General features: G+C 63.6%; 48 protein-coding genes (1 of these 48 cut by a window edge). 28 read left to right on the top strand and 20 right to left on the bottom strand.

Translation table 11 applies throughout. The features are described from left to right. The 7 genes from PPN31114_RS09395 to PPN31114_RS09365 all read left to right on the top strand — a co-directional run. Window positions 1-946, top strand: the final stretch of a protein-coding gene (locus tag PPN31114_RS09395; RefSeq protein ID WP_150679278.1) for a hydantoinase B/oxoprolinase family protein. It extends 2,699 nt beyond the left edge of the window; only the last 946 of its 3,645 coding nucleotides appear in the window; its start codon lies off the left edge, out of view; the stop codon is at window positions 944-946. A gap of 229 nt (window positions 947-1,175) precedes the next feature. Then, a complete protein-coding gene (locus PPN31114_RS09390) occupies window positions 1,176-1,523 on the top strand; it encodes a hypothetical protein (protein WP_150679277.1) in 348 nt (115 codons plus the stop codon). 57 nt (window positions 1,524-1,580) lie between these two features. Further along, complete coding sequence (locus tag PPN31114_RS09385; RefSeq protein WP_150679276.1) at window positions 1,581-2,573, top strand: hypothetical protein; 993 nt, start codon at window positions 1,581-1,583, stop codon at window positions 2,571-2,573. Then, window positions 2,573-3,037, top strand: coding sequence for a CesD/SycD/LcrH family type III secretion system chaperone (locus PPN31114_RS09380; protein WP_150679275.1), 465 nt, complete (start codon window positions 2,573-2,575; stop codon window positions 3,035-3,037). Before PPN31114_RS09385 ends, PPN31114_RS09380 begins: the two co-directional genes overlap by 1 nt. Window positions 3,038-3,040: 3 nt before the next feature. Next, window positions 3,041-4,675 (top strand): type III secretion system translocon subunit SseC family protein, encoded by a 1,635-nt coding sequence (gene sctE / locus PPN31114_RS09375; protein WP_150679274.1) that lies wholly within the window; start codon window positions 3,041-3,043, stop codon window positions 4,673-4,675. A 20-nt stretch (window positions 4,676-4,695) separates the two neighbouring features. Further along, complete coding sequence (locus PPN31114_RS09370) at window positions 4,696-5,373, top strand: hypothetical protein (protein WP_150679273.1); 678 nt, start codon at window positions 4,696-4,698, stop codon at window positions 5,371-5,373. Between the two features lie 63 nt (window positions 5,374-5,436). Further along, window positions 5,437-5,832, top strand: coding sequence for a hypothetical protein (locus tag PPN31114_RS09365; RefSeq protein WP_150679272.1), 396 nt, complete (start codon window positions 5,437-5,439; stop codon window positions 5,830-5,832). On the opposite strand, the gene PPN31114_RS09360 is transcribed toward PPN31114_RS09365, so the two are convergent. Both PPN31114_RS09360 and PPN31114_RS09355 read right to left on the bottom strand, forming a co-directional pair. Beyond that, window positions 5,812-6,918, bottom strand: a complete 1,107-nt coding sequence (locus PPN31114_RS09360; protein WP_150679271.1) for a methyl-accepting chemotaxis protein — start codon at window positions 6,916-6,918, stop codon at window positions 5,812-5,814. The genes PPN31114_RS09365 and PPN31114_RS09360 overlap by 21 nt on opposite strands. A gap of 118 nt (window positions 6,919-7,036) precedes the next feature. Further along, a complete protein-coding gene (locus PPN31114_RS09355; RefSeq protein ID WP_246182485.1) occupies window positions 7,037-8,578 on the bottom strand; it encodes an SLC13 family permease in 1,542 nt (513 codons plus the stop codon). A 144-nt stretch (window positions 8,579-8,722) separates the two neighbouring features. Between PPN31114_RS09355 and PPN31114_RS09350 the strand changes: the two genes are divergently transcribed. Then, the gene (locus tag PPN31114_RS09350) at window positions 8,723-9,535 is read left to right on the top strand and encodes a helix-turn-helix domain-containing protein (protein WP_150679270.1); all 813 of its coding nucleotides are present in this window, start codon (window positions 8,723-8,725) and stop codon (window positions 9,533-9,535) included. Beyond that, window positions 9,532-9,984, top strand: a complete 453-nt coding sequence (locus tag PPN31114_RS26390) for a GIY-YIG nuclease family protein (RefSeq protein ID WP_246182484.1) — start codon at window positions 9,532-9,534, stop codon at window positions 9,982-9,984. The genes PPN31114_RS09350 and PPN31114_RS26390 overlap by 4 nt, the downstream gene beginning before the upstream one ends. Here the strand turns inward: PPN31114_RS26390 and PPN31114_RS09340 are convergent. After that, window positions 9,956-11,239, bottom strand: coding sequence for a serine hydrolase domain-containing protein (locus PPN31114_RS09340; protein WP_174987889.1), 1,284 nt, complete (start codon window positions 11,237-11,239; stop codon window positions 9,956-9,958). The genes PPN31114_RS26390 and PPN31114_RS09340 overlap by 29 nt on opposite strands. A 600-nt stretch (window positions 11,240-11,839) precedes the next feature. Here PPN31114_RS09340 and mprF point away from each other — a divergent pair. The 3 genes from mprF (at window position 11,840) to PPN31114_RS09325 (ending at window position 17,752) form a co-directional block, all read left to right on the top strand. Then, entirely contained in the window at window positions 11,840-14,524 is a 2,685-nt protein-coding gene (mprF, locus tag PPN31114_RS09335) for a bifunctional lysylphosphatidylglycerol flippase/synthetase MprF (protein ID WP_150680332.1), read from the top strand. After that, the gene (locus PPN31114_RS09330) at window positions 14,521-16,275 is read left to right on the top strand and encodes a virulence factor family protein (protein WP_217426942.1); all 1,755 of its coding nucleotides are present in this window, start codon (window positions 14,521-14,523) and stop codon (window positions 16,273-16,275) included. Before mprF ends, PPN31114_RS09330 begins: the two co-directional genes overlap by 4 nt. Before the next feature lie 169 nt (window positions 16,276-16,444). Continuing rightward, complete coding sequence (locus PPN31114_RS09325; RefSeq protein ID WP_150679268.1) at window positions 16,445-17,752, top strand: solute carrier family 23 protein; 1,308 nt, start codon at window positions 16,445-16,447, stop codon at window positions 17,750-17,752. A 73-nt stretch (window positions 17,753-17,825) separates the two neighbouring features. Here PPN31114_RS09325 and PPN31114_RS09320 read toward each other — a convergent pair whose 3' ends face one another. Beyond that, window positions 17,826-18,770 carry a LysR family transcriptional regulator gene (locus tag PPN31114_RS09320; RefSeq protein WP_150679267.1) on the bottom strand — a complete coding sequence of 315 codons (945 nt, stop codon included), beginning with the start codon at window positions 18,768-18,770 and terminating at the stop codon, window positions 17,826-17,828. Window positions 18,771-19,106: 336 nt separating this feature from the next. Here PPN31114_RS09320 and PPN31114_RS09315 point away from each other — a divergent pair, with 336 nt between their 5' ends. The 4 genes from PPN31114_RS09315 (at window position 19,107) to PPN31114_RS09300 (ending at window position 23,782) form a co-directional block, all read left to right on the top strand. After that, window positions 19,107-20,855 (top strand): DEAD/DEAH box helicase, encoded by a 1,749-nt coding sequence (locus PPN31114_RS09315; protein WP_150679266.1) that lies wholly within the window; start codon window positions 19,107-19,109, stop codon window positions 20,853-20,855. A gap of 306 nt (window positions 20,856-21,161) precedes the next feature. Next, window positions 21,162-22,115, top strand: a complete 954-nt coding sequence (gene panS / locus PPN31114_RS09310) for a ketopantoate/pantoate/pantothenate transporter PanS (RefSeq protein WP_150679265.1) — start codon at window positions 21,162-21,164, stop codon at window positions 22,113-22,115. A 283-nt stretch (window positions 22,116-22,398) separates the two neighbouring features. Continuing rightward, window positions 22,399-22,959 (top strand): gamma carbonic anhydrase family protein, encoded by a 561-nt coding sequence (locus PPN31114_RS09305; protein WP_150679264.1) that lies wholly within the window; start codon window positions 22,399-22,401, stop codon window positions 22,957-22,959. Between the two features lie 61 nt (window positions 22,960-23,020). Further along, window positions 23,021-23,782, top strand: coding sequence for a peptidylprolyl isomerase (locus PPN31114_RS09300; RefSeq protein WP_150679263.1), 762 nt, complete (start codon window positions 23,021-23,023; stop codon window positions 23,780-23,782). Between the two features lie 97 nt (window positions 23,783-23,879). Here the strand turns inward: PPN31114_RS09300 and PPN31114_RS09295 are convergent, their stop codons facing one another. Further along, window positions 23,880-24,680 carry a class I SAM-dependent methyltransferase gene (locus PPN31114_RS09295; protein WP_150679262.1) on the bottom strand — a complete coding sequence of 267 codons (801 nt, stop codon included), beginning with the start codon at window positions 24,678-24,680 and terminating at the stop codon, window positions 23,880-23,882. Between the two features lie 187 nt (window positions 24,681-24,867). Here PPN31114_RS09295 and PPN31114_RS09290 point away from each other — a divergent pair, with 187 nt between their 5' ends. Next, a complete protein-coding gene (locus tag PPN31114_RS09290; RefSeq protein WP_150679261.1) occupies window positions 24,868-25,695 on the top strand; it encodes a helix-turn-helix transcriptional regulator in 828 nt (275 codons plus the stop codon). A 59-nt stretch (window positions 25,696-25,754) separates the two neighbouring features. Here the strand turns inward: PPN31114_RS09290 and crcB are convergent, their stop codons facing one another. Continuing rightward, window positions 25,755-26,153 (bottom strand): fluoride efflux transporter CrcB, encoded by a 399-nt coding sequence (gene crcB, locus PPN31114_RS09285; protein WP_150679260.1) that lies wholly within the window; start codon window positions 26,151-26,153, stop codon window positions 25,755-25,757. A gap of 98 nt (window positions 26,154-26,251) precedes the next feature. Continuing rightward, window positions 26,252-26,941: an orotate phosphoribosyltransferase gene (locus tag PPN31114_RS09280; protein WP_150679259.1), complete on the bottom strand. Its 690-nt coding sequence runs from the start codon at window positions 26,939-26,941 to the stop codon at window positions 26,252-26,254. Window positions 26,942-27,321: 380 nt separating this feature from the next. Between PPN31114_RS09280 and PPN31114_RS09275 the strand changes: the two genes are divergently transcribed. Both PPN31114_RS09275 and PPN31114_RS09270 read left to right on the top strand, forming a co-directional pair. Further along, a complete protein-coding gene (locus tag PPN31114_RS09275) occupies window positions 27,322-28,569 on the top strand; it encodes an MFS transporter (RefSeq protein ID WP_150679258.1) in 1,248 nt (415 codons plus the stop codon). Window positions 28,570-28,917: 348 nt separating this feature from the next. After that, on the top strand, window positions 28,918-31,203 hold the full coding sequence (locus PPN31114_RS09270) for an NADP-dependent malic enzyme (protein WP_150679257.1): 2,286 nt from the start codon (window positions 28,918-28,920) through the stop codon (window positions 31,201-31,203). A gap of 118 nt (window positions 31,204-31,321) precedes the next feature. Here PPN31114_RS09270 and PPN31114_RS09265 read toward each other — a convergent pair whose 3' ends face one another. Further along, complete coding sequence (locus PPN31114_RS09265; RefSeq protein ID WP_150679256.1) at window positions 31,322-34,888, bottom strand: indolepyruvate ferredoxin oxidoreductase family protein; 3,567 nt, start codon at window positions 34,886-34,888, stop codon at window positions 31,322-31,324. Window positions 34,889-35,497: 609 nt separating this feature from the next. Between PPN31114_RS09265 and PPN31114_RS09260 the strand changes: the two genes are divergently transcribed. Both PPN31114_RS09260 and PPN31114_RS09255 read left to right on the top strand, forming a co-directional pair. After that, window positions 35,498-35,716, top strand: a complete 219-nt coding sequence (locus PPN31114_RS09260; RefSeq protein ID WP_150679255.1) for a hypothetical protein — start codon at window positions 35,498-35,500, stop codon at window positions 35,714-35,716. Between the two features lie 255 nt (window positions 35,717-35,971). Further along, on the top strand, window positions 35,972-36,460 hold the full coding sequence (locus tag PPN31114_RS09255) for an Lrp/AsnC family transcriptional regulator (RefSeq protein WP_150679254.1): 489 nt from the start codon (window positions 35,972-35,974) through the stop codon (window positions 36,458-36,460). A gap of 87 nt (window positions 36,461-36,547) precedes the next feature. Here the strand turns inward: PPN31114_RS09255 and PPN31114_RS09250 are convergent, their stop codons facing one another. The 9 genes from PPN31114_RS09250 to PPN31114_RS09210 all read right to left on the bottom strand — a co-directional run bounded on the left by PPN31114_RS09250 (window position 36,548) and on the right by PPN31114_RS09210 (window position 44,206). Next, complete coding sequence (locus tag PPN31114_RS09250; RefSeq protein ID WP_150679253.1) at window positions 36,548-37,198, bottom strand: GNAT family N-acetyltransferase; 651 nt, start codon at window positions 37,196-37,198, stop codon at window positions 36,548-36,550. A gap of 249 nt (window positions 37,199-37,447) precedes the next feature. Then, on the bottom strand, window positions 37,448-38,095 hold the full coding sequence (locus PPN31114_RS09245) for a TetR/AcrR family transcriptional regulator (RefSeq protein WP_150679252.1): 648 nt from the start codon (window positions 38,093-38,095) through the stop codon (window positions 37,448-37,450). A 9-nt stretch (window positions 38,096-38,104) separates the two neighbouring features. Beyond that, window positions 38,105-38,893, bottom strand: coding sequence for a DUF1835 domain-containing protein (locus PPN31114_RS09240; RefSeq protein ID WP_150679251.1), 789 nt, complete (start codon window positions 38,891-38,893; stop codon window positions 38,105-38,107). Between the two features lie 210 nt (window positions 38,894-39,103). Beyond that, window positions 39,104-40,192, bottom strand: a complete 1,089-nt coding sequence (gene paaE / locus PPN31114_RS09235; RefSeq protein WP_150679250.1) for a 1,2-phenylacetyl-CoA epoxidase subunit PaaE — start codon at window positions 40,190-40,192, stop codon at window positions 39,104-39,106. 50 nt (window positions 40,193-40,242) lie between these two features. Continuing rightward, a complete protein-coding gene (gene paaD, locus PPN31114_RS09230; protein ID WP_150679249.1) occupies window positions 40,243-40,842 on the bottom strand; it encodes a 1,2-phenylacetyl-CoA epoxidase subunit PaaD in 600 nt (199 codons plus the stop codon). A 19-nt stretch (window positions 40,843-40,861) separates the two neighbouring features. Beyond that, window positions 40,862-41,665 (bottom strand): 1,2-phenylacetyl-CoA epoxidase subunit PaaC, encoded by an 804-nt coding sequence (paaC, locus tag PPN31114_RS09225; protein WP_150679248.1) that lies wholly within the window; start codon window positions 41,663-41,665, stop codon window positions 40,862-40,864. Window positions 41,666-41,714: 49 nt separating this feature from the next. Next, window positions 41,715-42,011: a 1,2-phenylacetyl-CoA epoxidase subunit PaaB gene (paaB, locus tag PPN31114_RS09220; protein ID WP_150679247.1), complete on the bottom strand. Its 297-nt coding sequence runs from the start codon at window positions 42,009-42,011 to the stop codon at window positions 41,715-41,717. A gap of 68 nt (window positions 42,012-42,079) precedes the next feature. Beyond that, window positions 42,080-43,087, bottom strand: a complete 1,008-nt coding sequence (gene paaA, locus PPN31114_RS09215; RefSeq protein ID WP_150679246.1) for a 1,2-phenylacetyl-CoA epoxidase subunit PaaA — start codon at window positions 43,085-43,087, stop codon at window positions 42,080-42,082. A 129-nt stretch (window positions 43,088-43,216) separates the two neighbouring features. Beyond that, entirely contained in the window at window positions 43,217-44,206 is a 990-nt protein-coding gene (locus PPN31114_RS09210; protein WP_150679245.1) for a zinc-dependent alcohol dehydrogenase family protein, read from the bottom strand. Window positions 44,207-44,310: 104 nt separating this feature from the next. Here PPN31114_RS09210 and PPN31114_RS09205 point away from each other — a divergent pair, with 104 nt between their 5' ends. Beyond that, complete coding sequence (locus PPN31114_RS09205; protein ID WP_150679244.1) at window positions 44,311-45,210, top strand: LysR family transcriptional regulator; 900 nt, start codon at window positions 44,311-44,313, stop codon at window positions 45,208-45,210. Here the strand turns inward: PPN31114_RS09205 and PPN31114_RS09200 are convergent. Continuing rightward, window positions 45,200-46,099, bottom strand: coding sequence for a LysR family transcriptional regulator (locus PPN31114_RS09200; protein WP_150679243.1), 900 nt, complete (start codon window positions 46,097-46,099; stop codon window positions 45,200-45,202). The two genes, PPN31114_RS09205 and PPN31114_RS09200, sit on opposite strands and share 11 nt — an antisense overlap. 109 nt (window positions 46,100-46,208) lie before the next feature. Between PPN31114_RS09200 and PPN31114_RS09195 the strand changes: the two genes are divergently transcribed. The 3 genes from PPN31114_RS09195 to PPN31114_RS09185 all read left to right on the top strand — a co-directional run bounded on the left by PPN31114_RS09195 (window position 46,209) and on the right by PPN31114_RS09185 (window position 49,821). After that, window positions 46,209-47,093 carry an HpcH/HpaI aldolase/citrate lyase family protein gene (locus tag PPN31114_RS09195; protein ID WP_150679242.1) on the top strand — a complete coding sequence of 295 codons (885 nt, stop codon included), beginning with the start codon at window positions 46,209-46,211 and terminating at the stop codon, window positions 47,091-47,093. 5 nt (window positions 47,094-47,098) lie between these two features. Next, entirely contained in the window at window positions 47,099-48,352 is a 1,254-nt protein-coding gene (locus PPN31114_RS09190; protein ID WP_150679241.1) for a CaiB/BaiF CoA transferase family protein, read from the top strand. A 77-nt stretch (window positions 48,353-48,429) separates the two neighbouring features. Continuing rightward, window positions 48,430-49,821, top strand: coding sequence for a 2-hydroxycarboxylate transporter family protein (locus PPN31114_RS09185; RefSeq protein ID WP_150679240.1), 1,392 nt, complete (start codon window positions 48,430-48,432; stop codon window positions 49,819-49,821). Window positions 49,822-49,830: 9 nt separating this feature from the next. Here PPN31114_RS09185 and PPN31114_RS09180 read toward each other — a convergent pair whose 3' ends face one another. Beyond that, window positions 49,831-50,799, bottom strand: a complete 969-nt coding sequence (locus PPN31114_RS09180) for a GlxA family transcriptional regulator (RefSeq protein WP_150679239.1) — start codon at window positions 50,797-50,799, stop codon at window positions 49,831-49,833. Between the two features lie 215 nt (window positions 50,800-51,014). Between PPN31114_RS09180 and PPN31114_RS09175 the strand changes: the two genes are divergently transcribed. The 3 genes from PPN31114_RS09175 (at window position 51,015) to PPN31114_RS09165 (ending at window position 55,144) form a co-directional block, all read left to right on the top strand. Next, a complete protein-coding gene (locus PPN31114_RS09175) occupies window positions 51,015-51,527 on the top strand; it encodes a sigma-70 family RNA polymerase sigma factor (protein ID WP_150679238.1) in 513 nt (170 codons plus the stop codon). Further along, entirely contained in the window at window positions 51,524-52,510 is a 987-nt protein-coding gene (locus PPN31114_RS09170) for a FecR domain-containing protein (RefSeq protein WP_150679237.1), read from the top strand. The genes PPN31114_RS09175 and PPN31114_RS09170 overlap by 4 nt, the downstream gene beginning before the upstream one ends. A 111-nt stretch (window positions 52,511-52,621) precedes the next feature. Further along, window positions 52,622-55,144 carry a TonB-dependent siderophore receptor gene (locus PPN31114_RS09165; protein ID WP_150679236.1) on the top strand — a complete coding sequence of 841 codons (2,523 nt, stop codon included), beginning with the start codon at window positions 52,622-52,624 and terminating at the stop codon, window positions 55,142-55,144. Window positions 55,145-55,273: 129 nt separating this feature from the next. On the opposite strand, the gene PPN31114_RS09160 is transcribed toward PPN31114_RS09165, so the two are convergent. Next, window positions 55,274-56,872 carry a phospholipase D family protein gene (locus tag PPN31114_RS09160; protein WP_150679235.1) on the bottom strand — a complete coding sequence of 533 codons (1,599 nt, stop codon included), beginning with the start codon at window positions 56,870-56,872 and terminating at the stop codon, window positions 55,274-55,276. Between the last annotated feature and the right edge of the window lie 399 nt (window positions 56,873-57,271).

Here is a 57,271-nt window from a genome sequence, read left to right as displayed (position 1 = left end):
CGTGGATGAACTGCGCCGCATGGTCAACGAGTTCGGACGCGACGTGGTGCTCGCCTACATGGGGCACGTGCAAGACAACGCCGAAGCGGCGGTGCGTCGTGTGATCGGTGCGCTCGCCGATGGGCACTATCGGTATCCGCTCGATAACGGGGCGGTCATCGATGTGACGATTCGCGTCGATGCGTCGACACACAGCGCGACGATCGATTTCACGGGCACATCGGACCAGTTGCCGAACAATTTCAACGCACCGCGCGCGGTGTGCATGGCCGCCGTGTTGTATGTCTTCCGCACGCTGGTGGATGACGATATTCCCCTCAATGCGGGATGCCTGAAGCCGCTCACGGTGATCGTGCCCCGCGGGTCGATGTTGAACCCCGCGTATCCGGCCGCTGTGGTGTCGGGCAATGTGGAAACGTCGTCGGCGATCACCAACGCGTTGTACGGCGCGCTGGGCCGTGTGGCGTCGAGTCAGGGCACGATGAACAACTTCACCTTCGGCAACGAGACGTATCAGTACTACGAGACCATCGCCGGTGGCAGCGGTGCGGGCGATGGCTTCAACGGCTCGGACGCCGTGCAGACGCATATGACGAATTCGCGTCTGACCGATCCTGAAGTGCTCGAATGGCGCTATCCGGTGCGACTGGAGAGCCATCGCATTCGCGCAGGGTCCGGCGGGGCAGGGCGTTGGCACGGCGGTAATGGGGCCGTGCGGCGCATTCGATTCCTCACGCCGATGACGGCATCGATTCTGTCGAACAATCGCGTGCATGCGCCATTTGGTGCGCAGGGCGGGGCCGTGGGCGCGCTGGGCGCAAATTACGTGGAGCGGTCTGACGGTACGCGTGAAGCGCTGGGTCACATCGGCAGAACGCAAATGTTGCCGGGTGACATTTTTGTGGTGGAAACGCCGGGGGGAGGCGGATTCGGCGCTAACGAATAAGACAGGCGCATGTAGTCATCAGCGCGATACCAGTGGCATGCGAGGCCGTGTCCGGGGAAATCCGGGCACGGCCTTTTTTGCGTCTTGGCGATCGCTTATGGAGCGGATCTTCCTAACCGAGCGCCGTTCTCGCCGGAAAGCAGAAACGTTTCGACTTATTGCAAAGGCGTCGTGAGGCGGCGTTGTGACAATGCGCTTCGCCTTTCGAAACGTGCCCCGGAGTACCACGATGACACCGCAAGACGATTTGTTGCCGCCCTGCAATGACGCAAAGACCGACCCCTTGTCGGACCTGATCCGGGAAATCGAAGCGGGTTGCGACGAACTTGCCAACGCGATGAGGGCGGTTCAGCAACTGGGCGAGATTGCGGGCGCTGCCGATTCGCCCGCTGGGCAATCGGGTGCGTCTGAGCAGGCTCGACGACTCGAAAGAATCATGGATTCCGCCATGACGGCGCGTATCGCAGCCGCCGAAGCAGCGACGACGCAACTTGCCGCGCTGGCTGAAAGGTTCGCAGAACAAACACCCGGGCATCGAAAGCCCGGGCTGAAAAAAAAGCACCGGCGCATGGCGTAACCGGGATGCACACCGCCGCTCTCCTTAAGTCTTTCAACTCATTGGGAAAACCTCAGCATGACAATCGTCTACTCGCGCCGCATGTCGTATACCCCTCCGGCAAATGATGTTCCAGATGTTTCTACGCAGCCGAATGTTAGCGATTTCGGCATTGATGAGCGGGTGCAACTTTTCTATCACGGGGTCTTGGTCCCAGACTCGATCGAATCGCTTACCGTGGTGCTCCAGCAGTGGCATCACGCCTGTGGCAACACCGTATCTCAGATGTGGCGGAAGTCGGAGAATAGCGCTAAAGAGCAGTGGCCGAAGCACATGATGCAGGCAAGAAAGCTCGAGGCGGATAGCTCGGGCTACGTCAGAATTCGCGGCGGATGGATCGCAATCGAACCTCCCGCCAAGTTCAGAGCTGAGGGATGGACACGTGCGCAATACCACGCGTATATCGAAAAATTAGGCGTCAAGCTGCCGCTGCTGCCCACGCGCGAATCGACGAATCGTGGAGGTACGCATTCGTATGGCTTGTGGCCGTCGGTACAACCCGTCACTTACGCCATTCCGAAATTTAAATCGCAAACGACCGGTGGCGATAATTTGTTGGTCGGCGGATCGACAGAGGGATTCTTGGGCGGGGTCAATTCCTTGCTGGGTGCGCATAAGTCGAAGATGGGCGTTTTCCAAGATTTCTACAACTTGATGCAGTCAGAAGGTGAGGTGGCAACCAAGGCATCTCGTTATGCAACGGAGATCCAAAGGCTCATCAGTGAAGTCAGAAACGACAGCGATAAAAAAAATGTGCCTCCAGAGATGAACGAATTTATCCGGAAATACATCGGTGACGATTACGTCGGCGAGCGGAATAAGGGGGAGCTCGAAGCACTGCGTGACCATCTGAACAATCTCGCGTCGGCGCGAAAATCCACGAACGAGAAGCTGCTGCTCAATCAAAACGAAATATCCGGCCTTCTCAAGATGCTGATCGAGATGGCGACAAATCTGCTGAGAATGTTTGGCGAAATTCGTTCGAGCATCACCGCCAACTTCGCTCGCTGATGACGGCCGCTCAGCGCTTTGAGGCATTCATCGGCGCGGGCGGTTCGCTTGCCATGCTGGCGGAGATCGATCCTCAGGATATTGGCGCGCTCTACGCCGAAGGCAATCGTTGTTTTGCCGCCGGTGACATGGCCAGAGCGCAGTCGTTGTACTACCTCGTCGTCAGCCTCGATGCGTGGGATTACGGTGGCTGGCTCGCGCTGGGTATCTGCCATCAACGCGCCGCTCGGCACTCGGAAGCGCTGTTCTGTTTTGCGAAGGCGGCATTGCTTCGCTGGCGTGACCCGCAGCCGCCGTTTCTGGCCAGTTACAGCTATCTCATGAAGGGAAATCGCCGTTTCGCATGCAAGGCGCTGCGTGCGGCGATTCGATGGTCGAAGCGAGACTCGCGCAGTGCCGAATTGCATCGCACCGCTGTGGCCGCTCTGGCACGCATCGAAGACCCATCTCAATCCAAAGACTGATCCATGTCCCCATCGATAACCCCCACCCTCGGCGTGCGGCCGATCGAAAAGCCGCCGGATGACGCATTCCGTGTTCTCGACGCCGACCCGATGCGCGATGCGCCGTCCATCAAGTCGGAACCCCCGCTGGCGTGGCCGCCGAACCTGCTCCCGCCCGGACTCGATGCCGTTTCAGCAAAGCAACGGCGCCATGATCAAACGTTTCCCCAAGATGTCCGCTTCGTTGAGACGCTCACGCGCATTTCGACACAACTGCGCGGGTGTGCAGCGCATCAGCCGGAACAACAAGACGATACGGAAGTTACCGCCCCGCCCGGCACATGGACACAGCTCGCCTCACGCGTCGATGGCTATCGCGACAGCATGGACATGACGACGTACTTGCTAGCAAACGTGATGCGCGAGCAAAACGTCAACGGCGCAATGGCCTCGGCGCACAACGAAGCGATGACGATTGCAGGAAAGCGCATGGAAGCGCTCTCAAAAGAACGCCGCGAGCAAATGACAAAGGAGCGCGAACTTCGCGCCGAAGAAGCGAACGCGGCGCGCAAGGCCGGTGTCGCGGGTGCGGTACTCGACTGGATCATGCCTGCCGTCGACATCGTGTTCGGCGCTGGCAAGGTGTTCGCGGGGCTTGTGACGGCCAATCCGATGCTGGTCGGTGGCGGGGTGCTCAATCTCGCGGCCGGTATGGTCGGCATTGGCGCAGCGGCGCTCAAGACGCTGGCCACCGCAGGTTGCGTTGATAAAAATGTGGCAGAACACGTCGCGTCCAAGTTGTCTTATGCCCAGATGGGATTGAGCATGGCAGCCGCCGCCGTCGATATCACAAGTACGGCAAAGAATGCCGTCGTGGGCTTGGCGGTGCGCAAAGCCGCAGCACGGGCCGCCGCGAAAGCGAAGACGATGAGCGAAGCATCGAAGTCGGCGGCGCAGGTCGCAAAGGCCAATGCCGCCGCAGCGCAAGAAACGGCGCCGGAGCTGATCGGCGAGATCACCCGAAAGGTGATGCAACGCGGTGGCGACGGTGCCATCCAAGCGGCACTCGACGGCGGCGCCGGGATGGCGCGTCAGGCCGCGGTGGAACTGAGCGGGCGCGTCGGACACGGCGTCAATCAGGCTGTTTCACAGATGCTGAAACGACATGCGTCGCCACGGTTGGCGGCATTGCTTCGCGCAGGGACCACGCACTCGGGTTCCGTCGAGAAAGCCGTTGAGCGATCGGTCGTCAGAGCGATAAAGCAGATCGCCGAGAAAGGCGGGCGCACCGCGCTGAATGCCGAAACGCTATCCGCGAGTGTCTCGACATCCGTGCAGAAAGTGTTTGTGCGTTCGGCGCGATGGACGACTCGCATGTATGCGGTGACGTTGGCGCGGCAGACGGTTGCAGCGGCTACGACGATCACCAACGGCGCCTTTGGCGTTCAGACCGCGAAGCTGCGGTATGAGGCCGACCTGTTATCGCTCAAATCGCAAAGCGTCGCTGCCCGGCACCGGGATCTTTCGACGGACGTCGACACGTTAATCAAACGCCAGCGGACGTTGTCCGAGTCGCATCAGTTAATGATTGAGGCGGCGCATGACGCTATCGGAGACCGTAACCGCGTTCGATCGGCCTTGGCCAACGCCTTGGCGTAACCCTTGAGGAAATCAAAGAGATGAACATTCAATTACTCGCGCCCGGCGTTGTAGTGGCCGCAACCCCGGCACCGCAGATGTCGGACGAGACAACCGGCGGCAGGGTCGGCCCTGAGGTAGACGGCAAGCACGACGCACGGCAGGTGAGGGCGGCGATCGACAGTCTGATTTCAATGATGTCGAAGTTGTCGCAACTCTTCGCCGATCTGCTGAAACGACTACGCGATATCAAGGCGCAATCGTCGGCAGAGATGCGAGCGCAGCGCTGGGAGCAATTCGTCGCTCAACTGGCGTCGGGGCTACAGGAGGCGGATAAGCGAAAGTCCGCTGCTTTGCTTCACGCCGGTGGACAAATAGGAGGCGGCGCACTTTCGCTAGGCGTCGGGTTATCGGGTGGCGCCGCACTATGGCGCGTGGGGCAGGGGGCAGAGTCCATCGTGAATGTCGCGAGTACGTCGTCGCGGGCCGCGAGTGACGTGACGCAAGGCAGTACCGCAGCAGCCGGGGCTCATGAAGAGCGCGAAGGTGCGAACTTTGCGGCGCATACGCAATTTCGCCGTGATGCGTCGGAAGGGTTGTCGGATGACGCACGCCGCGTTGGCGATGACGCGCAGCAGACGCTGGGGCAATCGGTCGACACCATCCGGCAATTGACCGAGTTCGCGAAACAGTTCTACGCGTCGATGGTGCCGCGGTAAGCGCCCCAGGTGCCCGAGACTTCCCCCGAAGATACCGAGGTCCATGCCTCGGTATCTCGCTTTATGCGAACCCGTCGGCTCACGCCTCGCGCCGTGCTCATCGACGGTACGGACATTCTGCTTGGCTGGCGGGTCACCTGCGAGACCATGACGTTCACCTATCGCGTGGCAGGTAGCCACCTCATCGTTTGCGCGTTCGCAGCCTGTGGCGTGAGCCCGTCTTTGCAAGGTGCCGTTCGTGAACTGACGACGCTGTTGCAGCAGTTGCTCACAGCGCTTCCCGATGTGGCGGCAGTGCGCGGGATGGTGCTGCCGGGGCTGCGCCAATCGGAGACGGCCGTCAGCCGCGCGCGCCTGGCGGCTCACTTCGAATCGCTGGGCGCACGGTGGTGCAGCGTCGACGGCGACCGTTGGTTGACGTTTTTTCGCCAGCCACCGTCATGCCGCGAGATACGTTGACTGCACTGTTGTGGTGCGAGTCGCGCCCGCTGCCGCATCGCTGTCCCATTGCTGCACCACGCCGTACCATCCCAATCCCTCATAAGTCTCGTAGCCGGGTGTGAGCGCATAGCCGACGAGGCTGTCGTCGCCCGCATCGTAAAAGCCCGTCGATGCGGTCGCATGCTCACGCGGGCGATGCAAGCCGAAGCGCTCCATCAGAATCCCTTCCCCATCGCTCGAGGCGAGCACACGATGCTCCGCGTCGAGCAACAAGCAGCGCGTACGCGCGCGTTCGGCGGGTAGCAGCGGAACCCCTTCCACGACGGCCTTCGCCTGCGGGGCCCAATCGAAGAAGATGCCCAACGCGCCGATGGGCGCACCGTGGGTTTCGCCTTCCTCGCGAATCGCCGTCGCATACGTCGCCACTTCCGCGTTGTGCAGCAGCTTGGCACGCCGCACATCGAACGCAGCGTAATCGGCCCCACTGGGTGTATTCATCGCTTTGAGAAACCAAGGGTGCCGCGAGACGTCGGCACCGATCACGCCGGGATAGCGATCCGGACGGCCGTTGGCGACGACGCGTCCATCGGCGTCTGCCACCCACAGATCGAGATAGACCGTGTAGCTGTCGAGAATCACGCCGAGGCGTCGGCAGGCATGGCGCGCGGCTTCAGGTGACGGCGCGCTCAGGACATCGACGAGCGCGGCATCGGTGGCCCACCAACGCACGTCGCATGAGCGCTCATATAGGTTGCGATCGATGATCTCGATCATGTGATGCGCGAGATCGGAGAGCCGTTGGCCGCGATGCTGTTCCAACTGTCCGATCATGCTGTCGCCCAGCGAAGACAACTCGCTGAGCGAGCCCGCCAATTCCGTCGTCAAGTCGCCCGCGATGTTGGTGATGCGCTCGGACACGTGCTTCACTTCGTTGGCAACGACGGCAAACCCCCGTCCCGCGTCGCCAGCACGTGCCGCTTCGATGAGCGCATTGAGCGCAAGGTATTTCGTCTCCCGGGTGATGTGGGCGATGGTTGCGATCTTGTCGTCGGCAATGTTTTTGACGCTATGCGCCAACTCGACGATTCTCTCCGGTGCTGTCATGAACGATCTCCCAAACGTACGCTGCGTTGTGGTGCCTCACGGGCTGCGCGACATGTCATGCAAGCGCCGTGCCAACGCAGCCCTTCGCGCGTCAGGGATATTCAGGAGTCACGACTATTTACGGAAGCATGCCGAGCACACGCCACCAGAGGTAATCGAGCGGAAACAGTAAGGCCAGCGTGATGACGGTCATCAGCACGGTCAGCCGGGTGCCGTCGCGCATACCCACGCCGCCCAGATGCATGGCGATCATCATCGGTGGGCTTTGATAAGGCAGCAGCACGGTCGAGAACACCGGCACTTGCAACATCAGCACGGTGTAGAGCGGCAAACCGCTGGCGACGGAGAGTTGTCCGGCGAGCGGTGTGAGGACGGCCGGTAATCCGGGCAACGTCGCCACGAGACCAATCGCGGCCCCGATGACGATCAGCCATGCGGCGTTGATGACGGGGGTGCCGGGCATCATGCCCACCGCGTCGAGACACAGGCGAGCGAGCTTCTCGCCCAAGCCGGTATCGGCGACCACGGCACCCACGCCGAGGAACCCCGCGACGTAGACGAGTGGCGTGATGTGCATCCTTTCGGTGAACGTCTTCGGCGTGACGATGTGAATGGCAGGCAGCAGGCAAATGATGGCGGCGGCCACTGAGATCCATGCCGGGGAGATGCCGTGCCATGCGTCGGTCGCGAACCCGGCCAGTGCCAACGCCAGCAGCACCGAAAGGCGTCGAGCGTCGCCTGACAGCGGCGGCGCGACGGTGTCTTTCGCGTTCTCCAATGGGCCGTTATCCGGAAACAGTCGGCAAATGGCCCATACCAGAATGGCGGCCTTCAACGCACCAAGCACGGGGAAGTGCAGCAGCAGATACGGCGCGTAATGCAGCTTCACACCGTAGAACGAGTCGGCCGCCCCCATCAGCACGCTGTTGGGGATGTTGGCGGGCAGGATGGTCGTGGGCGGCATGTAACTCGCGGCGGCCACGGTCATGACCAGGCCGGTGCGCCCGCGCCGTCCCTCTGTCAGCCCGATGCGGTCGGCCAGCGCCAGCACGATAGGGATGAGCAGCAGAATGCGCCCGGTCGTCGAGGGCATCACGAAGGCAAGCCCGACGCACGCGACCATCACCGATGCGACATAGCGCGGGTAAGTGGGGCGCTTGAGCGCGAACAGCGTCGCGGCGAGTTTCGTCCCGAGGCCGGTGGTGCGTACCGCAATGCCGGTGACGGCGCCCCCGAACACGAGCCACCAGGCGGCGGAATGGAAGCCCGCGAAGATGACTTCGGGTTTCGCCACGTGCAGGAGGACTGCCAGCAGGAAGAACGTGAGCGTCGTGATCGGCTCCGGGAAGAGGCCGAAGGCCCATGCGCCGATGGTGAACAAGACGAGGACGGCGGCCTGCGCGGCGGTCGGTGTCAGGCCCAGCGTGGTGCTGCCGTGACTGGCCGCCCACAGCGCCAAGGCGAGCACGGCGTAGACGGCATAGCCGGAAAGGGCGCGGATCTGTGCGCGCAGGCGTTCCTGACGAAGGTCGCCTGCGGGGCGGATTCCGGCGGGGGCGGTGCTCGCGGGGGCGGGCATACCGGGGACGGGAGATCCGGGGGTGGTTGTACTGGGCGGCGTGGTGCTGCCGGGCGGGTGTTGCGACGAAGAATCGGTCATGGCGCTTGTCGTTGTGATGATGGGCCAGAAAGTCGGTATGACCGACGGCGGGGGCAGGGTGGCTTGCATCGTGCCGGTCATGCCGTATGCTAGCGACTCATCGGGGGCGAGGACACCCCGATACGGACAAATACCAACGCGAACATGCCACGCCCCCCGCGCGCGCCAGCGGCGCGTCCGAATTTCTTCCCCATGCCACGCACGGCGCCCAGCGCCGAGGTGCCCGTCATCGCACATCTGCGCGCGCCACCAGCCGACGCGCTCATCGAATCGCACCGCCATGCGTGGGGACAGTTGATACTCCCGCTGCGCGGTGGGCTGCGCATCACGGCGGGAAACACCAGTCTGATCGCACCGATCTTCCGCGCCGCGTGGGTGCCCGCCGAAATGCTGCATGAAGTGGCGGCGCTAGGCGTGGCTGAGTTCTACGCGCTGTATTTGTGGCCCGACGCCTCGCCACTGCCCGCCGACCGCTGTGTGGTGATCGAGGCGTCGCCGCTGCTGCGCGACCTTGCCGCAGCGCTTGCGAGCGAAGCGCCGGTCACGGCGCGACGTCATGAACTCATCACTGCGCTGCTCATCGAGGAACTGCGCGACGCGCCAGCCGTTTCGCTCGATTTGCAGATGCCCACTGACCGCCGTCTGCGATTGCTGTGCGACGCGCTGATGGAGCAACCCGACGACGACCGGTCGCTTTCGCAGTGGGCGGACGAAGTGGGCGCGTCGGAGCGCACGCTCGCGCGGCTATTCAGCACGGAGTTGGGAACGAGTTTCGGCACGTGGCGGCAGCAGGTGCGCCTGGCACGTGCGGTCGACTGGATTGCGCGCGGTGTGCCAGTGGCGAGCGTGGCCGCGCGCCTCGGTTATGCGAACCCGGCCGCGTTCTCGGCCATGTTCCGCCGCGCCTTAGGGGTGTCGCCGCGCGAGTTCACGCGTGAAGGACGGACGAAGGGATGACAGACGCGCCACCACGCAAACCGTGGTTTCTCTATCTGCTCGAATGCGCTGGATCGCGCATTTACACCGGTATCACGGTGGATGTGGAGGCGCGCTACGCCGCGCACGTCGCGGGAAAGGGGGCGCGCTTTACGCGCGCTTATCCGCCGTCGCGCATCTTGTTGTCGTTGGATTTCGCGGATCGCTCGGCGGCGTCGCGCGCCGAATATCGCGTAAAGCAATTGAGTGCGACGCAAAAGCGCGCGCTGATTGCGGGCAAGCTCGTCGTGGATTTCGGGGGGAGCGACATCGCTGCGGAATCTGGGCCTAAGCCGAAGCCCACAACGAAGCCAACAACACAGCGAACAACGAAGCGCACGCCGAAGCCCACACCGAAATCCGCATCGCCATCCGCTTCGCCATCACCACGCCGCCGCAAAGTTACGGCACCAGACGCGCCTGTCGAATGATCTTGCGCACGTCGCGCTGAATCGCACCGAATTGTCCACGCGGCGGAATTGGCGAGACGACGAGCGCCCAACTATCGCCCGGCACCGTCTTTTCGACCACGGTGTAATACGTCGACTGCGTGCGGAAAAAGTCGGCAATGCCGTCGTGGCTGATGCGATAGCTTCGGTCGCTCGCCCCCGGCACGAGAAACACCCCTAGCGTGTAGAAGATGTCGCGGTCCGGGTTGATCGGGCCCGCCTGCTTGTCGAGCAGCATCGCGCGCAACGTCTTCTCCGTAAGCAGGCTCGGACGGCGAATATCGAACACGCGCCAGACCTTGAGCAGCGCCGAGGTCGACATCTGCCAGCCCGCGAACGGCGCCAGCAAGCGCCAACTGTCGGGCAGCGTCGCGTCGGCGATGCCGAGCGGGCCGAAGATGTTCTTCTCGCAGAAGTCTTTGTAGTCCTCGCCCGAGACGGCTTCGATCACCATCCCCAACAGCAGATACGAGACGTTCGAATACACGAAGTCGGACTTGCCCGTGGAGTGACCGGCGTCGCCCGCATCGAGATAGTTGAAGAAATCGGCGCTGCCGCCAACGCGGCGAATCGCCAGCCCGCTGTACAGCCCGTTGATGGGATCGTTATAGCCGTTGGTGGCGAGCCCCGCACGGTGCGCCAGCAGACGGCGCACGCTCAGATCGCGCAGGCTAGGGTCGAGCGGCTTGCCGTGTTCCTTGGAATAGGCGTTGAGCAAGTCGCCGAGCTTCGCATCGAGCGAGAGCTTGCCTTGTTGCACGAGCAGGGCGATGCCGATGGCCGTGACCGATTTGGACAGGCTGGCGACCGGGAGCATCCGAGAGGCATCGTCGCCCGCCGTTGCCGCTTCGAGCGATGCGCCGCCGTCGGTTTCCGAGCGCAGCCAGACGTGCGAGAGGTTGTAGCGCTCTTTGAGCTGCGCCACGCCCTGCGTCATGGTCGACTGCCCGATCGGTACGGCCGGGTTGATAGCTACCGGGCCGCCCGTGGATGGCAGCGCGACGACGGCGGCGTTGCCAGCGGCGCTGATGCCACCGTTGGCACTGCTGGCGGTTGTTGCCGCCGATAAATTGTTCTGCGCAAGCGCATTGACTGCCGTCAGCAGGCTCGCCGCCCCAAAGAGGACGGCCGCGGCCAGACCCCGGAAGGACTGTCGCGGTTTCACATCGGACGCCTCGGCTACACCGCCGAAGCGTGCGCCGACGCGCGATATCACTCCCGACGCAGTGCGTGACATGCAACGCAACGCGTCGAGCGTGGTCAAACGTGCCCCTGCCGATCGGCTGTGCCGAACGACGACCATTTTTTACACCCCCCGCGCACCTTCCGATGGACATCGAATCGACTCTCTTCGGAGTCGGAATGATTCGGGGTGCGCACTTGCCGCATTGCGGCGATCTTTAAGATTGATCGAAGTTTAGGAAAAACTTCGCGTAACTACCTAACAAAAACCCTGCATTTTACATTAAGTTGCAGATATCAGCGAAATCCACCCATAGTCATACGCAATCGCCGCCACCCCGGGCAGACAGCATGGGCGTGAGCGCCGACGCGTGGTCGCTATTACCCTTCGAGAACTCTCTCGTGTTCCGAGACATCCTCTGTAAATCCGCGCCGCATCAGGCTTTCCAGCCGTCTGGCAGCGCCTGTCGGCGGCACGCCGACAAGACCTGTCACGTTTCGCGGTGTAATCTATCGGCTACAGGCTCCGACTCGCCCACAGGCCTTTGGGGCGGCGTCCCGATGTTGGCGTCGTACCGGCCGAAGGATCGACCGATACATGACTGAACCCACCCGCGCGCGCCCGAGCCGGCCCGCCGATGCCACGCCCGATGCCATGTCTGGTATCGGACTGACTCCTAGCAGCGCTACCGCCACGGCCGGTGGCGGGGGCGCTAGCAACCCACCGTCAGACACTTCACCCGAAGCGGATGCCGCCGCGTTGCTCGCGTTACCTGCCCGGTGGCGCTGGATACGCCGCCTACCTTGGAGCGCTGCCCGCCCCTGGCTGATCGCTGGCGGGGTCATCCTGCTCGGGCTCTTCGTCTTCGATGCGCTGCATCACATGTTGCGGCACGTGCATTACGACGATGTGATCGCCGCCATTCACGCGACCCCCGTCACGCGCCTCGTGCTTGCCATGCTGGCAACGCTGGCGAGCTATGCCGCGCTCACGGGTTACGACATCTCCGGCTTGCGATTCGCTGGCGCAACGGTCAAACGCTCGACCGTCGTGCTCACGTCGTTTATTGCCTACGCACTAGGGAACTCCGTTGGGCTGGGCGTGCTGACCGGCGGCACGGTGCGCATGCGCATGTATGCGGCGGCGGGCGTCGATGCCCCGAAGGTGGCGCAGGCGGTGGCGTTCAACGCGGGCGCGTTCGGGCTGGGGATGACCGTCTTCGGCTCGCTGGGCATGCTGTGGGGCGCATCGCGCGTCTCGGCGCTGGTGCCGGTGCCCGCGTGGGTGTTGCAGGCGGCGGCGCTGTTGCTGCTCGCCGGGTCGGGCTGGTTCCTCGCGGTGTGTGCCCGCAAGCGCACGGTGACGCTCTTTGGGCGCTGGGATCTCCCCTTGCCGCCGCTGCGTCTCGCTTTGCGGCAATTGCTGATCTCTGCCGCCGATCTCGGCATGGCCGCCGCCGCGTTGTGGTGTTTGCTGCCAGCCGGGGTGGTGGATCTGCCGACGTTCGTCGTGTTCTACGCCATCGCTATGGCGCTGGGCGTGCTGAGTCACGTACCGGGCGGGGTGGGCGTGTTCGAAGCCGTGATTCTGCTGGCCACCAACGGCCATGCGCCGGTGAGTCAGGTGGCGGGTGCGCTGGTGCTCTATCGCGGCATCTACTATTTGCTGCCGCTGATGCTCGCGGCGTGTCTGCTCGCATGGTTTGAATTCCGGCAGAGTCCGGCGGCACCGATTGGCCGTGCGGCGGTGCGGCTGTTCCCCGGGGTGCTGGCGGCGCTCACGCTCGTGGCCGGTGTCATGTTGCTGATCTCCGGGGTGACCCCCGCCACGCGCGACGCCGAAGACTTTCTGCGCCAGCACGTACCGCTCTTTCTCGTCGAGGTCTCGCACTTGCTGGGCAGTGTGGCGGGGCTGGCGATGCTCTTTCTCGCGCGCGGGCTGCTGCATCGGCTGGACGCCGCGTGGTGGGGCTCGCTCGGGCTGACGATCGTGGCCGCCGTGCTTGCCATTCCGAAGGGCATCGCGTTGTCGGAATGTTTCGTGCTGGCGGTGCTCGCCACGTTACTGCTCGTCTCGCGCAAACAGTTCGACCGGCGCTCGTCGCTCTTCACGCAGACCTTCGAGCCGGGCTGGATCATCGCCGTGCTCTCGGTGCTGGGGGCCTGTACGTGGCTGATGTTCATGTCGTACCGGCGCGTGGGCTACGCGAATCAACTTTGGTGGCAATTCACGTTCGACGGCGATGCGCCGCGCTCGATGCGTGCGCTGATGGTGGTGGCCGTGATCGGGCTCGGCTTGTCGCTCTGGCAGTTGTTGCGCCAGTCGGCCGGGGCGATGGTGCCTGCCAGCGAAGAAGAACTGGCGCGCGCCCGTGCCGTGATTCAGAAGCAACCGGCTGCCGACGCGTGTCTCGCGCTCATGGGCGACAAGAGCTTCCTGTTCTCGCCGTCGGGCAACGCTTTCATCATGTACGCGAAGCATCGGCGCTCGTGGGTGTCCCTGGCCGACCCGGTCGGCGATCAGAAGGAGTGGCCGGAGCTGATCTGGCGCTTCATCGAACTGGCCGACTCGCATGGCGGACGGGCGGCGTTTTATAAGACGCGCCCGCAAGCGCTGCCGCTCTATATCGACGCTGGGCTGCGGGCGTACAAGTTAGGCGAAGAGGCGTTTGTCTCGCTGCCGGAGTTCGGCTTGCAGGGCTCGCGGCGGGCGAATTTGCGGCACGGCGTGGCACGCGGCGAGCGCGAAGGGCTGACGCTGGAAATCGTCGCGCCGCACGACGTACCGCCCCATCTGCCGGAAATGCGCGCGGTCTCGGATGCGTGGCTGGCCCGGCAGCACACGCGCGAGAAAGGCTTCTCGCTCGGCGCATTCACCGACGCGTACGTCGCACGTCAGCCGGTGGCGCTGGTGCGCCGCGAAGGGCGGCTCGTTGCCTTCGCGACGCTCATGTGTCCGGACGTGCAGCGTATCGAGGCCAGCATCGATTTGATGCGGCAGGTGCCCGATGCGCCTGCTGGCACGATGGACTTCCTGTTCGCGAATCTCATGCTGCATTTCAAGGGGCAGGGGTATCAACGCTTCGGGCTTGGGATGGCGCCGATGTCGGGCATGGTGACGCACCAACTGGCCCCGCGTTGGCATCGCTTCGGGCGGATGATGTTCGCGCACGGCGCACGCTTCTACAACTTCCGTGGGCTGCGCAGCTTCAAAGACAAATTCGATCCGCAATGGGAGGCGCGCTATTTGATGACGCCGGGCGGACTCGCACCGATGCTCACACTCGCCGATGTGGCGGCGCTCGTGGGCGGTGGCTGGAAGGGGATGATTACGAAATGACGGCTTGGATGGATGGGACAAACCGCATCGCGCCATCGGTGCGCACACCTCGCGTGATGACGCATCGGCGAGCGCCACTGGCCGCTGCGCTGTTGTTCGTCTCGCTGACCCTGAGTGGCATGACGACGGTGTCCGCACAGAGCGTGACGCATGCCGACCTTGCGTCTGCCGCGTCGGCCAAGTCGACAGAGCAGGCCGCCAAGGCACGCAATGTGCTCAAGCCCGCGCCGAAGGCTGGACCTGTGGCGGTGCCGCCGTCGGTCGCATCGAGTGTGCCCGCGCCGGTGATGATGCCTGCGGCGGCGGCCGCCGCCGGGGCCGCTGCGTCGCGTGGTGCGGCAACCGACATCATCTCGCATGGCCGATTCGAAAACGTGCCGGTCTTTCGCCCGGCGGGCGAGCCGAATGCTACGGTGCTGTTTCTGTCCGACGACGATGGTTGGACACCCCGTGCCGAGCGCATGGCGCGCGCCCTTGTAGACACCGGGGCGCTCGTGGCGGGTATCGACACGGCGCGTCTGATGGCGAACTTCACCAAAGACGACGGGGCGTGTGTGTTCCCGTCCGGCGATCTGGATAACTTCGGCCGCTTTCTCGAAGCCTACGAAAAGCTGCCCGGGTACACGCCACCCATTCTCGTGGGTGACGGCGTGGGCGGCACGTTTGCTTACGCGATGCTCGCGCAAGCCAAAAGCGAGACGTTCTCCGGCGCGCTGTCGGTCGACTTCTGTCCGGCGCTGCCGATGGCCAAGCCGCTGTGTCAGGGCGAGGGCGTGCATTTCGGGCGCGGTATCACGCATACCGCAGGCGGCGCACCGATGCGCTTGCTGCCCGCCCCCGCACTGGGCGCGCCGTGGCTCGCGATGAGCGGCCCGGCGGGCAACCCGACGGCGCGCGCGCCGCGCTGCTCGGACCGCTTTGCGCAGGGTTTCGTCGCGCGGGCGTCGAATGCGAGCTGGGTGGTCGGCGGGCTGGCGGGTAGTCTCGGCAGCCTGAGCGATGGCACCGATGCGCCGTCGACGAACTCGCCGGTGTTGGCCGATTGGGTGACGCAATATAAGAACGCGTTCAAGCGGCTCAATGCGCATCACGTGGCGGGCACGGCGCGTCCGCCCGCGGCGGTGGCCGATCTGCCGGTGATCGAAGTGCCCGCCACGGGGCAACCAGCCGCGAACATGGCGGATGCCTTCGCCATTCTGCTGTCGGGCGACGGCGGCTGGGCCGGACTGGATCGCGATGTCGCCGGGGCGCTGGCCGCGCACGGCTTGCCGGTGGTCGGCATCGACTCGCTGCGCTACTTCTGGTCGGCACGCACACCGGCGTCAGGGGCGCTCGATATCGACCGGCTGGTGCGCTTCTATCAAACGCGCTGGAACAAAAAGCGCGTGATTCTCATCGGCTATTCGCAAGGGGCGGACGTGCTGCCGTTCATGGTCAATCGCATGCCGCCTGCGAGCAAAGAGCGGGTCGCACTGCTCGTGCTGATGGGGCTGGGGCAGAAGGCCGACTTTGAATTCCGCATGACGAATTGGGTGATGTCGAGCCAGAACGGCCTGCCCATTCGCCCAGAGGTCGAGCGCCTGCCCGATGGAATGGCGATGTGCGTGTACGGGGCCGATGAGGACGACAGCAATTGCCCGGGGCTCGACCCCAAACGCGTGCAGATCGTCAAAATGCCCGGCGGCCATCACTTCGACGGGAATTACACCAAGCTGGCCGATCTGATTCTGGAAGGGGTGGGTAAGCACTAGACCCGCAAACCCCCGTGCGGCGGTGCTTTGGTGCCCGCCGCACGCATCGCCGTTGTATCCCCGCCCGCTGCGCTTTTTCTCGCCTTGCCTTCCCGTCGTGCGCTCCGTACACTGCCGCCAGTTTTCCCGATTGGCCCACTTTGCGCACGACACACAGGAGAAGATCGATATGGCAGAGGGTTATTTCCCCAAATGGCAGCAGCGGGACACCGCGTCCGGACGTGTCATTGCGCCCGACGAGCGCCTGCCGTGGCCGCAGACCATCGCGATGGGCGTGCAGCACGTGGTCGCCATGTTCGGCTCGACCGTGCTGGCCCCGCTGCTCATGGGCTTCGATCCGAACCTCGCCATCTTCATGTCGGGCATCGGCACGTTGCTCTTCTTCGTGCTCGTCGGCGGGCGCGTGCCCAGCTATCTGGGGTCGAGCTTTGCCTTCATCGGCCTCGTCATCTCGGTGACCGGCTACGCAGGTAGCGGCCCGAATCTGAATATCCCCGTCGCACTGGGCGGCATCATTGCCTGCGGGGTGGCGTACGCCATCATCGGCCTCATCGTCATGGTGGTCGGCACCCGTTGGATCGAAGCGCTCATGCCGCCGGTCGTCACCGGTGCCGTGGTCGCGGTGATCGGCCTGAATCTGGCCCCCGTGGCCGTGAAGGGCGTTTCGGCCACCAGCTTCGACACGTGGATGGCGCTGGCGACCGTGCTGTGCGTGGGCCTCGTGGCCGTGTTTGCCCGTGGCATGGTGCAGCGTCTGCTGATTCTCGTGGGTTTGCTGCTCGCCTATGTGCTCTATGCGGTGCTCACCAATGGCATGGGCCTTGGTAAGCCGATCGACTTCTCCATCGTTGCCAACGCGGCATGGTTCGGCTTGCCGCACTTCGCCGCCCCGGTGTTCAAGCCGGAAGCGATGGTGCTGCTCGCCCCCATCGCCATCATTCTGGTGGCGGAAAACCTCGGCCACATCAAGGCGGTGAGCGCCATGACCGGTCAGAACCTCGATCGCTACATGGGCCGCGCTTTCCTCGGCGACGGCTTGGCGACGATTGTCTCCGGCAGCGTGGGCGGTACTGGTGTGACGACGTACGCCGAGAACATCGGCGTGATGGCGGTGACGAAGATCTACTCGACGGTGGTGTTTGCTGTCGCTGCGGTGATCGCGCTGGTGCTGGGTTTCTCGCCGAAATTCGGCGCGGTGATTCAGACGATTCCGGGGCCGGTGCTGGGCGGCGTGTCGATCGTGGTGTTCGGCCTGATTACGGTGGCCGGTGCGCGCATCTGGGTGCAGAACAAGGTGGACTTCTCTGATAACCGCAACCTGATCGTGGCGGCTGTCACGCTGGTGCTGGGGGCTGGCGACTTCACGTTGAAGTTCGGCAACTTCTCGCTCGGCGGCATCGGTTGCGCAACCTTCGGCGCGATCATTCTGTACGCGCTGCTGCGCGGCCGTGGCATTTCGACACCGGCGGCGATGTAACGGCAACGAGAAAGCGGTAGGAAGCGGTAGGGCGGGCAGCGGTTTTGCCCGCGTCGCATGAACGGCACGGCGATTACGTCGTGCCGTTTTTGTTTGTGTCGGCCGTGTTGGTGGTGGCGACGGTAGCTGGGCTCGCCGGGCCTTGTAGCCGGTCGAGCAACTGGCGGGCGTAGACGGGCAGCGCGTCGCGCTCGCGCACGCACAGCACCAGCGTGCGTAGTGCCCACGGGTCGGAGAGCGGCACGATGCCGATGCCCAGCGTGGCCGCCGAGCGCCGGGCGGCGCTCAACGGCACGATACCGAGCGCGGCACCTGCCGCGACGGCCCGGCACAGGCTGTCGAAGTCGCGCAGCCGCAGTCGGTAGCGCAACGGGCGACCGGCGCGCTTCGCATGGCCGTCGAGGTGTTCGGCCAGTGCACTTTGCTCCGGCAGGCCGATGAATTCAGCGTCGAGGACGTCGACGAGCGCAACGCTCTCGCGTTTCGTCAGCGCATGGCCCGGCGGCGTGACGATAACCAACCGATCCTGCCGGAACGGTACGGTCTCCAGCCCCGTCAACTCGATCCAATCGGACACGACGCCGATATCGGCGGCACCCTCCAGCACTGCCTGGACGACGGCCGGGCTGGTCTGCTCGCGCAGCGCGATTTCCACATTGGGGTGCTCGGCGAGGAACGCGCCCAGCAGATCGGGCAGAAACTCCGACATCGCGACCGTGTTCGACGCAATGCGCACGTTGCCTTTGAGGCCAGCCGCATATTCCCCCAACTCGCCGCGCATCTGTTCGATCTGAGCGAGTACCCGGCGCGCGTGGGCGAGCAGGGCGCGTCCGGCGGGGGTGGGAAGCACGCCTTGGCGGTGGCGCATGAAGAGGGCGATACCCAGCGTGTCTTCCAGCCCGCGAATGCGCGCGCTGGCGGACGCCAGGGTCAGATGGGCGCGCTCGGCCCCGCCGGTAATGCTGCCAGCCTCGGCCACGAGCAGGCACAGGCGCAGGTCGGTCAGATCGAATCGCACGGGGATAGCGCTCAGGGCGTCGGGAGAATGGCGTCAGTGTAGCGGCTTGGCCCCGTATTGCGCAGGGCGGCGCTCGTTCGGACGGGTACGTCACCTGACTCGACCGGGGGCGCGTGGTAAACTACGCGCTTTCAAGACACGGCCGTACCCGCGACGGCCTCGCCCGCCAAGCCGCTCGATTTTTAGTCAGCCGGCGGGTCGTCTTGCCGGCGTCTTCAGACGCGTTGCCCAGATGAGCGCGACGCGCGTCGCACGCCCGACGCGGGCTTTCCATCAAGAATAAACAATCGATACGCGCGGGGGCCCACATCGTGGAGTCCGCGCATTGGTCTTTATATGTCTTTTGAAACGCTCGGCCTATCGGCCGACATCCTGCGTGCAGTCGGCGATCTCGGCTACACACAACCGACCCCGATTCAACAACAAGCGATTCCGGCTGTCCTGCAAGGCGGCGACCTCCTCGCCGGTGCCCAAACCGGTACCGGCAAGACGGCAGGCTTCACGCTGCCGATTCTGCAAATGCTTTCGTCGCGCGCAGCCCCCGCTGCCGCCAACGGCAAACGCCGCGTGCGCGCCCTCGTGCTCACGCCCACGCGTGAGCTGGCCGCACAGGTCGAAGAGAGCGTCACGCAATACGGCAAGTATCTGAAGCTCAACTCGATGACCGTGTTCGGCGGCGTGTCGATGGTGCCGCAGGTCAAGCAACTCGCGCGCGGTGTCGACATTCTCGTCGCCACGCCGGGCCGTCTGCTCGATCACATGCAGCAAAAGACGGTTGACCTGTCGGGCGTCGAAATTCTCGTGCTCGACGAAGCCGACCGTATGCTGGACATGGGCTTCATTCGCGACATCCGTCGCGTGCTGGCCGTGCTGCCCGCGAAGCGTCAGAACCTGCTGTTCTCGGCTACGTTCTCGGACGAAATCAAGCAACTGGCCGATGGCCTGCTGAAGTCGCCCGCGCTGATCGAAGTGGCTCGCCGCAACACCACGGCCGAGACGGTCGCGCAGAAGATTCACCCGGTCGACCGCGACCGCAAGCGCGAACTGCTCGAACATCTGGTGCGCGAGCACAACTGGTTTCAGGTGCTTGTGTTCACGCGTACCAAGCACGGTGCCAACCGCTTGGCCGAACAACTGACGAAGGGCGGTGTGCCCGCGCTCGCGATTCACGGCAACAAGAGTCAGGGTGCCCGCACCCGCGCACTCGCCGAATTCAAAAGCGGCACGCTGCAAGTGCTGGTCGCGACCGATATCGCCGCACGCGGCATCGACATCGATCAACTGCCGCACGTGGTGAACTTCGATCTGCCGGAAGTGGCGGAAGACTACGTGCACCGCATTGGCCGTACGGGCCGCGCCGGTGCGCAAGGTGAAGCCGTGTCGCTGGTGTGTGTGGACGAGCATCAACTGCTGACGGCCATCGAACGCCTGATCAAGCGCACCATCGATCGCGAAGTGATTCCGGGCTTCGAGCCGGACCCGCATGCCGTCGCGCAGCCGATTCGCAAGAATCAGCCGGGTGGCCGTGGCGGTGCGCCGGGCGGACGCGGCGGTCGTGGCGACGGTCAGTCGGCACGCGCGCCTCGCGAAGCCCGTGAAGGCGGTCGCGATGGTAATCGTGACGGCAGCCGTGACGGCAACCGTAGCCCGCGTCAGGGCGGTGATGCCGGTAAGCCGCGTCACAGTGCCGACGGTGCAGGCCGTAATGGTGAACGTGGTGAACAACGCAATGCGCCGCGCACTGCCGTGGCAGCGAACGGCGGCCGTAATGCGGGTGCCAACGGTGGCCGCGGTGGCAATGGCGGCAATGGCGGTTTCAGCGGCAATCAAGCCTCGCAACCCGGCAAGCGTACAGGTGGTGGCGGTGGCGCAGGCAAGCGAGTCGAAGGGCAACGCGCCGCACAAGGCGCGGGTGCCGGTTACCAAGGGCAGGGGCGTGATGGTCGAGACGGTCGCGATGGCCAGAACGCATCGCGCGGGCAAGGCGGGGGCGAGCGTAGCGATTTTGCGCAACGCGGTCCGCGTCCGGCACGCCGAGATGGCGTCGGGGCTGCCCTGCTAATGGGCAAACCGAAGCGCGACTAAGCGCTCGCCACTGATTCGAAACGGGCCTGACGATGCACACACCGTTCAACACTCCAGTGAGTTTGAACGGTGCTTTGCTCGGCAGGCCCGTTTTTATTGGCGCGCGAAAGACCCTCATCAGCGGGCGTTCGGCACTCGTCCCCGCACGCTTGGGGCAGCCCCCAAGGGGCGGCTGGCGCAAATTAAGTAAAATATTAACCTTTTGCGCCCGGCGGCCCGGGTGTGGCAGGTGCGATGACCTCTCAGGGAACGAGGGCGCATGGACTCGCCAATGCGCGCGCCGCGTTTTCGTTCTCCGAGGATCTCATGATCGCCCGTGTCACCCGCTTGTTTCCGTTGTGGGCTTTGCTGCTTTCCGTTGCCGCGTACTTTTCGCCGGGCAGCTTCTCCGGCGTCACGCCGCACGTCACCGCGTTGCTTACCGTCGTGATGTTCGCGATGGGCGTGACGCTCACGTTCGAAGACTTCAAACGCGTCTTCACGCGTCCCGCCCCGATCGTCGCTGGCGTGGTGTTGCATTACCTCGTGATGCCGCTGGCCGCGTGGATCATTGCCCGCGTGCTTCACATGCCGCCCGATCTGACCGCCGGTATGGTGCTCGTGGGCAGCGTGGCGAGCGGCACGGCATCGAACGTCATGATTTATCTCGCCCGTGGCGACGTCGCGTTGTCGGTGACCATCAGCGCGATGTCGACGCTCGTGGGCGTGTTCGCAACGCCGTTGCTCACGCGCTTGTATGTCGACGCATCGATCTCGGTCGACGTGGAAGGCATGCTGCTGTCGATTCTGCAAATCGTCGCGTTGCCGATCGCCGCCGGGTTGCTCATCAATCGCTTCTTCAATCGCGCGGTACGTGCCGTCGAGGGCTATCTGCCGCTGGTGTCGATGGTGGCAATCGTGCTGATCATCGGTGCCGTCGTGGGCGCGAATCAGGGCAACATTGCCACGGTGGGTCCGTTGGTCATGCTCGGCGTGGTGCTGCACAACGGTCTGGGGCTGCTCGGCGGCTACTGGGGTGGGCGTCTGCTGGGCTTCGACGAATCGATTTGCCGCACGCTCGCCATCGAAGTCGGCATGCAGAACTCGGGCCTCGCCGCCACGCTCGGCAAGATCTACTTCACGCCGCTGGCAGCACTGCCGGGCGCGTTGTTCTCGGTTTGGCACAACCTGTCGGGTTCGTTGCTCGCCGGTTATTGGCGCGGTCGCCCAACGGGCACGGCCAACGATTCGCAAGCTGCACCGACGCGCGCAGCGCACTGAGTTTTTTCGCTGCCGCACACGCTTGTGTGCGGCACGCAACGGCTGCCCGCACCGTCAACGCGGGCATTTGCCTTTCTGTCTCTCATCGCCTACAACAACGTTATACCGTTCGCGGCGGTGAGAGAGTCTGTACCACGGCGCCCGTCCGTGTTCCCTTTCCCCCGCTTGCCCACAGGGCGTATTCCGACGAGGCCACTTCCGGCAGCGATGCATCGCGCACGTACGCGACGCGCCTGTCACTCGGGCCCGGGCTTACGAGCGAGCGGTCTGGAGTGATTCATCAATGTTGCGAAAGAATCCGAACGGGGATTTCCCCGTCGTGCATGAAACCTCGTTCATCGATCCGACGGCCATTCTGTGCGGCAAGATCATCGTCGGCGAGAACGTGTTCATCGGGCCCTACGCGGTGTTGCGTGCCGATGAAGTCGACGAGAGCGGCAAGATGGAGCCGATTGTGATCGGCGCCAATTCCAATATTCAGGACGGGGTCGTGATCCATTCGAAAGACGGCGCACGCGTGACCATCGGCGAGAACACTTCGATTGCGCATCGCTCCATCGTGCATGGCCCGTGCGTGATCGGTAACAACGTATTCATCGGTTTCAACTCGGTGCTGTTCAACTGCGTCGTGCACGACGGCGTGGTGGTGCGGCACAACAGCGTGGTCGACGGGCGCGATATTCCCGAGAACTTCTACATTCCCTCGACCACACACATTAGCCGCGAGACCGATCTCGCGACCATTCCGAAGGTCACTGTCGACGCGCGCGAGTTCTCCGAATCGGTGAGCCGCACGAACGTGCAACTCGCACGCGCGTATCGCCGCATTCAGAACGAGTTCTGATGGGGTGAGCGTGCGTCGTTGCGAGTGACCGTCGCAATCTGAGTCTTTGCAGGAGTCCGTCATGTCTTTGCGCGTCAACGGGATTGTCATCGACGCACGCCGCGTCGCCGATGAGATCGATCAGCATCGTGACGCGGCCGATCCGGAAACGGCGGCCCAGCACGCGCTCGTCAGCCGCGAGTTATTGCGGCAACGAGTTCGCGATCTGCGGCTGTTGGGCGAGGCAGAAATGGCGGACGCCAGCGACGATGCCATCGTCGATGCACTCTTCACACGCGACGTGCATGTGCGGCGTCCCACCGAGGCGGAGTGCCGGGCGTACTTTCACGAGCACGCCGGGCAGTTCCGCGTGGGCGACAAGGTGCAGGCCAGTCATATCTTGTTTGCTCTCTCGGCGGGCGTGCCGCTCTCGGTCACGCTCTCTCGCGCGCAGGCGGCGCTCGATCAGTTGCGCGTGGAGCCCGCCGCGTTCGAATCGCTCGCAGCCAATGTGTCGGATTGCCCTTCGGGGCGATGCGGTGGCAGCCTTGGCATGCTCACGCGCGGCAGTGGGGCACCGGAGTTTGAACTGGTGCTGTTCTGCGGCGATCGCCTCGGCGTACTGCCTCGGCTAGTGAATACGCGCTACGGCTTTCACGTTGTGCGAATCGAGCGTCGCGTGAAGGGGCGTATGCCACCTTTCGAGCGAGTGGCGGATCGTATCGCTGCGCAGTTGTATGAACAAGCCCGCACGCGTGCGCTTCGTCATTACGTCGCGCTGCTCGCCGGTGCTGCGGAAATCAGCGGTGCTAACGACAGCGATGGGGCGCGGCTATTGCAGTAGGCGGTTGCGCGCAACGACGGTCAGTCGACGGTAGAAAGGAAAAGGGGCGCTCTTACGGGAGCGCCCCTTTTTTTATGCCGCGTCGATCCGACAGCGATCAGCCTGCGACGAATTCGAGTGTGACGGTGTCGAGCGTGAACGAGCCGTCGTCTTGAATGCGGAAGTGGCGGCGCACGTCGTCGGCCATCGCCGTTTGCAGTGCGCGAATGGCGACCTGCATCGGCTCGGGGGTGCGCATGCGCGACGTCCACGTTTTGAAATCGAGATCGAGCGTGCGCGGCGTGAGCGATGCCACCGAGAACCCCGCGTTCGCCGCCATCGTCAGCCACTCGCCCACGGCGTAGTCGCGCACGTGCGAGGTGTCGCGCAGCACTTCCACCGCTTGCAAATACGTGTCGAAGAGCGGCTGACCGGTCGAGGCGACGTCGCAGATCACGACCCGGCCGCCCGGTTTCAGCACGCGGCGCATTTCGCGCAATGCTGCGCCGACATCGGCCCAGTGGTGGGCGCTGTAGCGGCTGAAGACGAGGTCGAACGTGGCATCGTCGAACGGCAGCGATTCGGCTGCGCCCAGTTGCGTTTCGATGTTCGAAAGACCACGCTTGGCGGCTTCGCCCGCGACAACGCCAAGCATATCGGCAGACAAGTCGTAGGCAACGACACGCGCCGCGAACGGTGCAGTGAAGAAGCTCACATGACCTGCGCCGCAGCCCAGATCGAGCACTTGGGCATTCGGATGCGCGCGGGCAATCGCCGCGAGTTGTTCGAGATCGGCACCTTGCGCGTGGTTGGCGCTGGTCAGGTAAGCCGAAGCCTGCGGGCCGAACTGGCCGGTGACAACCGCGTTGTGAGAATCATGCGCGGCAGCGCTCGAAGTGGGGCGGGTGGCGTCGCTCACGGGGCGTCTCCTTCGGTGATGACAATCGTGATGTTTGTGGGGGCGGGCAGTCGTCGAGTTGCTGCGGGCACGAAGGTATTGAAGACGAACATTCGTGCTTGCACAACCGCGATGTGACTCACGATAATGGTTCGTCGATACCGGTACAAGTTGTGCATTTATCCTGGTATAAAAACTACCCCCGATCATGACATCACCCGACACGCCTCCCCTCAAGCCCGCCGCCGACGATGCCCGCGGCGCTGCCAGTCAGCGCCGCGCATTGGGTGATTTTCTGCGTGCCCATCGTGAGCGACTCACGCCCGCTGCCGTCGGTTTGCCGCCCATCGGACGCCGCCGTACGCCGGGGCTGCGGCGCGAGGAAGTGGCGCAGTTGTGCGGTCTGTCGGCGACTTGGTACACGTGGATCGAGCAGGCGCGTGAGGTGTCGATTTCCGTCGGGGCGCTGTCGGCGGTGGCGAGCGCGTTGCGGCTCTCGCGTGCCGAGCGTTCCTATTTGTTCGATCTGGCCGGCAAGCGCGACCCGGAGCGCGGTGCGGAGCCGTTGCCGAACCATGCGGCGGCGCAGGTGCAGGCGGCGGTCGCTGCCGTCGCCGCGCCCGCTTATGCGCTCGATCGTTGCTGGGATGTGCTCGCGTGGAACGACGCGGCGTCAGACATCTTCCGTGGCTGGCTCGATGCGCCGGGGCCGAAGAATCTGCTGCGTTACATCTTTCTCGATCCGGCGGCGCAGACGTTGATTCAGGACTGGCCGAGCCGTGCGCGTCGCGTGGTCGCAGAATTTCGTGCGGAATGCAGCGCGTATCTCGACGACACGCCAGTGCGTGCGCTCACCGATGCGTTGCAGCGTGAGAGCGCTGTGTTTGCCGCGCTCTGGTCGCAGCAAGACGTGGTCGAGCGAGAAGGCGGCCGTCGTGGCTTTCATCACCCGGCACGCGGCGAGATCGATTTCGCGCAGGTGACGTTCCGGCTCTCGGGCCACGACGATGTGAAGCTGGTGATGTTGCTGGCGTAAGCGGACGGCATCGGCGCGAGACGCTGTGCCACCGCGTAGCGTTACGCAGGCGTGAGGCGTTACGCCGATGTCCGCATCCACTGCACGAGATACGTCGCGCTGGCCATGCCGAGCAGGGTCATGACGAGCGAGCCCGCAACGTGCGTGACCACGGTCATCGATGCCCAGCCGAGTTGTCCCTCACGTAGCAGCGTGGTGACTTCTGCCGAGAAGGTGGAGAAGGTGGTGAGTCCGCCGAGAAAGCCGGTGACGATCAGCAGCCGCCATTCGGAGGGGATCGACGGAAACTGGCTGAACACTGCCACCGCGATACCGATCAGATAGCCCCCGCCAAGGTTGGCGGCGAGCGTGCCGAGTGGCATGGTCGGCAAAATGGCGTTGAGCTGAACGCTCAGTAGCCAGCGCAGCAAGGCGCCGAGGGCGGCCCCGACGCTTATGGCAATGACCGAAGCAAACATGCGTTTTTCCCCTAGCAGATAACAAAACGGCCGACCCTGTTCGGGGCCGGCCGTCCTCGCCTCTCAAGCGAATACTACGGGCATTGCCACGGCGCGGCTTAGTCCTTCGGGAAGGACGTGGCACCACCGTGCGCGCCCGACCACTCGGCCGGTGCGTGCAGGAATTTCTCGACTTCGTCGAGCGTCTTCGTGTCGAAGTGGTTCTGCTGCTTGGCAACGCGCAGCACGTCCCACCACGTAGCGAGCGAGTGCAGGTTCACGTCGATGTCCTTCAACACCTGACGGCTCTCCGGGAAGATGTCGTAGTGGAAGATCACGAACACGTGATTCACACTCGCGCCGGCTTCGCGCAGGGCCTTGCAGAAGTTGATCTTGCTGCGGCCGTCGGTCGTCAAATCTTCGACCAGCAACACGCGCGAGCCTTCCGGCAGATCGCCTTCGATCTGGGCGTTACGGCCGAAACCCTTCGGTTTTTTGCGCACGTACTGCATCGGCAGCATCAGCTTGTCGGCAATCCATGCCGCGAACGGGATACCAGCGGTTTCGCCGCCGGCAACCGTGTCGAACTGCTCGCAGCCGACGTCTTCGATGAGCACGGCTTCTGCGAAGTCCATCAGCGTACGGCGCACGCGCGGGTACGAGATGAGCTTGCGGCAATCGGTGTAGACCGGGCTGGCCCAGCCCGAGGTGAAGATGTACGGCTTCTCAGCGTTGAAATGCACCGCGCCCACTTCGAGCAGGATTTTGGCGGTGATGTCGGAGATCGCCTGGCGGTCGATGCCAATCATGATGCGGATCCTTTGCGTAGCTGCACGCCGTGCGGGCAGCAGGGGGAAATCAGGTTCAGCGCGGCAGGTCGGCACGGCGGACCAGCGCTTAAACGCGAATTATGCCACAACATTCAGCAATCGAGCGGTCAATTATGCACGGAGCGTATATTTTCTGTGCGCAACATACGCGCAGTGTGACCGCACGGCGCATATGAAAAAACCGCCACGATAGATGAATCCAAAAAAAGAGACAGTTGCCGAGGCTTTATGACAGGCATACACTCACGCCGAATTTCAGGTTAGGTGACCGCGTAGTAACAAGACGACGCGGATATCCGCTCCCCCTGTTGCCCCTTTTTGTCATCTTCGCCAACGTACGCCGGCCGGAGCCGCCCAACATGTCCAACGATTCAACGTCTCTTTCCGCCGCGAGCGCCGTGCCTAACAGCACGCAAGACAGCGGTTATGCCAACCGCGCGCTGTGGGCGTCCGCCATTGGCTATGCCATGGACGGCTTCGACCTGCTGATTCTCGGCTTCATTCTTCCCGCCATTGCTGCCGATCTCGCGCTGACCAGCGCACAGTCGGGCGCGCTCGTCACCTGGACGCTCGTGGGCGCCGTGGTGGGCGGCATCGTCTTCGGCATGCTCTCCGACCGCTATGGCCGCGTGCGCGTGTTGTCGTGGACGATTCTTCTGTTCGCGGTCTTCACCGGGATGTGCGCGTTGGCGCAAGGGTATTGGGATCTGCTCGCGTATCGCACCATCGCCGGGATCGGGCTGGGCGGCGAGTTCGGCATCGGCATGGCACTGGCGGCGGAAGCTTGCGCACCGGCACGCCGGGCACGTGCCTCGTCGTTCGTGGGGCTGGGCTGGCAAGCCGGGGTGCTCGCCGCAGCGTTGCTCACGCCGGTGCTGCTGCCGCTCATCGGCTGGCGCGGCATGTTTGCCGTGGGCTTGCTGCCTGCGGTGGTGTCGTTCGTCATGCGCCGCACGCTCGGTGAGCCGGAGCTCTTCATCGCGCAGCAGAAGCAGCCGCGCGAACACGCACCGCTCAAGCTGCTGGTCAAAGACTGCGCCACGACGCGCGCGAGCCTTGGCGTCGCCATCCTCTGCTCGGTGCAAAACTTCGGCTACTACGGCTTGATGATCTGGATGCCGTCGTATCTGTCGAAGGCCTTTGGCTACTCGCTGACCAAATCGGCCATGTGGACCGCCGTGACCGTGCTCGGTATGGCGTTTGGCATTTGGCTGTTCGGTCGTCTGGCCGATCGCTTCGGCCGCCGCCCGACGTTCATCGGTTATCAGATCGGTGCGGTGGTGATGGTTTTCGTCTATGCGCAATTGCAATCGCAGTTCGCGCTGCTGATTGGTGGCGCCGTGATGGGCATGTTCGTGAATGGCATGATCGGCGGCTACGGCGCGTTGATCTCCGAGCTGTATCCGACGGCAGCACGTGCGACGGCGCAGAACGTGCTGTTCAATATCGGCCGTGCGGTCGGCGGCTTCGGGCCGCTCGCGGTCGGCGCGCTCGCAGCCGCGTACTCGTTCAAGATTGCGCTCGTGTTCCTTGCCAGCATCTATGTGCTGGATATCATCGCCACGCTGTTCCTGATCCCCGAGCGCCGCGGCGAAGCGCTTTCCTGAGTTTTCTCGCTTTTGCCAGCATATTCGTGCTGGCTGAGGGCGGCGCGCCGCACAACTATGCTGTCGCGCGCCGCCATCAAGCTTTCGGCGCAAGGTGTACACTTTGCGTCCTGCGGTGCGTCCGGCGCGCCGCAAGCTCTGGGTCTGACGCGTGAAAGCGCGGTGTAGAAGACCCGGGGGAGCGGTGGCCATCACGCCACCGCGCAGCGAAGAACACCGTCAGCGACAAAATCGCCGAATCCCTCCGGTTGGCTCTTCCCGCCGTGATCCGTCACAAGACTGCCGTGCCCGCGCGCTACCCTCGAGTTGCCGTCGCCCGGCTGTCGCCCTGTATTTAGGTATCGAGATATGGACAAACCTGACTTGAAAGAAAGCGCTCTGGCGTACCACGAATTCCCCCGCCCGGGCAAAATCTCGGTGACGCCGACCAAGCCGCTGTCGAACCAGATCGATCTGTCGCTGGCTTACTCGCCGGGCGTCGCCTACGCCTGCGAAGCGATCGCCGAAGACCCCCTCGCCGCCAACCGCTACACGTCGCGCAGCAACCTCGTGGGCGTGATTACCAACGGCACCGCCGTGCTGGGTCTGGGCAACATCGGCCCGCTCGCCGCCAAGCCGGTGATGGAAGGCAAGGGCTGCCTGTTCAAGAAGTTCGCCGGTATCGACGTGTTCGACATCGAACTCGCCGAGCACGACCCGGACAAGCTCGTCGAAGCCATCGCCATGCTCGAGCCGACGCTCGGCGGCATCAACCTCGAAGACATCAAAGCGCCCGAGTGCTTCTACATCGAGAAGAAGCTGCGCGAGCGCATGAAGATCCCCGTCTTCCACGACGATCAGCACGGTACCGCCATCATTGCGTCGGCCGCTATCCTCAACGGCCTGAAGGTCGTGAAGAAGGACATCGGCAACGTGAAGCTGGTTTGCTCGGGCGCCGGCGCTGCCGCCATCGCCTGTCTGGACCTGTTGGTGAACCTCGGCCTGAAGAAAGAGAACATTCTGGTTCTCGACTCGAAGGGTGTGATTCACACCGGCCGCGACAAGCTCGACGAGAGCAAGGCGCGCTACGCCGTGACGACCGAAGCCCGCACGCTGGCTGACGCGAGCAACGGCGCCGACGTGTTCCTCGGCTGCTCGACCGCCGGTGTGCTCACCGCCGACATGGTCAAGACCATGGGCCCGAGCCCGCTGATTCTCGCGCTCGCCAACCCCGAGCCGGAAATTCGCCCGGAAATCGCCAAGGCCGCTCGCCCCGACTGTATCGTTGCCACCGGCCGTTCGGACTATCCGAACCAGGTGAACAACGTGCTGTGCTTCCCGTTCATCTTCCGCGGCGCGCTCGACGTGGGCGCGACGACCATTACGGAAGAGATGAAGCTCGCCACCGTGCGTGCTATCGCCGAACTGGCGCAGGAAGAAGAGCAGAGCGAAGAAGTGGCGCGCGCCTATGAAGGCCAGTCGCTCGAGTTTGGCCCGGAATACATCATTCCGAAGCCGTTCGATCCGCGCCTGATCATCAAGATCGCCCCGGCCGTCGCGCAAGCCGCGATGGACTCGGGCGTGGCGACGCGTCCGATCAAGGACATGGACGCTTACCGCGAACAGCTCGGCACGACCGTCTATCGCACGGGCTTCATCATGCGTCCGGTGTTCGCCGCGGCGCGTGCGCGCTTTGCCGCTAACACGGCCGCTCGCATCGTGTTCGCCGAAGGCGAAGACGAGCGCGTGCTGCGCGCGGCGCAGTTCGTGCTGGCCGAGCGCATCGCCAAGCCGATCATCATCGGCCGTCCGGCCGTGGTGGAAATGCGTCTGCAAAAGATCGGCTCGAAGCTCAAGCCGGGCGTCGACTTCGAGATCGTCAATCCGGAAGACGACACGCGCTATCAGCGCTGCTGGCAGGAATACCACAACCTGGGCGCCCGTCACGGCGTGACCCCGGAAGTGGCGAAGGCCGCCATGCGCAAGGACAACACGCTGATCGGCTCGATCCTCGTGCGTCTGGGCGAAGCCGACGGCATGATCTGCGGCATGATCGATACGTACCACCGTCACCTCGACGTGGTCGATCAAGTGCTGGGCCGCGCCGAAGGCGTGAGCAACTACGCCGCCATGAACCTGTTGATGCTCGAGAAGCGTAACCTGTTCATCAGCGATACGTACGTGAACGAGACGCCGACGTCGGAGCAACTCGCCGAGATGACGGTGCTCGCCGCCAAGGAAATCGAGCGCTTCGGCATCGCCCCGAAGGTGGCGCTGCTCTCGAACTCGAACTTCGGCAGCGTGAAGTCGGCCTCGGCACAACGCATGGCCCGCGCCTGCGAACTGCTGGCCGAACGTGCTCCGGAACTGGAAGTCGACGGCGAAATGCACGGCGACGCAGCACTGTCGGAATCGGTGCGTCGTGCGGCTTACCCGGCCTCGCGTCTGGCCGGTGAAGCCAACCTGCTCGTCATGCCGAACGTGGAAGCTGCCAACATCACGTACAACCTGCTCAAGATGACGGGCGGTGAAGGCGTGACGGTCGGTCCGTTCCTGCTCGGTTGCGCCAAGCCGGTCCACATCCTGACCCCGGCCGCCACCGTGCGCCGCATTATCAACATGACCGCCGTGGCTGCTGCCAACGTCGTGCGTTGATGAGCTGATGGGCATGCCGCCGGGGTGACCCGGTGAGCATGTCTGCCAGTGCAGGATAAAAAAATCCCGCCAGTCGCTTTCGCGCTGGCGGGATTTTTTATGGGGCTGTCAGTATGGCTTACGCGGCCACGCGATGCGAACTGCCGTCGCGGAACTGCGTGAGCAACTTCGTCCACTTGATGCGAGTAGCGGCGAGGTTCTGCTCCTTCACATGGCCATAGCCGCGAATCTCTTGCGGCAGTTCAGCCAGTTGCACCGCCAGCGTGACGTTGTGCTCGTTCAGGTGCGAGATCAGTTCGTTCACCAGCGCTTCGTACTCGCCGATCAGCGCACGCTCGGTACGACGCTCTTCGGTGCGTCCGAAGATGTCGAGCGCACCGCCGCGCAGGCCCTTGAACTTCGCCAGCACGCCAAACGCCTTCATCATCCACGGACCGTAAGCCTTCTTGATCAGATGGCCCTTGTCGTCGTGCTTCGCGAGCGACGGCGGTGCCAGATGGAAGCGCAGCGAGAAGTCGCCTTCGAACTGTTCGTTCAGCTTCTTCATAAACGCCGGGTCGCTGTACAGACGCGCGACTTCGTACTCGTCCTTGTAAGCCATCAGCTTGTACAGCGCGCGGGCAACCGCTTCCGTCAGCGGCATTTGCGACGCGCCGTTGTCGATGGCCGACTCGGCATTGCGCACGCGGTCGACCGTCTGCTTGAAGCGTTCGGCGTAAGCGCGATCCTGATACGCGACGAGTTGGTCGTAGCGGCGTTGGATCAACGCGTCGAGTGCCTTGGGCGAGTGCAGCGTAATCAGCTTGCCGCCTGCGGCCGACGATTCCGGGGCTTCCCCTTGTTGCGCAAGCTTGCGTACGCTGGCGAGATCGTGCGCGGCACGGCGTCCCCATTCGAACGCTTGCTTGTTCTTCTCGATCGACACGCCGTTGAGTTCGATGGCGCGCGTGAGGGCCGCGTACGAGAGCGGTACCCAGCCCTTCTGCCAAGCAAAGCCCAGCACGAACGGGTTGGTGTAGATCGTGTCGCCAAGCAGACGCAGTGCCAAGTGGTTCGCATCGACGAAATCGACGCTGTCACCGGCAGCCGCGCGAATATCGTTTTCGGTGCTCGCGCCCGGGAAACGCCAGCTCGGGTTGCGGATGAATTCCGCCGTCGGCGTGTGGGCGCTGTTCACCACGATGTTCGTCACACCGTGCTGCACGCGGGAGAGGGTGTCGTCGCTGGCCGTCGTGATGGCGTCGCAACCGATCACGACGCGTGCGTCGCCCATGGCGATACGCGTGGCGTGAATGTCTTCCGGTTGCAGTGCAATCTGCACGTGGCTCGTCACGGCACCGCCCTTCTGCGCCAGACCGGTCACGTCGAGTGTGGTCACGCCCTTGTTTTCCAGGTGCGCAGCCATGCCGAGCAGACCGCCGATGGTCACCACACCGGTGCCACCCACGCCCGTGACGAGAATGCCGTACGGACGCGTGATCGGCGGCAGGGCCGGTTCCGGCAACGGCGGCAGACCTTCGTTATCGACCTTGGCCGTCTTGGGCTTGCGCAGTTGACCGCCTTCCACCGTCACAAAGCTCGGGCAGAAACCGTTCAGGCACGAGAAGTCCTTGTTGCAGGTCGATTGATTGATCTGGCGCTTCGTGCCGAATTCCGTCTCGAGCGGTTCGACCGACAGGCAGTTCGACTTCACCGAGCAATCGCCGCAGCCTTCGCACACCGCTTCATTGATGACGACACGCTTGGCCGGGTCGGGATACGCGCCGCGTTTGCGGCGGCGGCGCTTCTCAGTGGCGCACGTCTGGTCGTACACGAGGATCGTGGTGCCTTTCACCAGCCGCAACTCGCGCTGCACGCGGTCGAGTTCGCTACGATGGTAGATCGGCACGTCGCCTACGAGCTTCACGCCGTCGTACTTCTCCGGCTCGTCGGTGACGATCACGATTTTCTCAGCGCCTTCGGCGGCGACCTGCGCCACGATCTGCGGCACGCTCAACGTGCCGTCGACCGGCTGGCCGCCCGTCATCGCCACGGCGTCGTTGTAGAGAATCTTGTAGGTGATGTTGACCTTCGACGAGATCGCCGCGCGAATGGCGAGCAACCCCGAGTGGAAGTACGTGCCGTCGCCCAGATTCGCGAAGATGTGTTCGTCGCACGAGAACGGCGCCTGACCGATCCAAGGCACGCCTTCACCGCCCATTTGCGAGAAGGTGTCGGTCTTGCGGTCCATCCACACGGTCATGTAGTGGCAACCGATACCGGCGATGGCGCGCGAGCCTTCCGGCACGTTCGTCGACGTGTTGTGCGGGCAGCCCGAGCAGAACCACGGCTTGCGCTCGGCGGCGACGCGCGGCTTGGCGAGCGCTTGCTCCTTGGCTTCGATGACCTTCAGACGCGTGTTGATGCGCTCACGCACGTCGCTCGGCAATTCGAATTTTTCCAGACGCGTGGCGATGGCCTTCGCGATCAGCGCGGGTGAGAGTTCGTAGTGCGCGGGCAGCAGCCAGTTGGCCATCGGCACCGACCATTCGCCGCCTGCACCGTCCTTCTCGTCGAACTTGCCGTACACGCGCGGACGCACGTCGTCGCGCCAGTTGTACAGCTCTTCCTTGATCTGATATTCGAGGATCTGACGCTTTTCCTCGACCACGAGAATTTCCTGCAAACCCTGTGCGAACGCGCGCGCACCCTGCGCTTCGAGCGGCCACACACAGCCCACTTTGTACAGACGAATGCCGATGCGCTGACACGTGGCTTCGTCGAGTCCGAGGTCGGCGAGTGCCTGACACACGTCGAGATACGCCTTGCCGCCGGTCATGATGCCGAAGCGCGCATTGTCCGAATCGATCGTCACGCGGTCGAGCTTGTTGGCGCGCACGTAGGCGAGGGCGGCATACCACTTGTGGTCGATCATCCGCGCTTCCTGCACCAGCGGCGGATCGGGCCAGCGGATGTTCAGGCCGTCGGGCGGCATGATGAAGTCGTTCGGCAGGCGAATGTCGACGTTGTGCGGATCGATCATCACCGAGGCCGACGACTCGACCACGTCCGTCACGCACTTCATCGCGACCCACAAGCCAGAGTACCGGCTCATCGCCCAGCCATGCAGGCCGTAGTCGAGATACTCCTGCACGTTCGACGGATACAGCACGGGAATACCGGCCGCCTTGAAGACGTGTTCGGATTGATGCGCGAGCGTGGAGGATTTGGCGGCGTGATCGTCGCCTGCGAGCACGAGGACACCGCCGTGCTTCGATGAACCCGCCGAGTTGCCGTGTTTGAGGACGTCCATGGAGCGGTCGACGCCGGGCCCCTTGCCGTACCACATCGAAAACACGCCATCGAACTTGGCGGGATACAAATTGACTTGCTGCGAACCCCAGACGGCAGTGGCCGCGAGGTCTTCGTTCAAACCGGGCTGAAAGACGATGTTATGGCCGGCGAGGTGCTGCTTGGCCTTCCATAGCGACAGGTCGAGGCCGCCGAGCGGCGAGCCGCGATAGCCCGAAATATAACCGGCGGTGTTGAGCCCGGCGGCCGCATCGCGGGCCTGCTGCAACATCGGTAGTCGGACTAGTGCCTGAATGCCGCTCATATAAGCGCGACCGCGCTCGAGCGTGTATTTGTCGTCGAGCGTGACCGACTCCAGCGCGGCCAGCAAGCTCGGATTGACGGGGGCGTTCATGGGGTGTGCTCCTCACTCTCACTGATTTTGGGATCGCCAAAACTTCCTGCCCCCCCGCTCTCGTGAAGCAGGACGGCGGTGGTGATGCAAAGCCTCTTTACGTCCCATGGATGAACGATGTCACTCCATGAGCGGGGCCTTTTTTCGTGATGCTGTGACCAGTCGCAGCTATGGTAGCACCGGCGTCGCGGCGTCGCCCAATGGGCGTGATGCACACGCTGCGACGTCTCTTCGGTGTCTGCCAAGTTGTCGATCGAGGGCAGTATAGCGAGGATTGTGACGTTTACGTAAACGTCATGTAGCTGGCGTAAACCCTTCCTTTCGTCCCATGCGTCTCATCCCAATATGGGGTGCGAGAGACGCTCTCGATGCGGCATCATGACGCGCTGCGTCTTTCGGAATTCACTGCAAAATGGCGGCAATGTGTCGCGATTATGTCGATAAAGGTACGCTTGTCGGTGTTTTCTGACACGGGGGTAACAACGTGTAACGCCTGTCGGTGATCGGGAACGGGCAGGGCAGAATGCACACTAAGTTGCGTTACCCGACAGATGGAAATACGACATTGCGTTTGAGAAGTACCCAAGCAACACGAAAGAAGGAGTCACTGTGAATCAACGAAACATCGCCAAATTCCTGCTGGTTTCCGCTTCGTTTCTGACCCTGGAAGTGAGCGTCGCACGAGCCGATGAATTGGCACGCGACAAGGCGGCCGAACCCACCCCCGTTACTGTTACCCAGCCGCAGCGCACGACGCAGCAGCCGCAACGGTACGAAGGCCCGCTCGACCAGCGCACGATCGATCCGCGAGAATTTCAGCGCCGTTAAGGCATCACCGGTCTGGCTGCCCCTCGCGAGCGCATCCAAGCGCAGCGAAGCCGGACCTAGCAACACCATGCGAGCGTCACCTGCCCGGTGATGCCGCCCCAGACCACAGGGCGCCGACCGACGAGGCTGGCGCCTTTTTTATTGGGCGGCACTTCCTTGTAATGTCTTGTAATCGGGTAAACAGGGTGATGACTTTATGATTTTCGTATTTTGACGCAATATCATTGCTCATAAATACCAAAATCAGGGGGAGAAGTGCCAAAGCTGGAATTGGACAAGATCGACCGCCGGATTCTCGCGCTGCTGCAAAGCAATGGCCGATTGTCCAACCTCGAAATCGCCGAACAGGTGCGGCTCTCGCCGAGCCCTTGCCTGCGACGCATCCGGCGTCTGGAAGAGGCCGGTGTCATCCGTGGCTACGTTGCGCTGCTAGAGCCGACACGTCTCGGGCTCGGGCTGCTGGCGTACGTCAACGTCAGACTCGATAAGCGCCATCCCGGCGACGGGCAGGGAGGCACGGTGACCGAGCACTTCCGCAACGTCGTCGATACGTGGCCCGAAGTCGTCGGCTGTTACGCGATGGCCGGTGACATGGATTATCTGCTGCGCGTGCACGTCGGCGACATGACGCACTTCTCGCGCTTCATGCAAAAGCAATTGCTGCTGCATCCCAGCGTGGTCGACGTGAAGACGAGCTTCGTCCTCGATCAACTCAAAGAAACCACCGCATTGCCGCTGCCTTGATGCGCGCGATTCGCTATTGTGACGAGACAAAAAGAAACCGGCCACTTGGCCGGTTTTTTGTTGCCTGCGAAACGCCAGAACGTTAGGTCAGGCAGCTTTGGGCAGGAGCGCGCCGAACAGGCGGCGTGCGTTGCGAACCTGACGCTTGATCGCGTAATCGAACGCGGCGACCTGGTCCTGCATCATTTCCGAGAGCATCGACTGCGTGTCGGCCGGAGGCAGGCTGAGGTAGCCATCCGCTTCGCCGTACGCGTAGTTGATTTCCATGCCAGCCTTCTTGGCGATGCGCATCATGCGGGCGTTGCGCGACAGGCAGTGCATGTACAGCGTATCCACGCGCTTGTTGCGGCAGTGGATGGCGGCACGCTCGAACAGACGCGAACCGATGCCGCGGCCGCGGGCCGATTCCAGCACCGAGACGCCGAATTCGGCGACGCGGCCATTCTTGCCTTCGGGAAGTTGTGCGACGTGCGCGACGGCGACCAGCGCCAGATTGTCGTCGTAGACGCCAAACAGGCTATCGCGTGCGAAGTCGAGGCTGGCGACGTAACGGGTGATCACGTCGTCGGTGACGGCCTGGCCGAAACGCAGCAGGCGGTCTTCTTCGCCCAACGCCAAAAAGTGGCGTTGCAGACGGTGGATATCGCCCGAGGTCAGCTCGCGAATCAGCACGCTCGTCCGCTCGTTGGCGGCAACCGTCGCGCGGGCGACGTCAGGCGTGTGGTTCGGGGCAGTCATGGCGCAATCCTTTGTATTCTTTAGAGCGTGCACTGCATTGTGCGACGCAAAAGAATTATAGCCGAACGGCTAGGTAAAAACCCTAGGAAATAAAAGCGCGCCGTGGAGGGAAACGTCTAAGTCACTGAAGAATGGCGTGTTTTCTCGTTACATCGAGTCACGGCATTCACGGGGAAGTTGCTGCGAAGCAACAAGAAAGGGCGGTAATGGCCCATTCTTGCGAGAGTGATTACTTACTTATTTTGGCGCTCAGGCCTTGGCGGCGCCCGAGGCCGCGTTGTCCGCGGTGTCAGTCAGCGGCTGGGCGAGTCCATGTTCGAGCACGCCGATCACCTCGTTGGCGAAGTCGCGGTAGCGCATGCGGCCGCCTGGCTTGAGCCACGTGAACGTCCAGTTGATCATGCCGAACAGCATCATCGTGAGGGCGGTTTGATTGGGCTTGCCCACGCGATCGGGGAACGCCCGCGAGAGTTGACGGGCGAACGCGCCGACCACGTCGCGTTGGCGGTTGAGGACCACTTCGCGTTGTTCGTCGTTGAGGAATTTGACGTCGTTGAGCAGCGCGATGTGACGCGTCTGCGACGTCTCGTACTCGTCGAGAAACGCCCGGATCAGTTCATGGAAGGTTTCCCGCTCCGAGAGTCCCCGCCGCTGCCCGAGGGCTTCGACTTCCGTGACGATCAGCATCAGCCGCTGCGTGTAGCGGTCGAGCAGGTCGAACAGGATGGCGTCCTTGCTGGCGTAGTAGTGATACAGACGGGCTTTCGACGTGCCGCAGGCGGCGGCCAGTTCCGACATCGACGTGCTGGGGTAGCTCGCACGGGCAAATGCCTCGGCGGCGACATCGAGAATCTGTTCGCGCTGCGACTCGTGGTCGGGCGCCTTGGTACGTGCCATAAACGGGGGTTACTCCAGTCGTAGATCGCACGCTGCGGGCATGGTGGTGTCGCCGCGCAACGCGAGCCGGCCCGCCGCACCGAGTTCGCGGCAGCGCCAGAGCAGAAAACTGTCGGTCGCAAAAAAACCTTCGACGCGCGGCATCATTTCGCCGAGAAACGCGGCCATCGGCATCCATGTCACCGGGGCCTGATCGAGAATCTGATCGTCGATCTCAGCGAACGTCGCACCCTCGAAGGTGTTGTGCACCCAGCGGCGCACTTGGGTATTCACTTGCTTGAGCGCTCGCCATTCCAGCGACAGCCGGCCGATGCGCAGCAGCGAAATCGGGGCGATACGGGCAAAGCGCTCGGCCAGCACTTCCGGCGCGTACATGCCGACGCTGGTGCGGCGATTGGCGTCTTGGGCCATCGCGGGCTGCGCCAGGTCGCTGCCGCGCAGCAGAATTTCGTTCAGCCGTGCGGGCGTGTTGCGCAACGTGAACGCGACGCGCCGCAGCGTGAGCTGATCGGACGCGCTGTCGCCATGCCAGCAAACCACCGCGTTGTCGCCTTCGGCCAACCGTTGCAGCGAGGCCAATTCCTCGCGCAGTTCGCCTGCGTAGTCGCGCCCGGCTGAGGGGATGACGCGTTGCCAAAAGGCAGCACGTTGCCGCTCGTTCTCGTCGATTTCGCGCAACGGGCCGACGGCCAAATCGTCACGCAAGACAAGGACAGGGTCGGCGCGAAGCGCTTGCGCCATCGCCGCGCGTAACTGCTGCGCGGCGACGTCGCCACAGACGACATGGATGGTATTCATGCCGGTAGTTTACGGTATTCCTGGTACCTCGGGTTGACGCTCCCGTAATGCCGGGAATAATCGACGCATTGGCACCATTTCAAGGCATTTGCCGCTGCGTTGACGGAGCGTTCGCACCCGGTGGTACGCCGATGGCACGTGTTTCTCGCCGTTTTGCCGTCGGCGTTGCGTCTGTGTCGAGTCAGCGCGGTGTGTGCCGTGTACTGCCGATTAACGCTCGTCGTAGCTCACCACCACGCGCTCCGTGAGCGGGCGCGCTTGGCACGTGAGCACGAAGCCTTGTTCGACTTCGTAGTCTTCCAGCGTGTAGTTCTTGTCCATTGCCACTTCGCCTTCGAGTACCTTGGCGCGGCACGTGCAGCACACGCCGCCCTTGCAGGCGTACGGCAGCGAGAGGCCTGCGGCCAACCCGGTGTCGAGAATGCTCTGGCCTTCGTACGGCTGACGCAGACGGCGTTCTTTGCCATCCATCACGACCACCAACTCGGCCATCGGCGTGTCGTCGGTGATGATCACCGGCTTCGCACCGGCTTGCGGCGACGGCACCCCAAAGCGCTCGACGTGAATCTTTTCCTTCGCGACACCGGCGGCGGCCAGCGCGGCTTCGGCGGCATCCATCATCGGGCCCGGGCCGCAGATAAACGCTTCGTCGATGCTCGACGGCGGAATCAGCGTGTCGAGGAATGCGGCGCACTTGGTCTGATCGAGCAAGCCGTTGAACAGCTCGACTTCCTGCGCTTCGTCCGAGAGCACGTGGTACAGGCGCAGGCGGCCCAGATACGTGTTCTTCAGGTCTTCCAGCGCTTCGGCGAACATGATCGCGGGCACCGAGCGATTGCCGTACACGAGCGTGAACTGACTGTTCGGCTCCGAGGCCAGCGTCGTCTTGATGAGCGCGAGCATCGGCGTAATGCCCGATCCGCCGGCAAAACCGACGTAATGCTTGGCATGCTCGGGCGACAGACGAGTGAAGAAGCGACCGTCCGGCGTCATCACGTCGATTTGCTGGCCCGGCTTCAACTGGTCGTTGGCGAAGTTCGAGAACTTGCCGCCCGGCACGCGCTTGATGCCGACACGCAATTCGCCCGTGGCCTCGTAGTCGGGCACACCCACACAAATCGAATAGGAGCGGCGGGCTTCTTCGCCCTCGATCAGCGTCTTGAGCGTGAGGAACTGACCTTGCGTGAAGCGGTAGGCGTCGCGCAGGGCGTCCGGCACGGTGAAGGCGATCGAGATGGCGTCGGCGGTCTCGGGACGGATTTCGCGAATAGTCAGCGAATGGAATTGCGGGGTCGTCATCGTGGGCTTCCTTGCCGCCGGCACCCGCCGGACGGGATCAATCGGATCAATCAATAGGGCTTGAAGTAGTCGAACGGCTCGCGGCACGTGCGGCAACGGTAGTGCGCTTTGCAGGCGGTCGAACCGAAGGCCGATACCACTTCTGTGTCGGTCGAGCCGCAGTGCGGACAGGTCACGCCGTCTTTCGGGCGGCCGTAAAACGTAATCTTGCGCGGCGCATCGGCGGCCACCGCATGCGCGCCCGTGGGCGGCGCAATGCCGTAGCCGCGCAGTTTCTCGCGGGCTTCCGGGCTGATCCAGTCCGTGGTCCACGCAGGCGCCAGCACGGTGGTGATATGCCACGGGCCGAGGCCGGCACGCGTCATCGCGGCGTCGATGTCTTCGGCAATTTGCTGCATGGCCGGACACCCCGAGTACGTCGGCGTAATCACGATCTCGAACGACACTTCGCCACTCGCGTTCTGCACCACACGTACGTCGCGCAGAATGCCGAGCTCACGAATCGACACGACCGGAATCTCGGGATCGGGAACCGATTCGAGCGTCTGCCACGCGAGCGGCAGCGATGCTTCCGAAGCCGGCGTGAGCACGTCGGGGGCGACGGGCGGGGTGAGTGGCAGATTCATGATCGTGTCGATGGGCGTGTGCATGGCGGCGTTCGTCGTCGGCTTACCAGCTTGCGCCGGGATGCTGACGCGCGATGCCCTGCATCTCGCCGAGCAGATAGCTCATGTGCTCGGAGTGATGGCCGAGTTTGCCCGTGCTCTCGAACGCGCCGGTAGCCGGTGCGCTAAGCGTGGCTTCGTCGAGCGCGTCGGTCACGACGGCTTGCCATGCGTCCTTCAGACCGGCCATGGTCACGCCCGTGCCAGCAGCAGCGACCGTGTCTTCGAGCGCATCGCTCTTGAAGACTTCGTTCATGTACGGCATCAGGTAGTCGAGCGCGGCTTGGGCGCGGCGATGCGACTCTTCGGTGCCGTCGCCAAAGCGCACCAGCCAATCGCGGGCGTGATGCAGGTGGTAATGCGCTTCCTTGACCGACTTGGCGGCGATCGCGGCGAGTTCTGCGTCGCTCGACAGCGCGAGGGCTTGCCAGACTTCGACCATCAGGGCCGAGTACAGGAAGTTGCGCACGATCGTGACGGCGTAGTCGCGCTCGGCGGCCGAGGTGCCTGCGGTCGGGCCGTAATGCGGCAGTTCGACGAGGGTCCAGTTACGGAACGCGAATTCGTCGCGCCAGAAGGCGTAGTCGTCTTCTTGCTTGGTAATGCCGGTGAGTTCGGTTTCGAGCTTGGCGGCGTGCTGATAGAGCATGCGCGCCTGGCCGATCAGATCGAGGCTCAGGTTGGTGAGCGCGATGTCTTCTTCGAGCACGGGGCCGTGACCGCACCATTCCGCGTTGCGCTGACCGAGGATCAGCGCGTTGTCGGCAAGGCGCAGCAGATAGGACAGGTGTTCCTGCGTCGGTTTCATGTTCTGGTGTCTCGCTCGGGGCGCGCCGTGACAGACGGCGCGCAGCCACTTACATGTGGTTCACTTCTTCCGGCAACTGATAGAAGGTCGGATGGCGGTAGATCTTGTCGGCGGCGGGGTCGAACAGTTCGGCCTTGTCTTCCGGCGCGGACGCCGTGATGGCGGTCGAGGGCACGACCCAGATGCTCACGCCTTCCTGGCGGCGCGTGTAGACGTCGCGCGCCATGCGCAGTGCCATCTCGGCGTCGGCGGCGTGCAGGCTGCCGCTGTGCTTGTGTTCGAGGCCCATCTTGCTGCGCACGAACACTTCCCAGAGGGGCCATTCCTTGTTAGTTGCTTGCGTCATGATCGATCCTGATGCGGGGCGTCCCGCGTGTCTGTGAGGTTGCCGCTCGCCTGACTTCGGCGGCTGATTTAGGCGGCTTGTTTTTCCGCGCGCTGGCGTTGCTTAGCGGCATGAGCGAGGGCCGCATCGCGAACCCAGGCGCCTTTCTCGTGAGCGGCGACTCGCGTGCCAAGGCGTTCCTTGTTGCACGGGCCTTCGCCGTTCACCACGCGCCAGAATTCCGACCAGTCGATCTCGCCGTAGTCGTGGGCCTTGCGGGCTTCGTTCCACTTCAGGTCCGGGTCGGGGAAGGTCACGCCGAGCACCTTGGCTTGTTCGATCGCCGCGTCGACAAACTTCTGACGCAGGTCGTCGTTCGAAATACGCTTGATGCCCCACTTCATGGTTTGCGCGCTGTGGATGGATTCCTTGTCGCTAGGACCGAACATCATCAGCACCGGCCACCACCAGCGGTTGACGGCTTCCTGCACCATGTCGCGTTGCGCCTGCGTGCCGTTCATCATCGCGAGCAGGGCGTCGAAGCCTTGGCGCTGGTGGAACGACTCTTCCTTACAGACGCGGATCATGGCGCGCGCATACGGGCCGTACGAGCAGCGGCACAGCGGCACCTGATTCATGATGGCGGCGCCATCGACGAGCCAGCCGATCACACCGACGTCGGCCCACGTGAGCGTGGGGTAGTTGAAGATGCTGGAGTACTTGGCTTTGCCCGAGTGCAGTGCGTCGAGCATTTGGTCGCGCGAGGTGCCGAGCGTTTCAGCCGCCGAGTAGAGATAGAGGCCGTGACCGGCTTCGTCCTGCACTTTGGCGAGCAGAATGGCTTTGCGCTTGAGGCTGGGCGCGCGCGAAATCCAGTTGCCTTCGGGCAGCATGCCGACGACTTCCGAGTGCGCGTGCTGCGAAATCTGGCGCACGAGCGTCTTGCGATACTCGGCGGGCATATAGTCCTGCGGCTCGATCTTCTGATCGGCGGCCATGCGCGCGTCGAAGCGGGCTTGTTGCTGCTGCTCCGTCTCGCTCAAGGCGCGCACGCCCTTGGGGCTGTTGCCGGCCAGATCGATGGCTTGCGTATACATAGAGGGAGGCCTCCGCGGCATGTGGGGAATATGGAACGCATTATAAACCGACCGGCCGGTCGGTCAATAAATGTTTTCCATGAGATGGCGGAGGTGATTGTGGGGGCATCGACACGTGCCCCCGAGTGCTCAGATCGTCACGACAATCTTCCCGAATTGCTCGTTCGATTCCAGAAAGCGGTGCGCCTCGACGATGTCGTCAAAGGCAAAGGTCTTGGCGATGACCGGCGCGAGCGCGCCGCTAGCCAGTCCATCGAGAATGAACGCCTTGGCGGCCGCCAGCCGTACCGGATCGCCCGTGATCTCGTGGACGAGGTAACCGCGCAGCGTCAGCGTCTTGCTCAGTACCGAGAACAGCGGGAACGGCGTCGGTGCCGGGCTCAGACCGCCATATTCGATGAGGATGCCGCCGCGCGACATGGCGGCCGTCAGCGGCTCGAAGATCGGGCCGCCGATCGGGTCCAGCACCACGCGCACCCCCGCCTGTCCCGTGATCGCTTGCAAACGGCTTGCAAGATCCTCCTCAGCGGTCGCCACGACATGCGCGGCCCCGGCGCGAAGCAGGGCGTCCGACTTGGCCGACGTGCGGGTGACGGCAATTGGCGTCGCGCCAACCCGATTGGCGATCTGAATGGCTGCCAGCCCAACACTGCTTGATGCGGCCGTCACGGCCACGAAGTCTCCCGGGCCGAGCTTGGCGATGTCGATCAACGCCCCGTAGGCGGTGAGGTAGGGCATCCAGACAGCGGCAGCCGCTTCCCAACTCAGCGACGGCGGATGCTTGACCACGAGCGCAGCGGGAAACGTGACCAACTCGCCATACGCAGGCCAGCGCACCATCGACTGCGGCGGCACGATACTCACCGCATCACCCGGCGCAAAGTCCGTGACGTCCTCCCCCACCGCCTCGACGACGCCTGCCGCTTCCAGTCCAAGGCCGGACGGAAAGGTTGGCGTCTCGATATACGATCCCGCCCGCAACAAGGCTTCGGCCCGGTTAAGTCCCAGCGCCTTGACGCGAATTTGCACTTCGCCCCGAGCGGGCGGCGCCACCTCGACGTGCTCGATGCGCAGGACCTCAGGCCCCCCATGCTGATGAAAGCGAACAACGCGTGCCATATCGTCTCCAGTCAAAACTCGTTGAGTTGAATACACTGTAGCGGTCCATTTTTCGTGGATAAATGGTCGATCAACGACAACAGTAGAAACTCGGAGTTTTCAATATGGATCGCTTAGCCAGCATGGCGGTGTTCGTGAAAGCGGTGGATCTCGGCTCGTTTGCGGCGGCGGCGGATGCGCTGGGACTTTCCGGCCCGATGGTCGGCAAGCACGTTCAGTTTTTGGAAACCCATCTGGGCGTGCGGTTACTCAACCGCACCACTCGCCGTCAGAGCCTGACCGACTTTGGGAGTGCTTACTACGACCGTTGCAAGATCGTCCTTGCCGAAGTGGACGCGGCCGACGCCCTTGCGGCCGATCATCTGGCGGAGCCGCGCGGCAAGCTGCGCGTCACCATGCCTGCGCACTTCGGCAGGCACTGCGCGGCACCGATACTGCTGCGCCTCGCCCAGCAATACCCCGCGCTGGAGTTGGATTTGTCGTTTAACGATCGATTCGTCGATTTGGCCGAAGGTGACTTCGACATCGCCATTCGCACGGGCGAGCCGGAAGACAAGGCCGGTGTGATTGCGCGGCGTGTGGCCCGCCAACGCATGATCGTCTGCGCGTCGCCTACGTATCTTGAAGCGCATGGGCAGCCGCGCAGCGTCGACGAACTTGGCGCGCATCAGGCCATCTTCTACCGCCGCTCGGGCAGGGGCGGTCCGTGGCTTTTTCCGAGAGAAGGGCAGCCGCCCGAGGCGTTCATGCCGGGGCATCGCCTGCGCTTGGACGATCTCGCCGCCATCGCCGATGCCGCTGCGCTCGGGATGGGGCTTGCATGGCTGCCTTATTGGCTAGTGCGTGATCGCATCCGTGAGGGGGCGCTCATCGAGTTGCTGCCGGAAACGCCGGCGTTTCTCTACGATGCCTACGCCCTTTGGCTGCAAACCCCGCACTTACCCCGCAAGGTTCGTGTGGCGGTCGATGCGCTTGCGGAATCGCTGCCGGGTTTCATGACGTGAGCCCGCGCGGTTGCGAAGCCGGGGCGACTGCCCGCGTCGCACTCGCCAACAGCCCCTTGATCAACCGCGCGCGAGGCGACGCCCGATGCCACAGCAGTCCGAACCGGCGGCGCTCGACCGGGTCAGGCAGTGGCAGACGAACGACGTTCAAGCCACTCGTGAGCGGCGAGACGATATCGGGAACCAGCGACACACCGAGTCGACGATCCACCATCATTGCGATGGCCATCAGCGAATTCAGTTCGAACAACTCATTCGGCACGATCTTCGCCGCACGCAGATACTGATCGGCCTGCTTGCCGCCGCCGAGCGACCGGTCATAGCGAATGAACGGCTCACGCCGCAGCAACGTATGGGGCGCTTCGTGCGCCAGATGCTCTGGCGCGAGCACGACGATCGGCTCCTCGCGCAGCAGATGCCATTCATAGGCCTTGGGCAGCGCAAACGGCGGATGCAGGCAGATCGCCACATCGAGATCGCCGCGTTGCAGCGTGTCGTACAACTCCATCGACGTGCCTGCGCGAATCAACACCTTCGCTTGTGGAAACTCGCTCGAGAAGTTCGCCAGCACGTCGGGCAGCAGACTTAACAGCGCCGTTGTAATCGTGCCGATTCGCAACTCGCCCGATGGCTCATCGGTTAAAGCCACGGCCTTGAGCTCTGCCGCGTCGCGCACCAGCGCCCGCGCTTTTTCAATCACCCGGTGCCCAGCTTCCGTCGGAATCACCGTGCGCCCCGCGCGCACCAGCAGCGGCACCCCCAATTCGCGCTCCAGCGCTTGCACTTGTTGCGCGATGGCGGCAGGCGTCACGCCAATGCGACGCGCGGCTTCGGCCATCGAGCCGCTATCGACGACGAGTAATAGGTTGGCGAGAAAGGCGGTATCCATAACGATAGATTTTCTACGCTTTTAAGATAGGTCTAGATAGTTTATCTAAACCAAAGCGGCACTTAGACTCATTTCCAGTCAGAAAAGCAAGCAAGCAAGGACTGGAGACATGAGAAGCAAACTCTTCGTGCCCGCATCGCGGCCGGAGCTCTTCGCCAAGGCGCTCGCCAGTGCGGCCGATGCGTTGTCGTTCGATCTGGAAGATTCCGTAGCCCCCGAGCGCAAGCCTGAGGCGCGCAACACACTCCGCGATTGGCTGCGCACGCTCGACACTCGCAGCCTCAGCAAGCAACTGATCGTGCGCGTGAACCCGCTCGATTCGACGTACTTTGCCGACGACATCGACGCCGTCGTGCAGCCTGGCGTCGCATTCATCAACTTGCCGAAGCCCGAGTGCGCCGCTGACGTGCACGCCGCCGCCGAGCGTATCGCGCAGGCCGAACGTGCCAACGGTGTCGCGACCCCGGTGCGCCTGCTGCTCAATATCGAATCGCCGCAGGCGCTGCGTCGTGCGGCGGAACTCGCGTCGGCGCATCCGCGCGTGGCCGGGCTGCAATTAGGGCTGGGCGATCTGTTCGAGCCGCTGGGCATCGCGCGTCGCGAGACGGCGGCAATTGCGCAGGCGATGTTCACGCTGCGCATGGCTGCGGGGGAAGCCGGTGTCTTCGCCTACGACTCGGCCTTCGCCAATATCAAAGACGAAGCAGGCTTTCGCGCCGAAGCACAACTCGCCCGCGCCATGGGCTTTCTCGGCAAGAGTTGCATCCATCCCAGCCAGATCGTCCTCGCCAACGACGTCTTTCGTCCTTCCGATGAAGAGATCGCCCACGCCGTGCGTGTGGTCGATGCCGCGCGCAACGCGGCCCGCGACGGCGTTGGCGCTTATGTCGTCGACGGCAAGATGATCGATGTGCCGTTCGTCGAGCGCGCCCGCACGCTGGTGGAAAACGCCCGCCGCATGGGGCTGCTGCGCGACGAACACGCTGTTACGTGATGACCATGAAACGAGATTCCCTGCTGTCGCCTGCCGCAAGTTCAGGCATTGCCGCCCCCGCCGCCGGTCCGCTTGACGGCGTACGCGTGCTCGATCTGAGCGCGTATATCGCCGGTCCTTACGGCTGCACGCTACTCGCCGATCAGGGCGCAGAAGTCATCAAGATCGAACCGCCCACAGGCGACAACTTGCGCAAGTACCCGTCGACGCTCGCGGCGGAGAGCCGGGCGTTTCTCGGCGTCAATCGCGGCAAGCGCGGGCTCGTGCTCGATCTCAAACAACCCGAGGCGCTCGCGGTGCTGCGCCGCTTGGTCGAAGCGGCCGACGTGCTCGTTCATAACTTCCGGCCGAATGTACCGGCGCGCCTTGGCATCGGCTATGAACAACTGCGCGAGGTGAATCCGCGCCTGATTTACTGCGCCGTGACCGGTTACGGCGACACGGGGCCGAACAAAGACAAGGCGGGCTACGATCAGGTGCTGCAAACCATGACGGGCATGTGCGCCATGCAAGGCAAGGCCGACGGGCCGCCCGAGATTTTGTACGGCTCGGTCGTCGACTACTATGCGGCGTCGCTGGTCGCGGCGGGCGTGTCGTCGGCACTGTTCGCACGCGAACGCACGGGGCAGGGGCAATACGTGGGCGTGTCGTTGCTGCGCAGCGCGCTGGCGATGCAGTCGGCCCGTATGGTCTGGGCAGATGACGAACCGCGCGATGTCGGCCGCGATATGCGCTCGGGCGGCATCACGGGCATTCACCCTACGCGCGAGGGCTATCTGTATATCTCGGCCAACACGCCGCACTTCTGGCTGGCGTTATGCGAGAAGACGGGCATGTCGGCACTCGCGGCCGACGAGCGCTACGATTCCGTGCGCAAGCGCGCGCAGCATCGCGACGAGATCGTGCCGCAATTGCACGCCGCATTGCAGGCGCACAGCGCGCGCGATTGGGAGGCGATTTTCGGCGATGCCGTGCCGTGTGCAGCTGCCCGTCGCGTCGAAGACATGTTCGACGACCCGCAGGTCGATGCCGAGGCGATGGTGCAGCACTACACGTACGCCGGTGCACAAGGCGATCTGGGCTATCGCGGTTTTCGAGAGCCGATTCGGTTTGGCAACGGACCGGACGCCGGTGCCTGCAACGTGCCCGCGTCACGCGCTGCACCGGCGTTCGGCCAACACTCCGATGAAGTGTTACGCGATCTCGGATTGCCTGACGCGGAGATTGCGGCGTTGCGAAAGGCAAAGGCCGTGCAGTAAGCGAATCCCCCTGCGCGCCAACAGCGAACGGATTCGCGACACAGCGCGCCCTATATAAGATGAACGGAGACAAACCCATGGAAACCATCACCACGCGCGCCGAGGCGGCGAGGGCGACGGCACCCGCCACCCAGGCGCCATCTAAGCACGGCGCGCCTTCGACGAGGTCGCTGCGAGAGCGCTGGTGGGCGGTGTTCGATTTGCGCATCGGTGCGCTGCCCTTGCCGGTGTATCTCCTGCTCGTGGGCATCCTCGCGGCGATGGTGCACAACGGCAAACTGGCGTCGGATCTGCCGACCGGTATCGCGCTCGTTGCCGTCGGCGGTTTCACTTGCGCGGAACTGGCCAAGCGCATTCCGTGGGTGCGTCATGTCGGCGCGACGTCGATTTTCGCGGCCTTCATTCCATCGGCGATGGTCTATTACGGGCTCATGCCCGAGCCGGTGACGAAGGCCGTGACGACGTTCACCAAAAGCTCAAACTTCCTCTATCTGTTCATCGCGGCGATCATCGTCGGCAGCGTGCTGAGCATGGACCGGCGCACGCTCGTGAAAGGCTTCGTGCGCATTTTCATTCCGCTCGCGAGCGGCTCGGTCGTCGCGGCCATTGTCGGCACGTCGGTCGGTACCGCGCTGGGGCTCGAAGCGAAGCAGGTCTTCTTCTATATCGTCGTGCCGATCATGGCGGGCGGCGTCGGCGAAGGCGCGCTGCCGCTCTCGGCCGGATACGCCCAGATTCTCGGCGTTGAACAAGGGCCGCTCTTCGCGCAGGCTCTCTCGGCTGCCATGCTCGGCAATATCTCGGCCATCTGTCTGGCTGGCTTGTTGAGCTATCTCGGTGCCCGCAAGCCGAAACTCACCGGCAACGGGCAGTTGACGATCGTTTCGGCGAACCAGGTGACCGAGGCGAGCGCGGCACCGGAGGAGTCGTCGCCAAGCTTCGACGCGTCAAGCTTGGCGGCGGCGGGCGGCACGGCGATCGCGCTGTATCTGCTGGGAGTGTTGAGCCATCAATGGTTCCACTGGCCCGCGCCTGTGGTGATGCTCGTCTTCGTGGTGATCGCGCAGTTGTTCCAGATTGTGTCGCCGCGTGTGCGCGGTGGGGCGCGCTTCATGTACAGCTTCTTCTCGACGGCGGTCACGTATCCGCTGATGTTCGCCATCAGCATCGCCATGACGCCGTGGGGCGAAATCGTCACGGCGTTTCACTGGATCAACATCGTGACGGCCGTCTCGACGGTGCTCTCGCTCGCGGTGACCGGGTTCATCGTGGCGAAATGGGTGGGGATGTATCCGGTGGAAGCGGCCATCGTCAACGTGACGCACAGCGGCTTGGGCGGCACCGGCGATGTGGCCATTCTCACGGCGGCGAACCGCATGGAACTGATGCCGTTCGCGCAGATTGCGACGCGCATCGGCGGCGCGATCGTCGTGATGATGTCGCTAGCGGCGTTCTCGTACTGGCATTGACGCCGCGCCTTAGTCCTGCGGCCGCCCGAAGTGCTCGCGGTACTGTTGCGGCGACACGCCGAACCGCCGTTGAAACACCTTGCGCATGTTGTGCGGATCGCCAAAACCGCATTGCCATGCCACCGTCTTGAGCGGTGCGTTGCCGTTTTCCAGCATCACGCGGGCGGCATCGATGCGGGCGGCGCTCACGAAGTCGGCGGGCGTCGCGCCCGCATCGCGTGAGAACACCCGGGAGAAGTTGCGCACACTCATCTTCGCGACCGCCGCCAAGTCGCCCACCGACAGCGGCTCGGCCAAATGTTCCAGCACATACTGCTGCACTTGCGCGACCGGTGAATTCGGTTCGGCGTAGGGCGTGAGGTAAGGGCTGAATTGCGACTGTCCGCCCGCGCGCTGGGTGAACACGACGAGCCGCTTCGCCACATTGAGGGCGACCGCTTGCCCGTGATCTTGCGCAAGCAGATGCAGCGATAAGTCGATGCCCGCCGTCACGCCCGCCGACGTGTACAAATTCCCATCCTGAATAAAAAGCCGGTCGGCCTCGATGTGCGCGCTGGGGGCGCGCTGCGCGAGCACGTCGACATCGTTCCAGTGGGTCGTGACACGCTTGCCGTCGAGCAAACCGGCGGCAGCGAGCACCAGCGCACCGTTGCAAATGGAGCCGAAACGCCGCGCGCGAGCGGTGGCGTCGAGCAGCCAGCGGGAGACATTCGGGCCGAGATCGTCGGTCAGCAACGACGGGCCGCCCGCGACCAGCAATAAATCGAGATGACCGCCCGCTTCCTGATAGTGGCGGCGCGGCAGCAGCGTCATGCCGTTCGAGCAAGCGATCGACCCATGCTGGGTGCCGATGACTTCCGTCTGATAGTGGTTGTCGGGCAGCAGGAAGCGGTTCGCTTCCGCGAACACGTCGAGCGGGCCGCTCACGTCGAGCGACTGCACACCGGGAAAAACCAGCAAAGCGACATTCCGGATCATGGCGAAGGGGCGCTGGCAGTAATGCGGTGCATTTTGGCAGAAAGCGGCCAGGTGAGCCGATCGCGCCCGGCTGTTGGCGCGAAGGGACCCCGGATTGGCCGTTATTGATCGCGCGTCAACTCGGAGTCTTGTTTGCTATACTGCGAACGATTCTCATTTGCAAAGCGGGTGCCTGTGCCTTCCGGCCACACCTGGTCCGGGGACAGGAGGGGCGTATGCCCGCCGACGACACGCTGCAACGCGACACGTTGCAGGGGCTGTATCACGATCACCACGGCTGGCTGCATAGCTGGCTGCATCGCAAGACCGGCTGCTCGCATCGGGCCGCCGATCTTGCGCACGACACGTTCGTCCGCCTGCTCGAGCGCGATCCGCCGCGTCTGCTCGCGTCGCCGCGCGCTTTCCTGACGACGGTTGCCCAACGCGTTCTCTATAACTACTGGCGCCGCGAGCAGATCGAACGCGCTTATCTCGAAGCGCTCGCTCAGCAGCCCGAAGCCGTCGTGCCGTCACCCGAAGAGCGCGCCATCGTGCTCGAGACGCTGCTCGAAATCGACCGCTGTCTGGACGGTCTCCCGGCACCCGTCAAACGCGCGTTTCTGCTCGCTCAGCTCGACGGACTGACGCACGCAGAGATCGCCGCTGAACTCGGCATTTCGCTCGCGACCGTCAAACGCTATTTGGTGCGCGCTGGTACCCAGTGTTTCTTCGCCATGGAGGCGGCGTGACGCGGGCGACGGCGCAAGCGTTCACCCCCGGTGTCGCGCAGCAAGCGGTGGAATGGTGGGTGACGCTCCAAGGCGGCGATGCCACCGAGACGCTGCGTGCGGCTTGTGCGCGGTGGCGCGAGGCGCATCCCGATCACGAGCGCGCGTGGCGGCACATCGAGACGGCTGACAGCCGTATGCGGCAGGTGTCCGACGCGCTGGGGGCGGCGGTGGCGCAGGCAGCGCTGCGCGCACCCCGCTCGCGGGCGCGCCGTACGGCGATCAAGGTCATCGTGGGCGGGCTGTTCGTCGGTGGCGGCGCTTGGCTCGCGACAGACCCGCTGGCGGTGCAACGCTTGCGGGCCGATGCGAGTACGGCCGTGGGCGAGCGTCGCACGCTGCGTCTGGCCGACGGCACCACGCTCGTGCTGGGGACACGCAGTGCCGTGCGGCTATCGATGGATGGGGCGACCCGTCGCATCGCCCTGCTGGAGGGCGAGGTGATGGTGAGCACCGGTAAGGATGCCGGTCATACCCCGCCGCGAGCGCTGGTTGTCACGACAGCGCAAGCGTCGTTGCAGCCGCTGGGCACGCGTTTCGCGGTACGGCAGGACGCAGCAGGCGGCCGCGTGCAAGTTTTCGAGGGGGCCGTGCGCGTCATGCCAAACGATGCGCCGCACGTCGAGCGCATCGTGCAGGCGGGTGAACAGACCCATTTCACGGCACGCACCATCGCGCCGCTCACGGCGCTCGATGAGGGCGGCGGTGCATGGGCCGAGGGCATGCTGGTGGCCGTCGATATGCGGCTCGATGTGTTTCTGGCGGAATTGTCGCGCTACCGGCGCGGCTATCTGCGCTGCGATCCGGCCGTGGCGGCACTGCGTGTGTCGGGCACTTATCCGCTGGGCGACATCGACGCCATTTTGGCGGTGCTGCCGCACGCACTGCCGGTGTCGGTGGCGTCGGTGACCCGCTATTGGGTAAACGTCGGGCCGAGCGCCTGAGGGGTTTTCAACTTTTTCTAGATTTTTATCGGGCCAGTGAGCTGTTTTGTACATCTCGCGTGACAAGGGAAGTGAAGCCTTCTTTCTATTGCCTGAACGAGATATCCCATCATGGCCGTCGTCTTTTCCGAATTCTCCGCCGCCACGCCGCGCCGTGCGCCAGTGGCTCCGCGCCATCGCCATATCTGTGCCGCCGTTGCGATGACATTTGCGTCGGTGTTTGCCGCGAGCGCCGCACACGCACAGGCCGCGCAGTCAGATCAGACGGGCACCGCAAAAGTCGCCGCCAATGCCGCTGCGACCCGCGTATACGACATCCCGGCAGGTACGCTCGACGCCGTGCTCACCCGTTTTGGCCGCGAGGCGGGCATTCTGCTGACGTATGCGCCGTCGCTCACCGCGGGCCGCCAGAGCCCCGGCGTCCAGGGGCGCTTTGACGTGCCGGGCGCCTTCGGTCAAGTGCTGGCGGGCACCGGTCTTGTGGCGTCGCCGCAGGGGGCGGGCTTCACGCTGGTCGCGCAAGCCTCGCCAGTGCCTGCGACGCTCGCAGCCGGGGGAGGCTCCGGCGAGGTGGCGCTGCCGAGCACGCATGTTCAGGGGCAATCATGGACGGATGCGTATCGCGCGCCCGTCGACGCCACTATTGCGCGCACCGATGCGCCCATTCTCGATATCCCGCAGGCGATCAACGTCGTGCCGCAGCAAGTGCTGGCCGATCAGCGGGCGCGAACGCTCGATGACGCGCTAATCAACGTGAGCGGCATCGTGCAGGGCAATACGCTGGCAGGTACGCAGGACACGCTGCTCAAACGCGGGTTCGGCGGCAATCGCGACGGCTCGATCATGCACAACGGCATGCCGCTCGTGCAGGGGCGCGGGCTCAATGCCAATGCTGACGCCGTCGAAGTCCTCAAGGGGCCGTCGTCGCTGCTCTACGGGATCATGGACCCGGGTGGTGTGATCAACGTCGTAAGCAAGCGTCCGCTGCTCAAGCCCTATACGGCGGTGAGCGTGGCGGGCACGACGTATGGCCACGGCAAGAACGGCGCGGAAGAAACGCTCGATACCACCGGGCCGATCGGGGACTCGGGGCTGGCTTACCGGCTGGTCGTCGATCAGAACAATCAGCAATATTGGCGCAACTTCGGCTCGCAGCGTGAGACGCTGGTGGCGCCGACGCTCGCTTATTACGGACGCGACACGCAGGTCGTGCTGTCGTACGAGTATCGCAACTTCCTCACGCCGTTCGACCGGGGCACGGTGATCGATCCGACGACGAACAAGCCGCTGGCGATTTCGCCACGCGAGCGTCTGGACGACGCGCACAACGAGATGACCGGGCAGTCGCATTTGGCGCAAATCACGGTCGATCATCAGTTCAATGCCGACTGGAAGGCGCACTTCGGCTACAGCTACAACACCGAGACTTACGACGCGACGCAGTTGCGCGTGAACGGTATCAACACGAAGACCGGCATTATTTCGCGTAGTAACGACGGCACGCGCGGCTCGGATAGCGCGGATAGCTATGGCATCGCGTATCTCGACGGGCGGCTGCAACTCGCTGGCATGCAACACGACGTGCAGTTCGGTGGCGATTGGGAGTATCGGCGCATTTACCGGCGCGACCTGATTCGTCAGGCGTCGACGTGCAAGTTCAACTATCTGAGTCCGGTGTACGGCTGCGAGGTGATTCCGACGACGGTGTCTGCGGCTGACAGCGATCAGACCGACACGCTGCACGACGCATCGCTGTTCTTCCAAGATGCCATTCACGTGACCGACCGCTGGATTCTCGTCGGCGGCTTGCGGTTGCTCACCTATAGCCAGTTGGCGGGGAAGGGGCGTCCGTTCCAGGTCAATACGAATATCTCCGATTCGAAATGGCTGCCGCGCGCTGGGGTGGTCTATAAGGCGACGAATTATCTGTCGCTGTACGGCAGTTACTCGGAGTCGCTCAAGCCGACGTCGACGATCGCGCCGCTCTCCAGCGGGGTGGTGATCGATTCGAACGTGGCGCCCGAGCATGCCAAGTCGTTCGAAATCGGCGCGAAGCTCGATATGCCGAACGGGCTAACCGGCACGTTGGCGCTGTTCAACATCAATAAGCGCAACGTGCTCGTCTCGCAGTTCAACGATGCGACCAAGCTGATCGATTGGCGCACGTCCGGTGCGGCGCGCTCGCGTGGGGTGGAGTTGGATGTGTCGGGGCGTATCGGCCAACGCTGGAACGTGATCGCGAGCTACGCGTTTATCGATGCGAAGACCACGGAAGATCCGCTCTATACCGGCAACACGCTGGTGAACGTAGCGCGGCATTCGGCGTCGCTGGCGGGCGTGTATGACTGGGGTCCGGTGCTGGGCGACGGCAGCGGCAACTTGCGATTGGGGGCGGTGGGCCGGTATATCGGCTCGCGCCCGGGGGATTCGGCGAACAGCTTCACGTTGCCCGCGTACTTCGTGGCCGATGTGTTTGCCACCTACGACACGAAGATCGGGCGCAATCCGGTGCACTTCCAGTTCAACGTGAAGAACGTGTTCAACAAGACTTACTACCCGTCGAGCGCCAGCCAGTACTTTGTGGCCGTGGGCGACGCGCGCTCGGCGACGTTGTCGGCGACGGTGGAGTTTTGAGTCAGGGATAAGGAAGATATTCCGCTGGGAGACCCCGGCAGAACCCGGGAGTTGATGTGATCGCGCGCGGGGGCTCGCAACCAATGAAAGCCGCCGCTCCTGCTTCGCGCGGGACGGCGGCTTTCTTGTTCATAGCAAATCGTCGTTAGGAAGCAGGGTGAAGGCACCCGCCACCGCGTTTCGCCAGAAGGGCGCGTAGGGCTCTACGTCGAACGTACGCGGTTGTCCGTTTTCTTCTCCTACCCAACGCAGCGCTGGCATGGTGGGCGGCGTGGGCGTCGGAGGGGCCGTGCCTGGCGGCACCAACTCTACGTGGAAGCTCGCGCGCGGTGCCGTCGCCCGCTCGAAGATGCCCGCCATCCGTTCGGCGAATTCGGGGCTGTGAATCACGATGGCCAGTTCCGTGTTCAGGCGCACTGAGCGTGGATCGAGATTGAACGACCCCAAAATCACGTCGCGCCGGTCGACCACATAGGCTTTGCCGTGAAGACTTGCGCGCGAGGAGCCGCCGAACGTTATGCGTCGTTGCTCGGTTTCCGTACGGATGGGTTTGAACTCGTAGAGTTCGATGCCAGCCTTGAGCAGCGCGGGGCGGTAGCGCGCATAACCGGCGTGCACGGGCACGACATCGGTGGCGGCCAGCGAGTTGGTCAGCACGCGGACTTTGACGCCGCGCGCGGTCAGCGCCGACAGAAACTTCACGCCGCCATCGAGCGGGACGAAGTAGGGCGAGATGATCAGCACTTCGCTCTGCGCGTGTGTGGTGAGCTCACGCAGTTTGTCGCCTGGTGCGCTCTTGGTTTCTTTGGCAGGGGCGTCGAGCTTGTCGGGACTGTCGGCGGCCAGTTCTGCCGGTGCCCAGAAAAGCGGCACTTTGCCGCTGCGCAATCCATCGGCGAGGGGCGGCTGATTGAGGGCGTCGCGTCCAGCCGGGACGTTCTCGGCGTTTTGCCAGTGCTGCGCTAGGGCGTCTCGTGTGGCGTCGAGGGTTTCCTTGTCGATCTTCGACTGGACTTGGCGCAGCGGATAGGACTGGGTGCTTGTCCAGAAATGGTCGAAGCTACGCGAGACAGCATCGACGACGGGCCCGGCGCATAAGAGATCGAAGTCGCGGAAGGAGAGATCGGGATTGGCGTCGAAATATTCGTCACCCAGATTGCGTCCACCCACGATGGCCAGTTGATTGTCGGCAACGAGTGCTTTGTTGTGCATGCGCCGGTTGAGTTGGTCGAACGCCGTCAGCAGATTGCCCGCGCGTTCGAGCAGCGTGGTGTCGCGCGTGCCGAACGGGTTGAAGACACGCACTTCGATGTTGCGATGCTGATCGAGCACGGCGAAGGTCGGGTCGGTGTGGCGGCGGTTGATGTCGTCGACCAGCATGCGGATGCGCACGCCCCGGTCGGCGGCGTCGAGCAGTGACTGGAGCAGCAGGCGTCCTGTGATGTCTTCTCCCGCGCTGTAGTACTGCACGTCGAGGCTGTGCTGGGCCGACTGAACCAGCGCGATGCGCGTGGTGAACGCGGCGGAGCCGGTTGCGAGCAACTGGAAACCGGATTGTCCGGCGTGCGCGCGCACGGCGGGGGCGAGCGCATCGGCCAGTGCGCCAGGCATGGCTGCTGGCGTGTGCGATGTCCATTGCGTCGGCTCGGGTGGTGGCCTGACGGAGGTACAGGCCGCTGCCGCCAATGACAGCAAGAGTGCAAACGCTAGGCGGCGCAGTGGGAGCATTTCGAACGCTCTATATAGAGAGGGAGGGGGAGGGCCGCCGTCTGGCAGGCCTTTCCATATAGGGAAGCTTTGCCAAAAGCATATGCGATTTCGTTGGTTGCGTCGCCTGGGCATGCCCGGATACATTGGACCTGTCTCCTCCATGAAGTCCTGTCCCATGGATCTCGGCCCGCTCACGACGCGGGCCTTTTTTTGCCTTTTTCAAATTATTTTCACAAAGGGCTTGCGCTGGTTCCGGGTTTTCACTAATATTCCGTCTCTCGCAACGACAGCGACGCAGCGAAAGCAGCGAAGCAGGTAAGTGCGACGGGCCGGAAAGCCCGGTGGTTAGTGGTTTTGGAGCTTGTGAGTCGCTACGGCGACGAGCGAAAAGAAGCGAAAAAAACTGTTGACGACGAC

The organism is Pandoraea pneumonica (genome assembly GCF_902459645.1).
GTDB classification, from domain to species: domain Bacteria; phylum Pseudomonadota; class Gammaproteobacteria; order Burkholderiales; family Burkholderiaceae; genus Pandoraea; species Pandoraea pneumonica.
Note: the sequence above shows the minus strand (reverse complement) of the source record. Positions and strands in the feature narration are given on the sequence as shown.

What these genes read in the sequence shown, in the direction of transcription:
- PPN31114_RS09340 (WP_174987889.1), bottom strand. Translation starts at nt 11,239, where the DNA reads ATGTCACGCACTGCGTCGGGAGTGATATCGCGCGTCGGCGCACGCTTC.
- PPN31114_RS09305 (WP_150679264.1), top strand. Translation starts at nt 22,399, where the DNA reads ATGTTGCGAAAGAATCCGAACGGGGATTTCCCCGTCGTGCATGAAACC.
- mprF (WP_150680332.1), top strand. Translation starts at nt 11,840, where the DNA reads ATGTCTGGTATCGGACTGACTCCTAGCAGCGCTACCGCCACGGCCGGT.
- PPN31114_RS09280 (WP_150679259.1), bottom strand. Translation starts at nt 26,941, where the DNA reads ATGATTGGCATCGACCGCCAGGCGATCTCCGACATCACCGCCAAAATC.
- PPN31114_RS26390 (WP_246182484.1), top strand. Translation starts at nt 9,532, where the DNA reads ATGACAGACGCGCCACCACGCAAACCGTGGTTTCTCTATCTGCTCGAA.
- PPN31114_RS09180 (WP_150679239.1), bottom strand. Translation starts at nt 50,799, where the DNA reads ATGATCCGGAATGTCGCTTTGCTGGTTTTTCCCGGTGTGCAGTCGCTC.
- PPN31114_RS09185 (WP_150679240.1), top strand. Translation starts at nt 48,430, where the DNA reads ATGGAAACCATCACCACGCGCGCCGAGGCGGCGAGGGCGACGGCACCC.
- PPN31114_RS09160 (WP_150679235.1), bottom strand. Translation starts at nt 56,872, where the DNA reads ATGCTCCCACTGCGCCGCCTAGCGTTTGCACTCTTGCTGTCATTGGCG.
- paaD (WP_150679249.1), bottom strand. Translation starts at nt 40,842, where the DNA reads ATGCACACGCCCATCGACACGATCATGAATCTGCCACTCACCCCGCCC.
- crcB (WP_150679260.1), bottom strand. Translation starts at nt 26,153, where the DNA reads ATGTTTGCTTCGGTCATTGCCATAAGCGTCGGGGCCGCCCTCGGCGCC.
- PPN31114_RS09300 (WP_150679263.1), top strand. Translation starts at nt 23,021, where the DNA reads ATGTCTTTGCGCGTCAACGGGATTGTCATCGACGCACGCCGCGTCGCC.
- PPN31114_RS09200 (WP_150679243.1), bottom strand. Translation starts at nt 46,099, where the DNA reads ATGGATACCGCCTTTCTCGCCAACCTATTACTCGTCGTCGATAGCGGC.
- PPN31114_RS09290 (WP_150679261.1), top strand. Translation starts at nt 24,868, where the DNA reads ATGACATCACCCGACACGCCTCCCCTCAAGCCCGCCGCCGACGATGCC.
- PPN31114_RS09380 (WP_150679275.1), top strand. Translation starts at nt 2,573, where the DNA reads ATGACGGCCGCTCAGCGCTTTGAGGCATTCATCGGCGCGGGCGGTTCG.
- sctE (WP_150679274.1), top strand. Translation starts at nt 3,041, where the DNA reads ATGTCCCCATCGATAACCCCCACCCTCGGCGTGCGGCCGATCGAAAAG.
- PPN31114_RS09210 (WP_150679245.1), bottom strand. Translation starts at nt 44,206, where the DNA reads ATGGCACGCGTTGTTCGCTTTCATCAGCATGGGGGGCCTGAGGTCCTG.
- PPN31114_RS09195 (WP_150679242.1), top strand. Translation starts at nt 46,209, where the DNA reads ATGAGAAGCAAACTCTTCGTGCCCGCATCGCGGCCGGAGCTCTTCGCC.
- PPN31114_RS09360 (WP_150679271.1), bottom strand. Translation starts at nt 6,918, where the DNA reads ATGACAGCACCGGAGAGAATCGTCGAGTTGGCGCATAGCGTCAAAAAC.
- PPN31114_RS09175 (WP_150679238.1), top strand. Translation starts at nt 51,015, where the DNA reads ATGCCCGCCGACGACACGCTGCAACGCGACACGTTGCAGGGGCTGTAT.
- PPN31114_RS09350 (WP_150679270.1), top strand. Translation starts at nt 8,723, where the DNA reads ATGCCACGCCCCCCGCGCGCGCCAGCGGCGCGTCCGAATTTCTTCCCC.
- PPN31114_RS09325 (WP_150679268.1), top strand. Translation starts at nt 16,445, where the DNA reads ATGGCAGAGGGTTATTTCCCCAAATGGCAGCAGCGGGACACCGCGTCC.
- PPN31114_RS09315 (WP_150679266.1), top strand. Translation starts at nt 19,107, where the DNA reads ATGTCTTTTGAAACGCTCGGCCTATCGGCCGACATCCTGCGTGCAGTC.
- PPN31114_RS09370 (WP_150679273.1), top strand. Translation starts at nt 4,696, where the DNA reads ATGAACATTCAATTACTCGCGCCCGGCGTTGTAGTGGCCGCAACCCCG.
- PPN31114_RS09365 (WP_150679272.1), top strand. Translation starts at nt 5,437, where the DNA reads ATGCGAACCCGTCGGCTCACGCCTCGCGCCGTGCTCATCGACGGTACG.
- paaE (WP_150679250.1), bottom strand. Translation starts at nt 40,192, where the DNA reads ATGACGACCCCGCAATTCCATTCGCTGACTATTCGCGAAATCCGTCCC.
- PPN31114_RS09385 (WP_150679276.1), top strand. Translation starts at nt 1,581, where the DNA reads ATGACAATCGTCTACTCGCGCCGCATGTCGTATACCCCTCCGGCAAAT.
- PPN31114_RS09245 (WP_150679252.1), bottom strand. Translation starts at nt 38,095, where the DNA reads ATGGCACGTACCAAGGCGCCCGACCACGAGTCGCAGCGCGAACAGATT.
- PPN31114_RS09275 (WP_150679258.1), top strand. Translation starts at nt 27,322, where the DNA reads ATGTCCAACGATTCAACGTCTCTTTCCGCCGCGAGCGCCGTGCCTAAC.
- PPN31114_RS09265 (WP_150679256.1), bottom strand. Translation starts at nt 34,888, where the DNA reads ATGAACGCCCCCGTCAATCCGAGCTTGCTGGCCGCGCTGGAGTCGGTC.
- PPN31114_RS09330 (WP_217426942.1), top strand. Translation starts at nt 14,521, where the DNA reads ATGACGGCTTGGATGGATGGGACAAACCGCATCGCGCCATCGGTGCGC.
- paaB (WP_150679247.1), bottom strand. Translation starts at nt 42,011, where the DNA reads ATGACGCAAGCAACTAACAAGGAATGGCCCCTCTGGGAAGTGTTCGTG.
- panS (WP_150679265.1), top strand. Translation starts at nt 21,162, where the DNA reads ATGATCGCCCGTGTCACCCGCTTGTTTCCGTTGTGGGCTTTGCTGCTT.
- paaC (WP_150679248.1), bottom strand. Translation starts at nt 41,665, where the DNA reads ATGAAACCGACGCAGGAACACCTGTCCTATCTGCTGCGCCTTGCCGAC.
- PPN31114_RS09390 (WP_150679277.1), top strand. Translation starts at nt 1,176, where the DNA reads ATGACACCGCAAGACGATTTGTTGCCGCCCTGCAATGACGCAAAGACC.
- PPN31114_RS09270 (WP_150679257.1), top strand. Translation starts at nt 28,918, where the DNA reads ATGGACAAACCTGACTTGAAAGAAAGCGCTCTGGCGTACCACGAATTC.
- PPN31114_RS09205 (WP_150679244.1), top strand. Translation starts at nt 44,311, where the DNA reads ATGGATCGCTTAGCCAGCATGGCGGTGTTCGTGAAAGCGGTGGATCTC.
- PPN31114_RS09240 (WP_150679251.1), bottom strand. Translation starts at nt 38,893, where the DNA reads ATGAATACCATCCATGTCGTCTGTGGCGACGTCGCCGCGCAGCAGTTA.
- PPN31114_RS09355 (WP_246182485.1), bottom strand. Translation starts at nt 8,578, where the DNA reads ATGACCGATTCTTCGTCGCAACACCCGCCCGGCAGCACCACGCCGCCC.
- PPN31114_RS09190 (WP_150679241.1), top strand. Translation starts at nt 47,099, where the DNA reads ATGAAACGAGATTCCCTGCTGTCGCCTGCCGCAAGTTCAGGCATTGCC.
- PPN31114_RS09165 (WP_150679236.1), top strand. Translation starts at nt 52,622, where the DNA reads ATGGCCGTCGTCTTTTCCGAATTCTCCGCCGCCACGCCGCGCCGTGCG.
- paaA (WP_150679246.1), bottom strand. Translation starts at nt 43,087, where the DNA reads ATGTATACGCAAGCCATCGATCTGGCCGGCAACAGCCCCAAGGGCGTG.
- PPN31114_RS09250 (WP_150679253.1), bottom strand. Translation starts at nt 37,198, where the DNA reads ATGACTGCCCCGAACCACACGCCTGACGTCGCCCGCGCGACGGTTGCC.